At 64.8% G+C, this 57,671-nt stretch carries 46 protein-coding genes (1 of these 46 running past the window's edge); 25 read left to right on the top strand and 21 right to left on the bottom strand.

Annotated elements, in window-relative coordinates:
• Positions 1–837, top strand: the 3' portion of a protein-coding gene (locus AC3WN8_RS13815) for an MraY family glycosyltransferase (RefSeq protein ID WP_492670019.1). It extends 66 nt beyond the left edge of the window; 837 of the gene's 903 nt are visible here — the last part of the coding sequence; its start codon lies off the left edge, out of view; the stop codon is at positions 835–837.
• Between the two features lie 85 nt (positions 838–922).
• Positions 923–1,993: a DUF1176 domain-containing protein gene (locus AC3WN8_RS13810; protein WP_492670018.1), complete on the top strand. Its 1,071-nt coding sequence runs from the start codon at positions 923–925 to the stop codon at positions 1,991–1,993.
• Positions 1,994–2,149: 156 nt separating this feature from the next.
• Here the strand turns inward: AC3WN8_RS13810 and AC3WN8_RS13805 are convergent, their stop codons facing one another.
• Complete coding sequence (locus AC3WN8_RS13805; RefSeq protein WP_492670017.1) at positions 2,150–2,623, bottom strand: Lrp/AsnC family transcriptional regulator; 474 nt, start codon at positions 2,621–2,623, stop codon at positions 2,150–2,152.
• Between the two features lie 132 nt (positions 2,624–2,755).
• Between AC3WN8_RS13805 and AC3WN8_RS13800 the strand changes: the two genes are divergently transcribed.
• The 9 genes from AC3WN8_RS13800 to AC3WN8_RS13760 all read left to right on the top strand — a co-directional run bounded on the left by AC3WN8_RS13800 (position 2,756) and on the right by AC3WN8_RS13760 (position 11,760).
• Positions 2,756–3,127, top strand: coding sequence for a nuclear transport factor 2 family protein (locus AC3WN8_RS13800; RefSeq protein WP_492670016.1), 372 nt, complete (start codon positions 2,756–2,758; stop codon positions 3,125–3,127).
• 282 nt (positions 3,128–3,409) lie between these two features.
• Entirely contained in the window at positions 3,410–3,724 is a 315-nt protein-coding gene (locus AC3WN8_RS13795; RefSeq protein WP_492670015.1) for a hypothetical protein, read from the top strand.
• Between the two features lie 302 nt (positions 3,725–4,026).
• Entirely contained in the window at positions 4,027–5,397 is a 1,371-nt protein-coding gene (locus AC3WN8_RS13790) for a vWA domain-containing protein (protein WP_492670014.1), read from the top strand.
• Between the two features lie 48 nt (positions 5,398–5,445).
• Complete coding sequence (locus AC3WN8_RS13785; RefSeq protein ID WP_492670013.1) at positions 5,446–5,976, top strand: GNAT family N-acetyltransferase; 531 nt, start codon at positions 5,446–5,448, stop codon at positions 5,974–5,976.
• Complete coding sequence (locus AC3WN8_RS13780) at positions 5,969–6,424, top strand: hypothetical protein (RefSeq protein WP_492670012.1); 456 nt, start codon at positions 5,969–5,971, stop codon at positions 6,422–6,424. The genes AC3WN8_RS13785 and AC3WN8_RS13780 overlap by 8 nt, the downstream gene beginning before the upstream one ends.
• Before the next feature lie 657 nt (positions 6,425–7,081).
• Positions 7,082–8,128, top strand: coding sequence for an aspartate-semialdehyde dehydrogenase (locus AC3WN8_RS13775; protein WP_492670011.1), 1,047 nt, complete (start codon positions 7,082–7,084; stop codon positions 8,126–8,128).
• 241 nt (positions 8,129–8,369) lie between these two features.
• Positions 8,370–8,999, top strand: a complete 630-nt coding sequence (locus AC3WN8_RS13770; RefSeq protein WP_492670010.1) for a glutathione S-transferase family protein — start codon at positions 8,370–8,372, stop codon at positions 8,997–8,999.
• Between the two features lie 31 nt (positions 9,000–9,030).
• Positions 9,031–10,182, top strand: coding sequence for an AAA family ATPase (locus tag AC3WN8_RS13765; RefSeq protein ID WP_492670009.1), 1,152 nt, complete (start codon positions 9,031–9,033; stop codon positions 10,180–10,182).
• 144 nt (positions 10,183–10,326) lie between these two features.
• Positions 10,327–11,760, top strand: a complete 1,434-nt coding sequence (locus AC3WN8_RS13760) for a hypothetical protein (RefSeq protein ID WP_492670008.1) — start codon at positions 10,327–10,329, stop codon at positions 11,758–11,760.
• 163 nt (positions 11,761–11,923) lie between these two features.
• On the opposite strand, the gene AC3WN8_RS13755 is transcribed toward AC3WN8_RS13760, so the two are convergent.
• The 6 genes from AC3WN8_RS13755 to AC3WN8_RS13730 all read right to left on the bottom strand — a co-directional run bounded on the left by AC3WN8_RS13755 (position 11,924) and on the right by AC3WN8_RS13730 (position 16,526).
• Positions 11,924–12,298 carry a hypothetical protein gene (locus AC3WN8_RS13755; RefSeq protein ID WP_492670007.1) on the bottom strand — a complete coding sequence of 125 codons (375 nt, stop codon included), beginning with the start codon at positions 12,296–12,298 and terminating at the stop codon, positions 11,924–11,926.
• A 113-nt stretch (positions 12,299–12,411) separates the two neighbouring features.
• The gene (locus tag AC3WN8_RS13750) at positions 12,412–13,599 is read right to left on the bottom strand and encodes a JmjC domain-containing protein (RefSeq protein ID WP_492670006.1); all 1,188 of its coding nucleotides are present in this window, start codon (positions 13,597–13,599) and stop codon (positions 12,412–12,414) included.
• A 119-nt stretch (positions 13,600–13,718) separates the two neighbouring features.
• Positions 13,719–14,675, bottom strand: coding sequence for an NAD(P)/FAD-dependent oxidoreductase (locus tag AC3WN8_RS13745; RefSeq protein WP_492670005.1), 957 nt, complete (start codon positions 14,673–14,675; stop codon positions 13,719–13,721).
• Entirely contained in the window at positions 14,676–15,185 is a 510-nt protein-coding gene (locus tag AC3WN8_RS13740; RefSeq protein WP_492670004.1) for a hemerythrin domain-containing protein, read from the bottom strand. It abuts the gene before it with no gap.
• 193 nt (positions 15,186–15,378) lie between these two features.
• Positions 15,379–15,540 carry a hypothetical protein gene (locus tag AC3WN8_RS13735; RefSeq protein ID WP_492670003.1) on the bottom strand — a complete coding sequence of 54 codons (162 nt, stop codon included), beginning with the start codon at positions 15,538–15,540 and terminating at the stop codon, positions 15,379–15,381.
• A 125-nt stretch (positions 15,541–15,665) separates the two neighbouring features.
• Positions 15,666–16,526, bottom strand: a complete 861-nt coding sequence (locus AC3WN8_RS13730; protein ID WP_492670002.1) for a dienelactone hydrolase family protein — start codon at positions 16,524–16,526, stop codon at positions 15,666–15,668.
• A gap of 207 nt (positions 16,527–16,733) precedes the next feature.
• Here AC3WN8_RS13730 and AC3WN8_RS13725 point away from each other — a divergent pair, with 207 nt between their 5' ends.
• Together AC3WN8_RS13725 and AC3WN8_RS13720 are read left to right on the top strand one after the other, a co-directional pair.
• Positions 16,734–17,549 carry a protein phosphatase 2C domain-containing protein gene (locus tag AC3WN8_RS13725; protein ID WP_492670001.1) on the top strand — a complete coding sequence of 272 codons (816 nt, stop codon included), beginning with the start codon at positions 16,734–16,736 and terminating at the stop codon, positions 17,547–17,549.
• 72 nt (positions 17,550–17,621) lie between these two features.
• Complete coding sequence (locus AC3WN8_RS13720; protein ID WP_492670000.1) at positions 17,622–18,050, top strand: hypothetical protein; 429 nt, start codon at positions 17,622–17,624, stop codon at positions 18,048–18,050.
• 317 nt (positions 18,051–18,367) lie between these two features.
• Here the strand turns inward: AC3WN8_RS13720 and AC3WN8_RS13715 are convergent, their stop codons facing one another.
• Both AC3WN8_RS13715 and AC3WN8_RS13710 read right to left on the bottom strand, forming a co-directional pair.
• A complete protein-coding gene (locus AC3WN8_RS13715; protein ID WP_492669999.1) occupies positions 18,368–19,342 on the bottom strand; it encodes a hypothetical protein in 975 nt (324 codons plus the stop codon).
• 124 nt (positions 19,343–19,466) lie between these two features.
• A complete protein-coding gene (locus AC3WN8_RS13710) occupies positions 19,467–22,235 on the bottom strand; it encodes a TonB-dependent receptor domain-containing protein (RefSeq protein ID WP_492669998.1) in 2,769 nt (922 codons plus the stop codon).
• A 323-nt stretch (positions 22,236–22,558) separates the two neighbouring features.
• Here AC3WN8_RS13710 and AC3WN8_RS13705 point away from each other — a divergent pair, with 323 nt between their 5' ends.
• Both AC3WN8_RS13705 and AC3WN8_RS13700 read left to right on the top strand, forming a co-directional pair.
• Complete coding sequence (locus AC3WN8_RS13705) at positions 22,559–22,990, top strand: nuclear transport factor 2 family protein (protein WP_492669997.1); 432 nt, start codon at positions 22,559–22,561, stop codon at positions 22,988–22,990.
• Positions 22,991–23,070: 80 nt separating this feature from the next.
• Positions 23,071–23,751, top strand: coding sequence for a helix-turn-helix domain-containing protein (locus tag AC3WN8_RS13700; RefSeq protein ID WP_492669996.1), 681 nt, complete (start codon positions 23,071–23,073; stop codon positions 23,749–23,751).
• Positions 23,752–23,840: 89 nt separating this feature from the next.
• On the opposite strand, the gene AC3WN8_RS13695 is transcribed toward AC3WN8_RS13700, so the two are convergent.
• The 6 genes from AC3WN8_RS13695 to AC3WN8_RS13670 all read right to left on the bottom strand — a co-directional run bounded on the left by AC3WN8_RS13695 (position 23,841) and on the right by AC3WN8_RS13670 (position 31,474).
• On the bottom strand, positions 23,841–24,479 hold the full coding sequence (locus AC3WN8_RS13695; RefSeq protein ID WP_492669995.1) for a discoidin domain-containing protein: 639 nt from the start codon (positions 24,477–24,479) through the stop codon (positions 23,841–23,843).
• 17 nt (positions 24,480–24,496) lie between these two features.
• Positions 24,497–25,762, bottom strand: a complete 1,266-nt coding sequence (locus AC3WN8_RS13690; protein WP_492669994.1) for a M24 family metallopeptidase — start codon at positions 25,760–25,762, stop codon at positions 24,497–24,499.
• A gap of 6 nt (positions 25,763–25,768) precedes the next feature.
• The gene (locus AC3WN8_RS13685) at positions 25,769–28,024 is read right to left on the bottom strand and encodes a TonB-dependent receptor (protein ID WP_492669993.1); all 2,256 of its coding nucleotides are present in this window, start codon (positions 28,022–28,024) and stop codon (positions 25,769–25,771) included.
• Positions 28,025–28,186: 162 nt separating this feature from the next.
• Entirely contained in the window at positions 28,187–28,969 is a 783-nt protein-coding gene (locus AC3WN8_RS13680; RefSeq protein ID WP_492669992.1) for a HalD/BesD family halogenase, read from the bottom strand.
• Positions 28,970–29,093: 124 nt separating this feature from the next.
• A complete protein-coding gene (locus AC3WN8_RS13675) occupies positions 29,094–30,242 on the bottom strand; it encodes an MFS transporter (RefSeq protein ID WP_492669991.1) in 1,149 nt (382 codons plus the stop codon).
• Between the two features lie 2 nt (positions 30,243–30,244).
• Positions 30,245–31,474 carry a metal-dependent hydrolase family protein gene (locus AC3WN8_RS13670; RefSeq protein ID WP_492669990.1) on the bottom strand — a complete coding sequence of 410 codons (1,230 nt, stop codon included), beginning with the start codon at positions 31,472–31,474 and terminating at the stop codon, positions 30,245–30,247.
• Between the two features lie 107 nt (positions 31,475–31,581).
• Between AC3WN8_RS13670 and AC3WN8_RS13665 the strand changes: the two genes are divergently transcribed.
• Entirely contained in the window at positions 31,582–32,508 is a 927-nt protein-coding gene (locus tag AC3WN8_RS13665; protein ID WP_492669989.1) for a LysR substrate-binding domain-containing protein, read from the top strand.
• 96 nt (positions 32,509–32,604) lie between these two features.
• On the opposite strand, the gene AC3WN8_RS13660 is transcribed toward AC3WN8_RS13665, so the two are convergent.
• The gene (locus AC3WN8_RS13660; RefSeq protein WP_492669988.1) at positions 32,605–33,510 is read right to left on the bottom strand and encodes an alpha/beta fold hydrolase; all 906 of its coding nucleotides are present in this window, start codon (positions 33,508–33,510) and stop codon (positions 32,605–32,607) included.
• Positions 33,511–33,739: 229 nt separating this feature from the next.
• Complete coding sequence (locus tag AC3WN8_RS13655) at positions 33,740–34,198, bottom strand: winged helix-turn-helix transcriptional regulator (protein WP_492669987.1); 459 nt, start codon at positions 34,196–34,198, stop codon at positions 33,740–33,742.
• A 108-nt stretch (positions 34,199–34,306) separates the two neighbouring features.
• Between AC3WN8_RS13655 and AC3WN8_RS13650 the strand changes: the two genes are divergently transcribed.
• Together AC3WN8_RS13650 and AC3WN8_RS13645 are read left to right on the top strand one after the other, a co-directional pair.
• The gene (locus AC3WN8_RS13650) at positions 34,307–35,545 is read left to right on the top strand and encodes an MFS transporter (RefSeq protein ID WP_492669986.1); all 1,239 of its coding nucleotides are present in this window, start codon (positions 34,307–34,309) and stop codon (positions 35,543–35,545) included.
• Between the two features lie 95 nt (positions 35,546–35,640).
• Positions 35,641–36,741, top strand: a complete 1,101-nt coding sequence (locus tag AC3WN8_RS13645; protein WP_492669985.1) for a calcium:cation antiporter — start codon at positions 35,641–35,643, stop codon at positions 36,739–36,741.
• Between the two features lie 20 nt (positions 36,742–36,761).
• Here AC3WN8_RS13645 and AC3WN8_RS13640 read toward each other — a convergent pair whose 3' ends face one another.
• Positions 36,762–39,077, bottom strand: coding sequence for a TonB-dependent siderophore receptor (locus AC3WN8_RS13640; protein WP_492669984.1), 2,316 nt, complete (start codon positions 39,075–39,077; stop codon positions 36,762–36,764).
• 94 nt (positions 39,078–39,171) lie between these two features.
• Here AC3WN8_RS13640 and AC3WN8_RS13635 point away from each other — a divergent pair, with 94 nt between their 5' ends.
• Genes AC3WN8_RS13635 through AC3WN8_RS13625 form a run of 3 tightly spaced genes read left to right on the top strand, consistent with a single transcriptional unit; the run spans position 39,172 to position 41,391 of the window.
• On the top strand, positions 39,172–39,489 hold the full coding sequence (locus AC3WN8_RS13635) for a hypothetical protein (protein WP_492669983.1): 318 nt from the start codon (positions 39,172–39,174) through the stop codon (positions 39,487–39,489).
• Entirely contained in the window at positions 39,486–41,084 is a 1,599-nt protein-coding gene (locus AC3WN8_RS13630; protein ID WP_492669982.1) for a PepSY-associated TM helix domain-containing protein, read from the top strand. Before AC3WN8_RS13635 ends, AC3WN8_RS13630 begins: the two co-directional genes overlap by 4 nt.
• Positions 41,074–41,391 (top strand): DUF3325 domain-containing protein, encoded by a 318-nt coding sequence (locus AC3WN8_RS13625; protein WP_492669981.1) that lies wholly within the window; start codon positions 41,074–41,076, stop codon positions 41,389–41,391. Before AC3WN8_RS13630 ends, AC3WN8_RS13625 begins: the two co-directional genes overlap by 11 nt.
• Positions 41,392–41,548: 157 nt before the next feature.
• On the opposite strand, the gene AC3WN8_RS13620 is transcribed toward AC3WN8_RS13625, so the two are convergent.
• A complete protein-coding gene (locus tag AC3WN8_RS13620; RefSeq protein WP_492669980.1) occupies positions 41,549–42,832 on the bottom strand; it encodes a cystathionine gamma-synthase family protein in 1,284 nt (427 codons plus the stop codon).
• A gap of 122 nt (positions 42,833–42,954) precedes the next feature.
• Here AC3WN8_RS13620 and AC3WN8_RS13615 point away from each other — a divergent pair, with 122 nt between their 5' ends.
• Entirely contained in the window at positions 42,955–43,413 is a 459-nt protein-coding gene (locus AC3WN8_RS13615; RefSeq protein ID WP_492669979.1) for an Lrp/AsnC family transcriptional regulator, read from the top strand.
• A 174-nt stretch (positions 43,414–43,587) separates the two neighbouring features.
• Here the strand turns inward: AC3WN8_RS13615 and AC3WN8_RS13610 are convergent, their stop codons facing one another.
• Positions 43,588–46,581 (bottom strand): TonB-dependent receptor plug domain-containing protein, encoded by a 2,994-nt coding sequence (locus AC3WN8_RS13610; RefSeq protein ID WP_492669978.1) that lies wholly within the window; start codon positions 46,579–46,581, stop codon positions 43,588–43,590.
• A 459-nt stretch (positions 46,582–47,040) separates the two neighbouring features.
• On the opposite strand from AC3WN8_RS13610, the gene AC3WN8_RS13605 reads away from it, so the two are divergent.
• Positions 47,041–49,434 (top strand): penicillin acylase family protein, encoded by a 2,394-nt coding sequence (locus AC3WN8_RS13605; RefSeq protein WP_492669977.1) that lies wholly within the window; start codon positions 47,041–47,043, stop codon positions 49,432–49,434.
• Positions 49,435–49,449: 15 nt separating this feature from the next.
• Here AC3WN8_RS13605 and AC3WN8_RS13600 read toward each other — a convergent pair whose 3' ends face one another.
• On the bottom strand, positions 49,450–50,730 hold the full coding sequence (locus tag AC3WN8_RS13600) for an MFS transporter (protein ID WP_492669976.1): 1,281 nt from the start codon (positions 50,728–50,730) through the stop codon (positions 49,450–49,452).
• Positions 50,731–50,991: 261 nt separating this feature from the next.
• Here AC3WN8_RS13600 and AC3WN8_RS13595 point away from each other — a divergent pair, with 261 nt between their 5' ends.
• Together AC3WN8_RS13595 and AC3WN8_RS13590 are read left to right on the top strand one after the other, a co-directional pair.
• On the top strand, positions 50,992–55,311 hold the full coding sequence (locus AC3WN8_RS13595; protein ID WP_492669975.1) for a beta strand repeat-containing protein: 4,320 nt from the start codon (positions 50,992–50,994) through the stop codon (positions 55,309–55,311).
• Between the two features lie 108 nt (positions 55,312–55,419).
• Positions 55,420–57,636, top strand: a complete 2,217-nt coding sequence (locus AC3WN8_RS13590) for a TonB-dependent receptor (protein WP_492669974.1) — start codon at positions 55,420–55,422, stop codon at positions 57,634–57,636.
• Positions 57,637–57,671: the final 35 nt, after the last annotated feature.

The raw sequence follows: 57,671 nt of genomic DNA, 5'->3' as shown, positions 1-57,671 counted from the left end.
GTGATCCCCGCCGCCTGCCGCCTGGGCTTCACCGCCGGCTTTAACCCGATCGTTCCGCAGGCGCGTCCACCCGCCATGCTGGGGGGCGGGCTCGGTATCCTTGCGGGGGTGGCGGCCAGCCTCGGGATCGCAGCATGGTTTGGCTTCGTGCCCCGCAGCACGATTGTCATTGCGCTGGCGGCAACCCCTGCGCTGCTGCTCGGGCTGGCCGACGACGCTCACGCGATGACCCCTCCGGTCAAGCTCGGCCTCCAGTGTCTGGCAGGGGCGGCGGGGCTGGCGATGGTGGCGGGCATTCCCGGCAACACATATGGAGTGATCATTGGCGGCATCGCGGTGTTCGGCGCAGTCGTGTTGATGAACGCCTTCAACTTCCTCGACGTCAGCGACGGTTATGCAAGCGGGATCGGGGCGGTTTCGTTCGCAGGGCTTGCAGCCAGCCTGTCGGGGGCGGAAGCATCGGTGGCCGTGGCAGGCGCCTGCCTGGGCTTCCTTCTGTTCAACCGGCCGCCCGCGCAGATTTATATGGGGGATGCCGGCAGCCACTGCTTGGGCATGCTCGGCGCGATCCAGATTGTCGGAGCGACCCGGGAAACGCCCATGGCCACCACGCTCGGTGTCGGCGCGGCCTGTTTCGGCGTCGCCCTGATCGAACTGATCGGTGTGACCGTCATCCGTTGGCGGCGCGGCCTGTCGATCTGGCGCGGCAGCTCGGACCATAGCGCGCTCAGGCTCCAGCGCGCGGGGCTATCGAAGGCGCAGGCACTGCTGATGGCTTGCGCGACCCAGGGGATGTTGGCGCTGGGCTGCTGGCTGGTCGTGGGCGGGCTAGAGTGATTTCGAGACAGGTGGAATCGCATCCGCACTCAATATTGAAAATGCGACCCTGATTCCTCAAGAGGACCATGATGAAGATCAATTCATGAGAATCCTTTCCATGGCCGCTCGCGCGCGGCTTTCGCTGGTGACCGCCCTGTTTTTCATGAGTGTCGGTTCGGCGTCCGCTGCCCCCGTGCAATCCTATGACAGCTATGGATCCTGGCTGGTGGCATGCGACAATGCACTGACCTGTGTCGCCAAGGGCTTCGGCGAAGGCGCGCTTCGCGCCGAGCTCAAGATCGAGCGCGACGGCGGGCCGAATGGCGGACCGAGCGCCACGATCGCCGCCGAATCCATCTTCACCGCCGCCGACATCACCATCGACGGAAAGCCGCTCGATCCCGACATGTCGGCCTGGACGCGCTCGACCGAGGATGGCGACGCCACGATCCTGACGACCGACGATTTGCCTGCCATTCGCGCGCTGGTCGCACGATTGCGCGCCGGAACCACGATGACGCTGGGCAGTGCCGAAATCCCGCTGGACGGCTTTACCGCGGCGTTGCTGCGCATCGACGACCGGCAAGGACGGGTCGAGGGCGTGACCGCGCTGATTCGGCGGGGCCCACGGCCGGCGAGCGCCGTCCCTGCCCCACCGGCCATCCCCAAAATCGTCAGGCGTCCGATCACGGCCAGCCTGTCGGCGGGCGAAGCCGAGCGGCTGATCGCAAAGGTGCGCGCCGAGCAAGTCGCATTGTTCGCGAAGGAAGAGTGTGACGATACGCCCGGTGCCATGACCGCCGATGCGCATGCGCTGGACGATGCCCAGGCGATCGCGTTCATCCCCTGCATCATGGGTGCCTATCAGGGATCGTCGCTCGCCTTCATCGTCCCGCGCGGTCGCGGCCCTGCCCGTCAGCTCATCCTGCCCACACCCTATCTCGGCGCGGACGCGGACGGGGCAAGCATATCCTATTTCACCGAAGCCTGGTTCGATGCGGAAGGCGGCATGGTGTCGACGGCCGCCAAAGGACGCGGCCTGGCCGATTGCGGCACATCCGCCAGCTGGATCTGGGACGGCACGGCGTTCCAACTGACGTCGCTGGAACTGCAGCAAGTTTGCGGCGGGCTTTATCCCGGTGACTGGCCGAGCCTGTTCCGATCGACGCAATAGCGTGATTTCGAAGCAGGTGGAATCTGCCAGCCGGCCCGGAGCCGCAGGCCAGCGAAGCTGAACCACGTCAAATAGATCAACTCAAGGCCGCGACTAAGACAGCCGCTTCAGCAACGCTCGTTTGGCCGTTGGAACCGCCCGACCCTGGCAAGCATCCTATGCAAAATTCATCGGCAGCGCCGTGGTGTTCTTGATGCTCGACACGACGACGCTCGAATTGATTTCCCTCACACCGGGAAGCTGGGAGAGCTTCTTGAAAAAGAAATCCTCATAATATTTGATGTCCTTGATCGACAGCTTGACCAGGACATCGATCGATCCGAGCAGGATGTAGCATTCCAGCACCTCCGGCCAGGTCTGGATCTGGTCGCGGAATTGTTGGGTCGCCATCGCATCATGGGTCGTCAGCCTGATGGTCGCGAAGATGGTCAGATCGACGCCGATCGAGGATGGATCGACGATCCAGACCTGCCGCTGCAGGACGCCCTCCTCCTTCAGACGGCGAACGCGGCGCCAACAGGGCGGCGGCGTCATCCCCAGCCTGTCCGCCAGTTCGGCGACCGACAGCGATCCGTCCTCCTGCAGCAGCGAGAGAATCGCGCGGTCGGTCTTGTCGAGGGTTACAGTCATACCTTGAATCGCAGATTTCAGGTTAAAGGATAACTCATTCTCCGGATATCCGCTTATATTGGTCGATGCAATTACCGACCGGTCGCGATTACATCTCCGGCGAACAGAAATCGGAATGATGGTTCGTTGCAAATGGATGACAGGCACCCCGGGGAAGAGGTCGTTCGCGACTATTACGCGCATATCGACCGGGTCGATCTCGACTGGGTTCTCGCGCTTTTCGCACCGGACGCGGTTTATGAGCGGGCCGACGCCACCTATGCGGGCATATCGGCCATCTCCAAATTCTTCCGCGAGGAGCGCCAGATCCGGGGCATGCATGCCATAGAGCGGGTCTGGGCCGATGCCGATAGCGTGGTCGCACTGGGGGAATTTCGCGGCACCGGCGTCGCCGGCGATGCCCGTCGCGTCCGCTTCACCGACATCTGGCATTTCGGCGCCGGCGCACTGGTGCAGCGGCGGCAGACCTTCCTGGCGCTGGGCCACAGCTATGTGCAGCGCTGAAGCGACTTCACCTTCATAAGGGCTCGAATTTGCCGAATTGATCGTGTAGGGCATGCCCTGGGCTGCAAGCACAGCCCTTGAACGAAGGACTCGGACCAACCCGTGACCCAAAGCGGCGCGACCATGACGATCAACGGACGCACGATGCGACTTAGCATCGGCGCCGCTGCGTCGTGCGTGACGCCCGGTGTCCGAATTACGCGCGGCCGGATCGGCTGATCCGGCCATCCTCGGCCCCATTTTTGGGCCCGCGCTCTTCCTTCGTTTCAAGCGAGTTTTTCCATGACCGTCATGTCTGTGTCCGGCGCATTGCGACCGGCTTTCACGCCCGCCTTCCATCCGACCAAGACCCCGCGTGACCATCTTCTTCACCTCCATGTCGAGGGCGAACGCGACGCCTCTTTCCTGACCGAGCTGCTCGACCTGGTACGCGACCATGCATTCACGCCGCTCAGCATCGCGATCAATGTCGGCGGTGCGCGGATGACCGTTCGGCTCGAAATCGATCGCGCGCGCGACGGCGTCGCCGACGCGCTTGTCCAGCGCCTCCGCGATTGTCCCACCGTGCGCAAGGCGGTGTTCGCGACGCAGGATTAGAGTGATTTCGAGGCAGGTGGAATCACCTGCCGGCTCGGAGCCGCAGGCCAGCGAAGCTAAATCGCGGTCAATAAAGGAAGTTCTGAGTCTGTCCGGTTCAGCCTGAACCGGACAGACTCTAAGTGGTCGGGTGACGGGCGATTCCACGTCCGTCACCTGCCCGCATATGGCGCGCAACCCACGTAATTCTGCGCTTCCCAAGGCATCGGCACACTATCCGGACACGCATTTCGACACCTCTTGGCATTCTCTACTATTGTGATAATGTTTCATCAGGTGCCCCTGCGTGAAGGATACCGCCGATGCCGAACGTTCAGACCGTCCGTCGCCTCCCCCTCTCCTTTCTCCCGCTGCTGACCATCCCGCTCTGGCTCACCGCCTGCGACAAGGCGTCCGGTCCGCGTTCCGCAGACTATGCCGACGCTGCGGAGGAAGCGCCACGCGTGACCTCACGCAAGAGCGAATGGAGCGTGGCCGGACTCGTCAAAGGCAAAACGGAAACGCTGACGACCGAGCCTGTCGATCCTGACGAGCCGCCGCCCGCAATCGCCAGGCCGCAACCGCCCGCGCAGTCGGGGCTGCTCACCGCGGGCGACCATGACGACCTGCTCAATCCCGAACTTTATGCCGATTATGCCGAGCGTTTCCTGCAGGAGAGCGGCCAGCGCGATCTGCCTTTCGTCGACACGCGCAAGCGCGTCGCGGTGAAAATCGTCGATGCCGGCGGGCGCCCGGTCCCCTTTGCGCGCGTCGACGTGCAGCGCGGCGGATCGCCGCTGCGGCTGGTCGCCGCCGCCGACGGTACAGCATCCTTCTACCCGGGCTTCGATCGCGTGCCTGCGCGGACGACGGTCAAGGTCACCTCGCAGGCGGGCGACGCCAGCCGCGCGCTCGATCTGGGCGGCCGGGGTGCGCGCAGCATCGCCATCGCGCTGCCCGGCACCGCGCCAGCCGTCTCCGCGATGGATCTGGCGCTGGTGATCGACACCACCGGCAGCATGGGTGACGAGATGGCCTATCTCCAGGCCGAGATCGACTCGATCGTCGCGCGGCTGAAGCGCGAGGCGGGCAATCTCGATCTGCGCATCTCGGTGATCGTGTATCGCGACGAAGGTGACGACTATGTCGTGCGTTCGACCCCGCTCACCGCCGATATCCGCAGCGTACGCGCCACGCTGGCGCAGCAGGAGGCGGGTGGTGGCGGCGACATGCCGGAAGCGGTGGCCCAGGCGATGGCCGCGGCCGAACGGATGCAATGGCGGCCGGGTGCGGCCAAGGCGATCCTGCTGGTCGCCGATGCGCCCCCGCATGAAGAGGATTTCGCCTCCACCCTCGCCTCGACCGAGCGGCTGCGCGCACGCGGCGTGCAGATCGTGCCCGTCGCCGCGAGCGGCGTCGAGGACAGCGCCGAATATGTGATGCGGACGATGGCGGCGCTTACCCAGGGCCGCTACATCTTCCTCACCGACGACAGCGGCGTCGGCAATCCGCACGCCGAACCCAATCTCGCTTGCTATGCCGTCACCCGGCTCGACCAGTTGATCGGCCGCGTGCTCGCCGGCATCGCCGAAGGCCGCCGCATCGAGCCCGAGTCGAGTGAAGTGATCCGCATGGTCGGCAATTACGACCGCGGCCGCTGCCTGGGTGCGGGCGTGACGCCGCGACAGGGGTAGCGGCCTCACCCGATCGACTCCGCGCCCGTCCATTGGCAGACTGGCCGCATGCTGCTGAACGACGCTCTTCGAACACCCCGGCTGATCGTGCGTCCGTTCGTGCCGGAAGATGTCGCGCCGCTGGTCGCGCTCTTCGCCGATCCGCGCGTCCATCGTCATGTCGACGATGGTCTGCCGCTCAGCGAGGACATGGCACGGCTATGGGTCATACGCTCGGGCGAGAATCTCGCCCGCCATGGCTATGGCACCGGCGCCGTCACGCTGCGCGAGACGGGTGAGTTGATCGGCTGGGCAGGGTTAGCGCGGCCCGGCGACGGCAGCGAGGAACTGATCTACGGTCTGACGCCCGCTTATTGGCGCCAAGGGCTGGGCACCGAACTGCTCGATGCACTCGTCGCATTCGGCCGGACGCGCGGGATCGATCCGCTGCGAGCGACGGTGGCGCCGGCGAACATCGGATCCACACGGCTGCTGGAGAAAGCGGGCTTCACACTGGCCGAACGCGGCTACGACGGCGATGCGGATTGCGACCTTTATTTGCTCGACCGGACTTCGCGCGATCGGGGGAATCGTGAATAAACCAAACTCTCAACTCGTTTCGAAAGCGGACCGCCTTTGCCTGAAAGCGCTGCAGGTACGCGAAGGTTCGCGACGTGGATTATGGATCCCGATCATCCAGCATCTCGCGCTTCGCGGGCATGCAGAGGCCATGATCGAACTGGCAAATTGGTATTCGGAAACCAATCCTCTGCACGGTCTCGGCACAGCAGCGGACAGCCACAGTGCCGTCGGGCTCTATCGACGTGCCTACCGCAAGGGAGATCCACGCGCCGCCCACAACATGGCCATGACTTGCTTCAATCTCGGCGATCTTCGAGGCTATCGCCACTGGCTCCGGCAAGCCGCGGTGACAGGCGATGACGATGCGGCCAAACAGCTTCGCCACTTCGAAACGCGGCTATGGCATGGTGCCGCACGGAAGATCCGTCGCCTTCGTCCGATACAGAAACGCGACGGATTTGGCTGACACAATCACAACCATCCAATCATTACCAACGTCGACTGGATCGGACACCATCAAGGGCGATATACCGAGATCGCACAAACGATGAGACCACAGATCGTCCCTATCGCGCCCATCAGACGAAGGCGTTTCGGATTCGTGAGCGTCGGATAGCTTTGATAGACTCGCTGCTCCTCGAAATAACGATCGCCGCCTTCCTTGATCCGCCTTTTGACCCGGCGAACCTGCCGATCGGGCCACAGCGCCATTGAGGCACACATCAGAGTAACGATGATCCCGTACAGAAGCATATCCGGCCAACCTGCTCGTTCCTGCGTTTGAAGGCCTATCACGCGGAATAATGGACTTCCAGTCGATGGGGCCAGCTCGGTGAAACCCTTGCCTGCACCTGCAGATCCCCCCTCGATCTCACGGGAACCAACTTGAGATCCGCCTTTCCTGTTTACACACACTCACACCGCCGCTAACGGGGCCGCGATGTCCAGCATGATGATTAAATCGATTAGCACTAAGCCGACCCGCACGCGCGGGGCGGTCCTTGGTGTGCTGACGGTTTGACGTAAGGCACAACAGGACAGAGCCCCGCGAAGCGCGGGGCGGTCTTGAAATCCACAAGCCAGCACGATCCCGCGCCTCCGCACCAACAGGAGACGTACGATCATGACTCAATCCCACGCACTGCCCGCCCGGCCCAATGTCGGCATCGTCGGCGCCACCGGCCTGGTCGGCGGCATGATGCTGAGCCTGCTTGCCGAGCGCGACTTTCCGCTCGGCTCGCTGCGGCTGTTCGCATCGGCCCGCTCGGCGGGCAACCGCGTACCCTTCCGCGACGGCGAGGTGGTCGTCGAGGATGCCGCGACCGCGGATTATGCGGGGCTGGACGTGGTGTTCTTCTCGGCCGGCGGATCGACCTCGCGCGCGCTCGCGCCCAAGGTTGCCGCGGCGGGTGCGATCGTGATCGACAACAGCTCCGCCTGGCGCGCCGATCCGGCAGTTCCGCTGGTGGTGGCCGAGGTCAATCCGGAGGCGCTGCGCAATATTCCCAAGGGCATCGTCGCCAATCCCAATTGCACGACGATGGCGGCAATGCCTGTGCTCAAGCCGCTCCACGCGGCGGCCGGGCTGAAGCGGCTGGTCGCCAGCACCTATCAGGCGGTGTCGGGCGGCGGCATGGAAGGCGTCGAGGTTCTGCGCAAGCAGATCGCCGCCGGCGCCGCCGATTGCGCCGCGCTCGCGATGAACGGCGATGCCGTCGATCTTGGCCAGCCTGAGAAGTGGGCGGTGCCGATCGGCTTCAATGTCGTGCCGCTCAACTATGTGCTGGAGGAAGACGGCTATACCGAGGAAGAACTGAAGCTGCGCGACGAGAGCCGCAAGATCCTCGACCTGCCTGAACTGACGGTCTCCGCCACCTGCGTACGCGTGCCCGTCTTCACCGGCCATGCGCTGTCGATCAATGCCGAGTTCGCTCGCGCCATCTCGGTCGAGGCCGCGCTCGCGCTGCTCGGCGTCGCCCCCGGCGTGGTGGTGACCGAGGTGCCCAATCCGCTCGACGCGACCGGCAAGGATCCGGTGTTCGTCGGCCGCGTGCGGCGCGATCCCACGGTCGCGCACGGCCTCGCCCTGTTCGTGGCGGGTGACAATCTGCGCAAGGGCGCCGCGCTCAACGCGGTACAGATCGCGGAAGTGCTGATCGCGCAGAAGTGACGCCCCTCTCCTCCCTACGGCAGAGCCATGGGGAGGGGGACCGACGGCCATAGGCCGTTGGTGGAGGGGAAATACGATGTCGCAGCTCATGCCGGAATTCGGCGAGAAACGCACATCGCAATTCCCCTCCACCATGCTGCGCATGGTCCCCCTCCCCATCTGCGATGGGGAGGAGAGGCGTCGCAGGTTGAACGCCGCCGCCGGCTGGGCCAGAGGTTACAGCCCAGCCTGGAGACCGCCGATGCAGCTTTATCATTGCCGCGACACCCGCTCGCTTCGGCCGCTCTGGGCGCTCGAGGAAGCCGGGCTGCCCTACGAACTGGAGAAGATGCCCTTCCCGCCGCGCTATTGCGTGGAGGGCTATCTCGACATCAATCCGCTCGGCACGGTGCCCGCGCTGCGCATCGGCGATGCGGTGATGACCGAGTCCGCCGCCATGTGCCAATTGATCGGCGAATTGGCGGAAGACGCCTCGCTACGCGTCGGCCCCGCCGAACCCGACTATCCGCTCTATCTGAACTGGCTGCACCGCAGCGATACCACGCTCACCTTCCCGCTCGCCCTGGTACTGCGCTATTCGCGGCTGGAACCGGAAGAGCGACGCAGCGCGCAGGTGACCGGCGATTACCGCCTCTGGTTCCTGAAGCGCGCCCAAAGCGTCGAACGCGCGCTGGAGGGGGCCGAGCATCTTTGCGGCGGCCGCTTCACCATGGCCGATATCGCGGTGGGCTATGCGCTTTACCTGACCGACCGGCTGGGTATCTCCGGTGATTTCGAGCCGCGCACGCGCGACTATCTTGAACGCCTGACCGCGCGGCCGGCCTTTCTGCGTGCGAGCGAACTGCAAAGCGACATGGCGCTGGTGGTGTGAAAGCCGGCACGCACCTCGAAAGGCGCCCGGCGTGATCACGCGCCTCGCCGTCGCCGGCTATCGCTCTCTGCGCGATATCGTGCTGGAGGTGGGGCAGCTCACGCTGATCACCGGCGCCAATGGCAGCGGCAAATCGAGCCTTTATCGCGCACTGCGCCTGCTCGCCGAGACCGCACAGGGCCGGCTCGTCGCCACGCTTGCGGCCGAGGGCGGATTGTCCTCCACCCTATGGGCGGGGCCTGAGCGGTTCAGCCGCGAGATGCTGAGCGGCGAACATCCCGTGCAAGGCACGGTGCGATCGGCGCCGATCAGCCTGAAGCTCGGTTTCTCGGGCGAGGATTTCGGCTATGCCATCGAGCTGGGCCTGCCCGAGCCCATGTACCCCTTTCAGCGCGACCCCGAGATCAAGGTGGAGGCGATGTGGACCGGCGAATTGCCCGGCCGCCTCAGCCTGTTCGCCGAACGGCGCGGGCCGGCGGTCAGGCTGCGCCGGGCGGAGAGCGGCGAATGGCGCGAGGCGCTGGGCAACCTCCTTCCCTTCGATAGCATGGTGACGCATTGCGCCGATCCGGAGGACGGGCTGGAACTGCTGCTGATGCGCGAGCGGATGCGCAACTGGCGCTTCTACGACAATCTGCGCACCGATGCCGACGCCCCGGCGCGGCGCCCGCAGGTGATGACCTATACGCCGGTGCTGGGCAGCGATGGCGCGGATCTGGCGGCCGCGATCGCGACGATCCTGGCGGTGGGCGATGCCGATGGCCTGCACGATGCGGTGGAAGATGCCTTTCCGGGTTCACGCGTTTCCGTACAAGGCGCGGATTACGGCGTAGTCGAGATGCGCCAGCCCGGCCTGCTGAGGCCGCTCGACACCAAGGAATTGTCGGACGGCACCTTGCGCTACCTGCTGCTGGTGGCGGCGCTGCTGTCCCCGCGCCCGCCCGAGATCATGATCCTCAACGAACCCGAAGCGAGCCTCCACCCCTCATTGCTCGACGCGCTCGCACGGCTGCTCGTCCACGCATCGCGCCGCTGCCAGATCATCCTGGTGTCGCACAGCGAAAGGCTGATCCACGGCCTGCGCACCGAGCATGTCATGCACGAGATCGCACTCGCCAAACGGCTTGGAGAGACGCGCGCGGAGGGTGAGGAGGCGCCGCGCTGGATCTGGCCGAAACGATAAATATGCCCATGTGATCGGACGCACAGCGCCGGGCCTGCCGAACGCCTATCGAGTGTTCGTTGACCCCATTGGCTCGACCGGCCTGGCTCCTGTACACTCATTGGGCCGCGTATCCCGGCAAGTCTCGAACAGGGAGGAGTTCCCGTGAGATTGTCCGCATTCGCGCTTCTGCTTTCCGTCTTCGCGCTGATCGCCCTGCCCATGCCCGCCCGGGCGGACCGCACGCCCGTCGAAACCCATGCCGATCGCTGGCTCGACCAGCGCGACGGCGAAGAGACCTATTCCGAATGGGCGGTCCGCAACCTGACCACCGATGTGGTCGAGCGGCTGATCGGCCCCGCGGCCACGGGTACCAAGAAGCAGATCGCCGATCGCGTCTCGGCGGCGGTCGGACAGTTGCGGGGCCAGCGCATGAGCAAATGCGCCAAGGCGGCGGTCGAGTTGGCGCACAGCCAGACGCTGGTGATGGATCGCCGCGAAATTATGGTGGGTTCGGGGCAGATGCTGTGGGGCACGCTCTCCGGCGCGGCCGGCGGCGCCGGCACGGCACAGGATCTGACGCGCTTCTTCGGGCGCGAGCTGGCGGACAAGATCCTTGAATCGGTCCGCCAGAAAGCGATGGACCGGGCGAAGGACGACATCCGCGACTTCTTCAAGCGCGATGGCGTCGAGACCGACCGGGCGAACGATGAGCGCGGCGCCTGCAAGACCTTCTATCGGATGGTCTGGGACAAGGCGCACGAGCGCTACGACTTCGTCATCGTCGGCGATTGCGGCTGCACCCAGACCGCCGACGGCGTGCGGCTGGCGCGCTGGTCCGTCCAGGGATCGGGCAGCGTGATACCGTCGCTCCATTATAATGAGACCCAGGGTCTCTCGATCCGTTTCGATGTCGGCCCGGCGACGCTCCGGGTCACCGCCGCCTGTTGCGACGCCGAACGACAGGAAAGCTATGTGCGCTTCCCCGATACCGGCGAAAGCGGCGACGCCTGGGTGGGTGCCGAATGGCGAAACGCGCCCGGCAGCGGGCGGACCGCCACGCCCGGCGGCGGCGGCACCCCGCGCATGCGCCCGGTCGCCGAACCCGAACCGCCGACCACGGCGACCGTCCCCCTGCCCCCGCGCGCCGAGGGCGACCTGATGACCATGCCCGAAACCCAGTTCAACGATCTGTATGACAAGGTACTGGAAGGGGTGGAATCGGCACAGGCCGCATCCGAAGCCGCCGAACGCAAGCTGGACACGACCCGCAACCGCCCGGGCGCGCGCGAAGACGATATCCGGAAGGCGGAAAACGAACGCGACGCGGCCGTCCGGGCGCGCGACGAAGCCACCCGCAGGCGCATCGAGATGATGGACACGCGCCGTGCCCGCAACCGCGCCCAGCAACAGCCGCAACAACAACAGCAGCAGCAGCAAGAGGAGCAGGAACAGGAACAACGCGAGGAGCGGCGCGAACCCGGCCTCTTCCCCCGCGAACTGTTGCGCCGGCGGGACAGCGACGAACCCCGCCGCCCCCGCGCTAGCACGCTCGATCGACTGCGCATGGGCACGCGGACCGGCGATCGTGGATGCTGATTGAGAATAGCCCCGACCGCCGTGGCGGTCGGGGCTAGAGCATCATGCGGGAAAAGCCTGCCCCCGCGGAGGCGGGGGTGGGAACCGATTTTCCGTGAAAACGATGCGATCACAAATAGGTAGAGCAGCCAATCTGATACAATCAGATTGGCTGCTCTAAAAATCATGCGTCGCTGTCGTCGCGGCAGCGCGGATCCCATCGCGGTTCGGGCAACGCATCGAGATCGGTGCGCAAGTTACCGGTTTCGACGAAGCGGTAGGGCCCGTAGCCGCACTGGAACCAGTGCCGCACCGAAAAGCGCCGCAGCGTTTCCAGCTCTTCCCGGCTGTGATGCCATTGCGGCGGCAACACGGTGAAGAACAGGTCGTTGCCGATGCGTGCTATGCGCAACTGCAACGAACGGACTGCATGCCTCACCGTTCCCGGTGGAGCGATCCGATCCATGTCGGGATGCGTGAACAGATAGCGCAGGCCCTGCAGGGCCTGCCCGAAATTGAGCGCGGAGTGCTTAAGATAAGCCTCCATCCAGATGAACATGCGATGCCTCACGATTGATTGTCGACATTGGGTCGTTCGTGAAGATCGCTCGGGGCATGTTCATTCTCCTGTGCCCGGATCCATATCCGGTTTGTCGGCCGGGCAGAAGGGTATCAGCCTTCGACCCTGAGGAACCCGCTCATCAGGAAACGCTCGGCCAGCGCCACGCGCACCGCGTCGCTGACGCCCTCGCCCGGAATGTCGCCGACGCGGAAGGACGCCGTCTCCGCGATGAAACGCAGTCCCGCCTCCACACCGCGGTGGATATGGATGTGCCCGCCCGGCTGCGCCCAGTCGATCCAGCCCGGCGTTGCCAGCATGGCACTGATCGCATGGGGCGCATGGCCGACGATCGTCGCCGGCGTGACCGGCCCGGTCGCCGGTTTGTCCAGCGCTGGCAGAGCGCCCACCATCCGCGCCGCGCGTTTCTGCAGCGCCTCGGCGACGAACCCGTCCGAGCGGCACCGATCGAGCAGCAACGCCACCGCATCGGTGATCCGCGTCTCCAGTGCCGCAGCCTTGCCATCCGAACTTCGCTCCGCGCTCATCGCAAGCGCCGTCTGGCGCAGCGGTTGCGTCATGTTGGCGAGGTGATCGATCATCGCGATCACCGCCTCGCGCACCGTCAGCGGCGTGAACAGGATCGAGAGATGCAGTGAGTCCGAGAGCGATTCCACCGTGTGGGGCGTGCCGCGTGGAATATAGAGCAGATCGCCAGGGCCGACCTCCACGACGCGGTGGGCGCCGAGTTGCGTCTCGCCCCGGCCGGGCTGTTTCCATCCAATGTCGAGCCCCGCGGGCTCGGTCGATATCCACCAGCGCTTTCGTCCCGAAAGCTGCACCGCGATGATGTCGTTCTCGTCATAATGCACCACCGCGCGCGCGCGATCGACACTCCAGAAAAGCGATGCCGTCACGGGCTGGTGCAGCAATGCCTCCAGCGCGCGCGCGAAGGATCGCAAGGCCGGCGACAGTGGCACGACATCGGCCACGCGCACCGTATAGCCATTGTCGTGAAACCGCCCGACCAGCGCCCGGAATTCGTCGGGATCGCCACACATCACCGCATCGGGCCTGGGCCCGGTCGGCGCGGGGCTGTGGGAATCCAGCGTCGCGCTATGGGTGGCATGGGCATCCAGCACGGCCCGCGCCGGATCCCGGCCGAAAAGCATCGCACGCGGATGATCGGCGCCGCCCGGCACATCCAGCGCCCGGCTGGCCTCCACCGCGGCCATGAAATCCGCCAGGGGGAGCGGGTCGAGCACGGCCTGCACGATCGCTTGGGCTTGAGCGAGAATCATGCGCCAACCCTAACGTAAGGGTCGAACGCCCGGCAATCCCGCCGGGGCGAACCGGTGGGGTCACCATCGCCATTCTTTCTGGTGCGGCCAACCATCCCCTGCCTCGATCGGCTCGGCGATCACCCAGGTCTATGGCGATAGATTGGCGATTGTTCGGCCAGGTCGTTGCGGATCGTGGTTGCGGCGACCCCGCCCTCTCCCATGGCATGGCTGATCTGATCGAGACCGAGCACGACATCCCCGGCGGCATAGAGCCCTGTGACGGTGGTACGCTGGTGCGCGTCGACCAGCAGACATCCCTCGACCGAACATTGCGCACCCAGGCCGGCGGCCAGTTCGGACCGGACCTCCGAACCAAGCGCCGGATAAAGCGTGTCGAAATCGAGCAAGCCACGGGGTGTCGAAACGCGGATCCGATCACCATCCGCAATGATATCGCCGCAGGGCCCATCAATCGTGACGATGCCGGATGCGTCGAGCAGGCTCCGCGACGGAGGGTCGATTTCCGTGGGGCCGACAACGGAGATCAGCGTGATATCCGCACTATAGGATCGAAGGAAAAGCGCCTCCCTGGCACCGCGCTCGCCAGTGCCGATCACGGCAATGCGGCGATCGCGGACCTCATAGCCGTCGCAGATCGGGCAGTAGCGCAACAGGCCCCGCGCCACCGCGGCGTCATGAATATCGGCGGGCATATCTGGACGATTGTTGACGACCCCGGTCGCAAGCAGGACGGCACGCGCCGTGAATCGGCCGCCATCCAGATACGCGCTGAAGCGCTCCCCCTTGTGCGACAATTGCTCGACCGTTCCATCAACGATCCGCACGCCATATTCGATCGCCTGAGCGCGCATCCTCGCCAGCAGGTTCGCCCCGGCTATGCCGTCGGGAAAGCCGGCATGATTGCGCGTCAGCGGAATGCTCGCCGCCCGGCTCCGCCCCGCGTCGATCACGACGACATTCAGGGTGAACCGGGCGAGATAGATGGCCGCGGTCAGACCCGCGGGGCCTCCGCCGATCACGAGGCAATCGGTCGCGGCCTCCCGATGGCCGCTGCGCCCGCTATCGACAGTCAATCAGACTGTCACTTCGGTCATGGTCGAAAGCGCCGGCTTGGGCAGGCCAGATGATTTGTAAGTCGCGAGCAACTCGGTCTTGCGCGCCAGAAGCTGTTCGCCGAGCGCGTCCATGTCGAGGCCAGCCTTGCGCGCCTGGGAGAACATGCCCTCCATGCGCTTTTCCTCTTCCTCGACATGATGCTCGATCTGTTCGGAAAGCACCTTGACCTTGGCATCGTAGAAATCGTCGCTCGGCCCACCTGCCTCGATCTCGGCGATCAGCAGCTTCGCGCCGTCATGCTCGACATAGGCTTCCTTGAGCAGATCCTCGTCGATCTTGCCTTCGCACGCCGGATAGAAAATCTCCTCTTCGATCGTGGCGTGCACGGTCAATTCCATGCAGATCTCCATCGCGAGCTTTTGTTTTTTGCCGTCGCCGCCAGCCCCTTCGAATTGCTCGAAAAGCCCCTCGACTTTGCGATGATCCGCCTTGAGAAGTGCGACTGCGTCCTGCTTGGTATCGGCCATGTGATGATCTCCTGTATCGCTCTCCAACCATGCGTTCGCATAGTTCGTTCCGGATTCATCCCAGTTGCGAGTCGTTAGCAGGCACGAAGCGTCCAGCAGAAAAATATAGGGATCACCGATAGTTCGCCGCGCCGGCGATCATTGACGGAAAGGCGCGCAGCAAGCCCCGTGGCGGATGCCTTCTACCGCTGCGCTAATTGGGCCCGTCCTGCTCTTCGATCGGAAGCCTGATAATTCCGGCCTCATGCTGCCGTCGCGCGGCACGGCGTTTCAGCCGCCGGATCCTGCGCGGAACGAAAACAGCGGCGGCGAGCAGAAGCGCCGCGATAAGCACGTAGATTGTGGCCTTGATCATGAAAGGCTCCCTTGCATGGGAGCATATCATTCACGTTCAATGCGCACTAATCGATTTGTTGCATTGCAGCAGATAATTCGAGCATGCGCGATTCCCGACACAGAGCCATTTCACGTCGATCGGCGCTAGACGAGATGCGCCTTGTACATCTTCGTCAATTCGCTCCAGGCGCGCTCGGCAGAGGCTTGGTCATAAACCTGGCTGCCCGGCACGCACCAGCCGTGATCGGCGGGATAGACCTCCACGACTGCCGGACGCTTCGCAGCTGCGAAGGCCTGTTTCAGCACGTCCTTCGCTGTAAGCTGCCGCGCATCGTCATTCTTCGCGACAGCGATCAGATAGGCCGCCCTGGTCTTGGGGATCAGCAGATGGGGGCTGGCAGGCGTATCGGTGACGAGGCCACCGCCATGGAAGCTGCCGACCGCACCGATGCGGCCGGGCACGGCTGCCGCGGTGCGGAACGAGAGCGGACCGCCCATGCAATAGCCCTGTACGCCCACCCTTTTTCGTTTCGCCGTCTGGGGCTGGGCATCGAGAAATGCGAGATAAGCAACGGCGTCCTTGTCGACGCCCTCATCGGTCATCGCCTGGCGATAACCGATCAAAATCTTGCGCGTCTCAGGATTGTTGAAATCGATGGCACCTTCGATCACCGGCGCGCGCTTGCTGCGATAGAATGGATTGGGCACGAGCACGACATAGCCCTCGGCGGCGAGACGCCGGCCCATTTCGCGGAAGACCGGACGCAGCCCCATGATATCGGGCCACATCAGCACGGCTGGCCATGCCCCCTTGCCCGCCGGATGGAATAATGCCGCGTCGGCCTTTCCGTCGGGCGTCGTGACGGTCACGTCCTTCTCGGTCACTTTGGCGGCGGCGGCATGCGCGGTCGTCGCAAGCCCGGTGACGAGCCCCGTCGCCACGAACGCCCTGCGGGTCAGGTTCCAATCCTCGATCAGCCCCGGATGGATGTCGTTGTCGCACATGCCGATTCTCCGCCTTGTCAGCGGCCGGATGCTCCGCCCGCTCGCCTCGTCTGTCAACCGTAGGGCAGTAGAGAGCGTGGGCTTCAACGCCGCTGCATTGAAAGCCATCGGCACCGACGATTTCAGGTGGACGGGGTGAACGGCCGTGCATTACCGCGCCGATGGGTTCGGGCCATCCGGGTCGCGTCACAATGAGTTCAACGGACGATGCATTTCGATCTTATCCAGACGATCAACCTGGCCGGAAAGGCCGGTGTGCCCAATGACGATCGCATCGGCAGCGGCGAACGCCACGCCTGGGTGATCGACGGGGCCACCGATCTGGGTGAACCCGGGCTGCTCGGCGACCGCGGCGGCGCGGCGTGGCTGGCGACAACGGCCAGTGCCGCCTTTGCCGGGGTCTCGGGGTCGATCTCGGCAATATGCGACACCGTCTTCGACCAGGTCGCACAACGCTATGCAAAGGAACGGCGACGCGAGCCGCTCGATGATTGGGAGCTGCCCATCGCGGCCTTTGCGGCGGTGGCGATCGAGGGCGAAATGCTCGCCTGCGCCTTTGCCGGCGACTGTGTCGTGATCCACCGGAGCGCCGACGGTATTTCCTTCATGACTCCGGTGCCTGACGGCGAGCGTGAGCGAGCGAGCGCAGTGGCATTGGGCGCATTGGTCGACACCGATGGTGTACGCGCACCCCATGTCGTGGCCGGCCTGCGCGCATCGCGCCAGGGGCCGAAGCGCGTGCTCGGGGTCGATCCGCACCACACCCGCAGCGTCACCGAATTTCATCGCGCACCCCTGGCGAAGGGCGACGAGCTGCTGCTGATGAGCGACGGCTTCGCCGCGCTGATCGACGATTATGGTGCCTATGACGCGGCAAGCCTGTTCGCACGCGTGACCGAGGTCGGCCTGGCCGAACTCGCGACGGAATTGCGCGGCATCGAGAATGCGGACGCGGCCTGCCAGCGCTTTCCGCGCTTCAAGATCAGCGACGACGCCTCGGCGATCTGGTTGCGTATAGGATAACCTCTCCCGATTGCCTTGGCCGCAATGGAAGCGCACACTCCCCGCTTCTCGACGATGGAGAGAGAGAGAGCCATGGCCACCACCTCCCCCGCACCGCGCCCCGGCTGGTTCAAGATGGTCGCGGTGCTTGCCATTCTCTGGAATGCCTTTGGCGTCACCATGTATCTCAGTTCGGTCGGACTGTTCGGCGATCCGATGGCCGGGTTGAGCGACGCGGAACGCGCCGCGGCATCCTCGATCCCCGGCTGGATCACCGGGGCATTCGCCATCGGCACCTTTTCCGGTCTGATCGGCAGCCTAGGGCTGCTGCTCGGCAAGGGCTGGGCTCAGCCGGTGCTGATCGTCTCGCTCGTCGCGCTGCTGATCCTGGAGGGCTGGATCGTCTTTTTCAGCGGCGCGCTCGACAGTTTCGGCCTTGCCATCCCGCTGATGGTGAGCGGCGGAGCGATCCTGCTCGCATGGCTCGCAATCCATGCCCGCGGGCGCGGCTGGCTGAACTGAAACGACCACCAAACTCACCCGGACCAACTTACTCCTTCTAAACGCCCGGGCTCGCGTCGGAAGGCCTTTCAGGCGGCCGAAGAGACACCTCGGCACCACCGATCACCCAGGGCTGCCCAGGAGCAATAACCCGGCAATGGTAGCAGGCCGAGGATATGCCATCGGCATTGTACCAGTCGTGACGGCCTCCAGCGGCTTCGCAATCGGCGCCCTTCGCAGCCAGGCCCAAATCGATGAGCCAGAAGGGAAGCCGCAGACGAAGCCAGGTGCGGCGCCGATAGGGCTGTTTGGAAAAGGCCGAAACGTGGGACATGTGCTCAATTCGCCGCCTTCGCCAGCAAGGCTTCGGCAAGCAGCGGCTGATCCGCAAATGCGTCACGCTGCCAGTCGGGCACCAGTCGATCGATCGTCAGGAACAGGGCCAGCCCCTGATCCTGCGACCAGAGATTGCGCTTGCGCCTGACCGCGTCGATCGCGGCCGGCGCGGGCACGCCGGACTTCACATACCAGGCATAGGCCAGCCATTGGCCGAGCCCCTCCATCGTCAGGAACAGATCGTCGAGCGGCAGCCATTTGGCGTTAGCGCCGGTGAAATATCCGGCCCTTCGCGCGCGCATCTTCGCCAGCGCCTTGCCCGCCAATGTCCGGGCCTCGCCATCGGTCGGCGCGGTCGCCGCCGCGTAGAGCAGGTCGCGTTCGGCCTCGTAATCGGCGACATAGCCTGCATCCGCCTTGAATGCATCCTGCAGCGAATCGTCGTTGATCGAGTCCGGCAGACCATATTCACGCGTGAGTGCCGCCAGTCTGGGATTGGCGAAATAGAATTGGCGGGTGTGCATCAGTTCGTGGAGCAGCACGCCGTCCATCAGCCGCTCCAGCCCCAATTCGCTGCTCACCCCGGACTTGCGCCAGACCGATGGCAGGCTCATTGCGAAATAGCCGGTGCCCGCGGCGCCATTGTCGGGCGAGGCGAACGAGATCGGGCCGATCGGCGCGGTGTTGCCGCCCGGCAGCGCGATGGGATCGCCATGCGCCGCCGCCGTCCATCGCAGGCGCCTCTGCCGATCGGCCTTGCCCGTATAAGTGCAGGCCGCATCGATCGCGATGATGGTCGGCAGCGGTGCGGGCGCGAGCTTCAGGATATCACGCTCGCTCGAACGCCAATTCGCGATCGCACCGTCGAGCCAGGCCTTGTCCGCCGTAGACATGACGCACGTTGATTCAACGGCGGGAAGCGGCGTGGCGACGAGCGACGCTCCGATCATGAACAGCCATGTGCCGGGTCGCCGCATACCACCTCCATTGTTCGTGGTGGCGGCTTCGCATCTGCGCCGATCCTTCGCAACGGCGATAATGCCCCTGAACTTCCGGCTCCGGGCACTGGTGGAAACCGCCAGTGCCCGTACGCGGATGGATCTAGAACTTCACATTTGCGCCGAACGTGAAGTAACGGCCCAGCGTGTCGTAATGCGGGCTGCCCGTCGTCGAGAAGGGCAGCTTGCGATCGAAAACGTTGCTGACCTTGGTGTAGAAGGTGAAGTTCTCCGTCACCTTATATTGGGCGCCGAGGTCCAGATAGACGCGCGCGCTGATATCGTTGTTGGCAAGCAGCGGCCTTCCTTCTTCACCATTGAGGAGATGGTTGAACTTGCCGCCGCCGACATAGCGGACACGCGCATCGAAGCCGAGCACATCGTCCTGATAGCTGGCACTGAACGTGCCACGCCATTTCGGCAGGCCCAGCAACACGCCGTCGCCGACATCGCCCGCCGCATCGTTGGTCTCCAGGCCGTTGTCGTAAACCAGCTCCTTCACATAGGTGGCAAGCGCTCGGAAGCGCAAAGTCGCCGGCCCGGCGCCCGCGATCTGCGTGATCGGCAGCACATAGGACGCTTCGAAATCGAAGCCGCTGGTCGCGAATTGCGCGATATTCTGCGCGTTCGAGAAGACGGTCTTCAGCGTCTGCGTGACCGGATCGCGAATGATCTGGGCGCACGCGGCCTGACTGCCCAAGGCGCAGGCGGCGGTCAGATCCGAAGCAGTCAACGTGATGATCGCGCCATCGATCTTGACGTCGTAATAGTCGACCGAGAATTGCAGCCCACGTGCAAAGGACGGCGAATAGGATCCGCCGATCGTGAGCGTGCTGCCGATCTCCGGCTTCAGGTTCACGTTGCCGCCGGAGAAGGTCGTCACCTGCGCCGGCGTGTCGGTATAGCCGGGGATACCCTTGCGACCCTCGCTATCCTGGTCGACCTGCGGCCCGATATTGATGTTCGTCTCGTTGAAGAGATCATTGACGTTGGGCGAACGGATGTCGCGCGAGCGCGTCGCGCGCAGCAGCAGATCGTTGAACAGGCGAATGGTGCCGCCCACTTTCCACGACCAGATGCCACCGCTGGTGCTGTAATCCGAATAACGCGCGGCGCCGTTGAGATCGGCCTTGAACGCACTCGCATCGAGCAGCGGCACGACGACTTCGGCAAAGGCTTCCTTGACGTTGAACCCGCCCGAGAGCGGCGCGACATAGACAGGCAAGCCGAAGCCACCTGCAAGCGCGCCGGCATCGAGCCGTGACTTCACTTTCTCCCAGCGCGCCTCGACGCCGGCCGCGGCAGTCACCGGCCCCGCCCAGAGCGAGAACAGGTCGCCCTGCAGCTTGGCGCCCATCGAGTCGAGCGTGGTCAGGCTGTATCCGCCCTGCGTGCCCGTCACATAATCGATCGCCTCAGCCGAGGCATTGCCTTCGCCGAAGATATTGAGCGGCCGGCAGGCGGGATCGTTGTTGTTGGGATTGGCATCGGCGTTGATCGCGCAGACGATCTGGCCGCCACTCAGCACCGCATTGAGGGCATTGTCGAAATTCGCGGCGAGCCGACTGTTGAGCAGCGCCGAATATTCGTCGAGTTCGCCATGGCTGTAATGCGCGCTATATTTCCACTTGCCGCCGCCGAAGCTACCCTCGATGCCGATCGCGCCTTCCTTGAGCTCACGATCGGACGTGAAGCGGAAATTCAATATGTCGCGATAGGCGCGGCTATATGCGAAGCTGGTCTCGCCCGCCGCGGCAAGCTGGTTGCGAACCGTCTGCGACAGGAATGGATTGGTCGCCGAAACCATGAGTGGCTGAAACTCATAACCGATGTCTCCCGGCGCGGTGAAATCGGGGAAGAAATTATAGGTGGATTTCGTCTTGCCATAGGTCGCGTCCGCCCAGATCGTCGCACCGCCCAGATCGTAGCTGAGGCGAGCATAGGCGTTGAGACGCTTGAACGGCGCCGCCAGATAGATGTCGTCATACAAGTTCGACGCATCCTCGCCGCCGATGCTCGAGGCATTGGGACCGCGATATGCACGCAACGTGCCGTCATTGTTGAACGTCTGTCCGGCGAGCGCTCCGCTCATGATCAGACCGCTATGGCTACGGATGGGGATATTGACGTCATCGGCCAGCATCACCTTGCCGTCGATCACCGTGATATCCGCGCCACGGACGCCATGGCGATCGTTGCGGCTACCGGGGGGCAGTCCCTTGTCCTCCACATATTCGGCGCCGATCATGAAATGCCCCCTGCCATCGGCGAACTTGGTGCCCCAGGATCCTTCGAACTGATAACGCTGGCCATCGCCGCGATCGGCGATGCCGGTTTCCGCGCCGGCCCTGAAGCCGGTCAGATCCGTGTCCATGATGATGTTGACGACGCCCGCGACAGCCCCCGATCCCCAGGCGGCCGATGCACCGCCGGTAAGGACCTCAAGTCGCTTCACCATGCTGGTCGGGACGAAATTGAGATTATTCTGGCCGACGAAGCGCCGTCCGTCGATCAGCGTCAACGTGCGATCGATGCCCAGGCCGCGCAGGTCGACAGGTGCCTGGCCGCTGCCGGTGTTGCCGACGAGCGTTACGCCGGTGTAGGTCGCGCGTACCTGCGGCTGATCGTTCAGCACCTGCTGCAGGTTGGACGCCGAGCTCTGGCGCAATTCGGTATCGCCGATCACGGCGGTGGGCGTCGGCTGGTCGAAGCCCGCGCGATCGATGCGCGAGCCCGTCACCACGATCTCCTTCTCGTTCACCGATTGCTCGGCATCGGCCCGCTCCTGCGCCATCGCAGGTGAAACGGCGACGAGACTCATGCCGGCGGAGGCAATCAGAGCGGCACGAACGGATATCACGGAACGGTTCACGGTCTTTCTCCCCAGAATTCTCAGATCCCTGTCACACTCAGACGTTGCCGAGCGAAACTGGAAAAATAAATGCCTGCTCAGGCCATTATTCTTCATTCCGGATGGTTATGGCATAATAACCTGAGAAGATAGCCGGCCTGGGATTTTTCAGAGATTTTGTGCGCACTGTTGCCCGGAGAGCACAATTCCACCCCGGTCGCGGCTCGATCCGCTATCGGCCGATGGCCCCGCGTCGCGGCGATGCCGGCGATCCGGCGCACGTTTGTTCAACGCCGATTCCGTTGCGGGCGCTAGATTGCCTGTATCAGCAGGAGGCAAGGTGAATGCCGGACACCGCATCGATCGACCAATTGCAACCGCTTCAGGCCGTCTTCGAGCGCTACCATGTCGGCTGGGACACGAAGGATCCCGACATGATCGCGTCGCTTCACTCGGCGGATACGATTTTCTGGCTTCATGACGGATCGGATCCCGTTTCAGGCCGCGAGCAGTTGCGAGAACATTGCCGGGCATTGTTTGCCACCTTCGACTTTTCCCTCGAAATGGGGCGCAGACTCTATGGCGCCGATCACTGGGTTTTCGAGTGGACGATGGCGCTCTCGCTCGAAGAGCCGAACGGCACACCATTCACCGCGCAGATCGAGATGCTCGACGTCGTCACGGTCAATGCCGCACATGAAGTCACCCGCAAGGATGTCTATATGAACGGCAAGCAGGCCGCGGCAGCATTTGGCCGCGCCGGTATCGAGCGTTAGCCGAAAATGGCCTGCCGCGACATCACCGCCGCGCCAGCGACCGGTTGTACGCGCCGGCGGAGAGGTGGATAGTCGCGGCAATGCCGGATCCGATCTCTCCATTCCTCGACACGCTGCTGCCGATCGGCAGCCCTCGGCTGATGGCGCATGCGAATTCGGTCACGTGCGTGCTGGCCGGACGAAGGGGCCCGGTCATGGTGCGGCATGGCGAGTGGCAGGTGACCGGCGAGTTGCTGCTCGTCAGACCGCAAGTCGTGCACGAGGTCATACTCACCGATCCGGGCGCCGACGTTCTTTATCTGAACGGGCTGACCTTTCCATACGACGCGCCCCTGGCCCGTGTCCTGAACGGATCGCTGGCCGGTCTGGTCGAAACCGCGTTTCGTGGCGACCGGTTTGCCGTGGCCGAACTTCGCGCGCAGCTCGCCTGGTCCAGCGCCGCCCCGTCGAACCGGATCGCGGAGATCGTACGAGCGATATATGCCGATCCGATGCGGCGCATGTCCCAGGACGAGCTGGCACGCCGGCTGCAAATGGAGCGTACACAGGCGCTGCGTTGTTTCAAAAGCGGAACGGGGCAGACGTTCCGTGATTTCAAATCCTGGTCCGCCCTGCAACATGCCGCGCGGCAGATGGCCGATGGCGCGCTGGTGCGCACGGCCGCGATGGACGCCGGTTTTGCCGATACCGCGCATCTTTCGCGTGTTTTCCGCAAAGGCTTCGGCCTGACGCCCAGCGCGGCGATCGCCGGACTGGGATGAAACGACCGATCCCCCGACGTTGAAGCCCAGAGTTGTCGTGATTCCCGAGCCGGCAGGTAATTCCACCTGCCTCGGAACCACTCCAGGCATCATGCGGATGCGTGACCGAAGGGACAGCGAAGATTTGCCGCCCCTCGAACGATCGCCGTCACGACGATATTGCCGGAAAGGATCTCGATCCTGGCAAGCCCAAGCGCGCGTGCCGCATTCTCCGCCCCCCCGTCCCGGGAAACGCTGCGAGACACCGGCTTTGATGCGACGGGGAGCGGTGTCGCTTCTAGTCTGAGATATTGCGCCGTCACCGGCGCTTCCGGAAATCTCGCGACGAAATTACCAGGGACCGCATAATTCTTCGCTTGCCAGCTGGCGACCGGCATCCTGGTGTCGAAAACCGGATCGTCGGAACAATCGATGCGGAAACCCACCGGGAAATCGCATTTCGACGCGGCGTGACTATCCAGCGGATGCAGCCTGATCGCATTGATGGCGTGCGGCCTGCCCAGGTCCATCTGCACCCAGGCCGCTGACTCGGCGCGCGAACCGTCGAGCAGTGAGAACCGGTAATATCGCGATATCGACGCGACGATCGGCTCCCCGACAGGGGTCGCATCGAGCGAAGGCGTCATTGCCCCGGCGCGCGCGTCCTCGCCCGCCAGCAGCGGCGCGGCGAGCAGGCCGGCGCCGCCGATCGCGGAGCGAGCAATGAACTGTCGACGGGTCGTCCGCATCGCTGGCTCCGTGCCGCTCAGATATAGACCGGCGTGTTGGTGATCTGCTCGCAGCCGGTTTCGGTCACGATCACATGATCCTCGAGCCCGCTCATGCCGATGCCGGGATGTTTCATGAACGCCTCCACCGCGATCAGCATGCCGGCTTCATAGGGCTTGTCGATATTCGCCAGCTCACCGGGCATGGGCACATAGCCCGATGCGTCGGGCTCCACCGGCCCCTTGCCGGGATCGCCCGCCGGGATGATGTCCGGGCCATAGAATGTGCCCATCTGATGGCCGAAAATCCCCAGATTCACCTTGATGTCGCGCGCCTTGTCCTCATAGGGCACCGCCGCCTTCGCACCGATCACGCCCAGTTGCCGGGGCGTGATGCCCGGACGGATCGATTTGATGATCGCCCGGCACACTTCGGCCGATCCCTCCAGGATGTTGCGCTGCTCTCTGGTCGATCGTCCGCCGCACACCGCGCTGCGGCCGGGATCGAGCCAATAGCCCTGGAAGATCGGCCCCTGGATCCAGCCGCGCACCATGTCGCCCTTGTTCGGCGCGCTCATGTCATAGCCATGGAGCATGTCGCCGAGGATGTATTTCTCCGCATGCGCGCCGTGATGCATGTCGATGCGCGAGAAGCAGCCGCCACGGCGCATGATCTCCGCCGCCGTGCGCGCCGCCGCCACCGCGGACGTCTCACCCGCGATCATCGCGTCCATGCCGACGGCGAGCGCATGGGTGACGATGTCGCCCGCCGTGCGGAATACATCGAGCTCGCGTTTGGATTTCACGCGCTGCGGTTCGAGCAGGAACCATTCGTCGGTCACCCACTCGATCTGCGGCGTCAATGCGCGCAGTCGCCGGTCGTAAAGGCCGGGAAGCACGTCGTCGCCAACGACGGCGACGCGCCCCTTTATGCCGTGCTTGCGGAAATATTCGGCGAGCCCGGTGATCACGCTGGGCTCATGGACGATCAGGTCGCCGCACACCGCCTTGTGATATTCGGTTTCCTCGGGCGGCTGCGCGCTGTGCAGTTCGGGCTCGCGCCCGTTCCGGAACAGCACGGCGGAAAAGGTCCAGCTTCCCATCTGGACATCGTCCGCCCAATCCTGCCCGGTCCCGGTATTGGCATAGTTGGTCAGCCAATAGACGTTACCGAGCCGGTCATAGGATCCGGCGCCACGCGACCAGACCAGCAAGGCCTCGTAGCCCCGCGCACGCATCGCCTCCCACACGCGTTGCCAGCGATGCTCATATTCCTCGCGCGGGAAAACGCTCTTGCCGGTCATGGTCGATCAGCCCTTGATCCGCATGGTGAGGCCGATCGTGCGCGGCGTCACATAGGTCACGTTCTCGAACACGCCGGGAATCGTGCTGACCGCACCCGAAGCGATGGCGAGGATGCCGCGCCGGTTGAAGGCGTTGCGGACGAACAGGCTGATATCCACCCTGCCCCCTTCCGCGCCGATATCGAAATTGGCGATGTCATAGGCCGGGCGGAACCGCCCCGAACTGACCACGCCGTCGATGCCGAACGGCGTCTTGCCGACATGCTGCCAGCTTCCGCGTGCATAGGCCTCCCATCCCTCGGTCACCGGATAACGCAGTTCGGAGGAAAGCGCGAATTTCCAGCGCGGCGTCTCGGGGATGGCGTCGCCTTTGGCATAGCCCGCCGCCGTACCGAAATCGGCGGGCACATTGGTGAATTTGGCGTCGGTGTAGCTCAGCTGCCCGCTCAGCGTGATGTTCCGGGACGGGCGCAGATTCACCTCCAGCTCCGCGCCGTCGATGCGCGCGTCCCCTGCATTGGCGAAGAAGGTGGAGCCGCAGGGATCGGGGATGGTGAGCTGGATTCCCTTCTGTTCGATCCGATAGGCGGCACCATTGACCGTCAGCACCCGGTTCGGTGTCTCGAGCTTCGCGCCGAGCTCGTAATTCCAGACCGAATCGGGGTTGAAGATCGGCCCCACCGAACTGGCGAGATCGCAGCCCAGCGCCGGCGGAATCGCGGCATTGGCGCCGCCGGCGCGGAACCCGCGCGAGACGGTGGCATAGAGCGTGGCGTTGTCGACGGGGCGGTAGTTCACCGTGAAGCGCGGGCTGGCGCTCGTCTTCTTTGCGGTGATGCGCGGCGTATCCACCCCGCACAATATGCCGGGGAAGGCTTCGGTGCAGGTCGCCTCCAGCGTGTTCTTCAGGCGATAGGCGCGCACGCCCGCGATCAGCTCGAGCTTGTCGCTGAGCTTGTAATTGACCTCCGCAAAGCCCGCGATCTGCTGTTCGGACGTCCGCTGGAGATAATCATAGGAGATCGGGCCGACCGGCCGGGGCGCGGGGCCGAACACGGAATTGAGCAGGTCTGAGAATGGCTGGCCTTCAAAGATCTGGCCCAGCGACTGGTCGGTATGGCTGAAATAGACGCCCGCGATCCAGTTGAACGGGCCGGCATTGGACGATGTCAGCCGCAGTTCCTGGGTATAGCTGTCCGCCGTTCCGGGCATGCGGCTCTCGAACGGCGCGAAGGCACCGAAGATATTGTAGCCCAGCGGGGTATAGTCGATCGCCGCATCCGATTTCTTGTTGAGATAGGAACTCGACGAGACGAGCTTGAGGCCGCCGAATTCCTTTTCGACGGTCAGGTTCGCGACGATCAGATTGGTGTGCGACGGCTCTCCGCCGACGGCGCTCGCGCGGCCGAAGCCGGGCAGATTGCTCTGCGTCGCGATCGGATTGTCAGCGCGGATGCGCTGATAGAACAGGCTGGGCGTGATGGTCAGGTCGCTGGCGGCTTCCCACCGCAGGGCGGCGCGGACGCCGAGGATCACCGCGTCATTGGCGTTCTTCTCGGCCAGCCTGTCGCTCGACTGCGGCGATGTGAAGCCGGCAAGCGTCGCGTCGTAGCGATCGATATAGCCCGCGATCTTCTCATAGCTGCCGGTCACGCGCAGCGCGAGATTGGTGCCCAGCGGCAGGTTCACCGCCGCCTTGGCGCCATAGCCCTCGCCGCCGCCCTTCACGCTGTTGACGGTGGCCTCGCCATGCGCGGAGAAGCCCGAAAGATCGGGCTGGTTCGTGATGTAGCGGATCGTCCCGCCCGTGGAGCTCGATCCGAACAGCGTGCCCTGCGGCCCGCGCAGCACCTCGACGCGCTGCATGTCGAACAGGTCGATATTGGGCGTGCCGCTATAGGCATCCGTGCGGAAGTCGAACGGCGTGTCGTTGATATAGACCGCGACGGCGGGGGCGAGACCGAGATCGGTGGAAAGGCCGCGCAGCCCGATATTGGATTCGCCCGGGCCGACGGGCGTGAAGGTCAGGCTCGGCGTGTTGCGGACCAGGCTTTCGGTGTCACGGATGCCGAGCCGGCCGAGCGCTTCGCCACCGAACGCCGACACGGCCTGAGGCACGTCCTGCAACCGGCTTTCGCGCCGCTGCGCGGTGACGATGATGTCTCCCTCGTCACGCGGCGCGGCGTCCGTTTCCTGGGCGAACGCCGGCGCGGCGAGCAATGTGGTGGTCAGCAGTGCGATGAGATGGATGTGTCGAGACATGATGCCTCCCCTTTTCGTTTCTTGATTATCGTTCCGTCCGGTCCGGGCCGGTGCGGTTGGTTTGCGAAGATGCAGGGATGCTGCGCATCCGCACCTTCGAACGCTCAGGCGCCGCGCGGGCTTCGCCGCGCTTCGATGAGCCAGGCTCATCAAAGCGCGGCATCAGGCCGCGATCGCCGACACGCGGCCGAGCCCGTTCTGCTTGACCGAGTCCGCGTAAACGAAGTCCGGCTCTTTATGATAGCTGAGCAGCGCGATGATCCGGTGCTTCGAGCCGCTCACTTCGGTGACCCGGTGCAAGGCCTTGCGCCCCCGGAAGAGAAGCAAAGTTCCGGGTTCGACCTTCTGGATCTTCGTGCGGCTCGAATTCTCGTCGAGAATGGCGTGGATGTCCTCGACCGGCGCGGTGTCGACGCCGGGCGCATATTCGAACGCCCCGCCCGCTTCCGGCGCCTGCAACAGCAGGGAGACGACAAAATCATTGTCGTCGAAATGCCAGCCATGCTGGTCGCCTTCGCCCATATAGGTCAGGTTGATATTGATAAGCGGATCGGCGGTGACGTGCAGAGCCTCGACGCCAAGCACTTCGCGAACGAAGTCCATCAGTTCGGCGGACCGGTAAAGCCGGCGCAGTTCGCCATCGGCATCGAGAATGTCGGAACCCAGGATCCACATCAGATAGGGAGAGGCGCGTTCGCGCAGCTTCTCGTCCGCGACACCCGCCAGCGGCCCCTGCGGATTGAAGCCGAGCATCTGATCCCGGCGATGGACATGTGCGAACTTGCCGGTCGCTTCGGCGACCATGGCGGCGAGCGCCTCGGGCGTGAGGAAATCGGGGAAGGCGGCCGCACCGTCCTGCGCGAGCTGGCTGGCGGCCCGTTCGACGATCTCCGCGCGGCGGACAGGGTCGGATAACGGATAAAGTGCGGTGTTCACGAAGGACATGTCGGCTCCCGAAACTATGCGCCGGCGACACCCGGCTCATGAAAGGATCATGGCATCGTCACGGTTGATCGCCAGCAGAGCTTTGCTGGGAATGCATCTCAAAATGTGATGGAGCGCTGAAAACTCAGCCTGTGTTTCGCGCGCGAAGATAGACAGTGCCGCACACCGCCATGACGACGCACGCCAGACAGAAGGCGCCGACCGCCACCAACGACAGGCTTTCCAACAGGAACCCGCCAATGGCGGGACCAAGCGCCAGTCCGCCACCCGTCATCGCCGGGGTCAGCGCAATGAAGCGCCCATGCCGGTCGATCGATGCGAGCAGGCCGAACTGGAATGCGTATTGGAACGGCCAGACAAAGGCGAACAGGCAGATCGACAGGGTGAAGATCGACGCATCGGGCGCCAACGCCAGGCCCGCGACGCCCGCAACAAGTATCGGCAGCCCGGCGACAAGACCGATCGCGCGCGGAAGCCGGTCGGCCACGGCGCTCGCGACAAGCGATCCGGCAAGGCCGCCAAAGGCCGAAGCGGACAGCGCGAAGGCAATCGCGCCGGGCGACAGCCCCTTCCCCACGCCGATGCGCTCCAGAAAGGGCCATAGCGACGCCATACCGATGAAATAGACAAGAATGCAGGCGAGTGCGCCGATCGCGAGACGATTGCCGGCGGCACCCCGCGCCCGGGATTGCGACGCGCCCGGCTGCGCCCTGCCGATCATCGTCGCCAGCGCGAAACCCGGGAGCGCGACCGCAGACAGGATCAGGAAAATCCACGGCCAGCCGAGATTGACCGCGATCCAGCCGAAACTGCCCAGGCCGACCATGCCGACGATCGACTGGCCCGCGAAATAAATGCCGATGCTCCGTTCCGGACGCACCGAACGCCCCATCGCCGCATAGCAGATTCCCCCGACCAGCCCCTCGCCGAGCCCCGACAGGATGCGGGTGGCGGCGACATAGCCATAATGCCCGTCGAGCATGGTCAGCAGGTTGCCGGCGATCATGACCGTCAGCCCGATGCGGATCGCTACGGGCCAGGACAGGCGCGTGGTGATCAGCGGGCAGAGCAGGCTGCCGACAAGGATGCCGCCCATATTCATCGACGCGATCAAACCGGCCCCGGCAATGCCGTAACCGAAACGCTCGGCGAATATGCCGACCATGACGGGGAGCACGGCGGGAAGCGTCGCGGCCGCAACCCCGAGATAGATCGCAGCCCAGGTCGATGCCGCCAGCCGCGACGCAACAGCCTCCACGGGATGCGTCGCCATTGTCACGCCAAAGCGCGCTTGTGGAACTGGCCTGCCTTCATGATCACGCGCAGATACTGCCCATCTTCCGCCAACAGCGCGATATCCTCCAGCGGATCGCCGTCCACGACGAGCAGATCGGCCGCAGCACCCGGCGCGATCCGGCCAAGGTCGGGGCGCTGGAGAATGTCGGCGCCGGTGACCGTCGCCGACCGCAGAATCGCGGCGGCGGGCTGGATCTCGCGGCGATAAAGGAATTCGCGCGCCTGCATCTCGAAGACATTGCCGGGCAGGTCGGTGCCGAAACCGAGCGGCACATCGGCGCGCCACGCGGTTTCGAAGCCCAGCATCGCGAGATCGACGATTTCCCTGGCCTTCGCCGCCACCGCGGCGGAAAGGCCGAGCGCGTCGCCACGTTCGGTGAGCGCCATCACGACTGAAAGCGTCGGCACGGCAAAGCCGCCGGCATCGCGCAGCGCGGCCGCGGCTTCGGCATCGATCAGCGTCGCGTGCTCGACCGTCCGGACACCGAGCTGCGCCGCGCGCATGACGGCGTCGGCAGTATGGGCATGGGCCGCGACATAACGGCGCCACCGCGCCGCTTCCTCGACGGCCGCCAGGACTTCGGCATCGGTGAATTGCTGCATCCAGATCGGGTCGGTGGGCGAAAGCACGCCACCCGACAGCATGATCTTGATGCAATGCGCGCCCATGCGCAGTTCCTCGCGCGCCGCACGGCGCACCTCGTCCTCGCCGTCGACGACATGCGCGATCATGTGCATCTGGCGGCACCCGCAGGGCTCGACATCCTGATGGCCGGCGCGCAGGTCGCCATGGCCGCCCGTCATCGAGAGCGTGCGCCCCGCATAGAACAGGCGCGGCCCGGGGATGAGCCCATCGTCGAGCGCGCGCGCCAGCCCATGATCGCCGCCGCCGACATCGCGCAGGCTCGTGAAACCGCAGTCGAGCGCGTGCCGCAACATGCGGGCCGCATGCGCGGTGGAATAGGTCGCGGGATGACCGAGAATCTCCGCGGCATTGGCACTCGAAAGCCGGGCATGGACATGGACGTCGATCAGGCCCGGCATCAGCGTCGCGCCGCGAATGTCGACGACCTCCGCGCCCTGAAGACGCGACGGGCCGGCGTCCACCGCCACGATCCGGTCATTCTCGACCACCACGTGGCAATCCTCGCGATAGCCGTCCGCGGTCTCGTTCAGCACCCGCGCATTCTCGAACACGATCGTGGTCAACTCATCCCCCGGCTTTCATGATGGCGAAACCGCAGCCTAGGCCAGAGGCGGCGATCGCGTAATCACAGAAATGTGGACATTCAATGACTTTTTGATATGCAGAGATGATGAAAAGCCTCCGCCAATCGCTGCCTCCCCTGAACGCGCTTGCCGTCTTCGAAGCGGCCGCCCGGCACCGCAGCTTCACGCGCGCCGCGGCGGAGCTCAACATCGCACAATCGGCGGTCAGCCGTCACGTTTCCAATCTGGAGGCGGATCTGGACGTCGTGCTGTTCGTGCGCAGCGGCAATCGCCTCGTGCTCACAGGATCGGGGGAATCGCTGGCGGGCGCCATCCAGTCGGGCCTCGGCCGGATCCGCGACAGCGTCGACGCGATCAGGCGCCGTCACGAGCGGGCGGCAAGCGTCACGATCGCCTGCACCTATGCGATGGCGCATGACTGGCTGATGCCGCGCTTCGGAACATTGCGCGCGCTGCTGCCGGAGGCGCAGATCCGGCTCATCACCTCCGACACCTATCTCAATTTCGACGCCGACGACGTCGATGTTTCGATCCGATACGGCACCCCTGCCGACTGGCCCGAAATGACGTCGCGCAAGCTGCTCGAAGAGATTGCGTTTCCGGTCTGCGCACCGTCGCTGCTCGAACAATTTCCCGGGCTTCGGCACGACAGCCCGGAAGCATGGGCCGCCGCCCCCCTGCTTCACCTTGCCAATACCAGCCAGGGACGCGTCGACTGGCTCGACTGGTTCGAGGATCTCGGCTTCATGCCTGCCCCGAAAGGACCGGTGTTCAGCGCCTATACCCCGATGATGCAGGAAACCCTGGCCGGGCGCGGCGTGGTGCTCGGCTGGCAGGGCATTGTCGATCCCTATCTGGAATCGGGACAGGTCGTGCGGATCTCGAACCGGTCGATCACCTCCGACCAGGCCTTTTACATCGTCTACCGCCCCGACGCGCGACAGGCGCTGGTCGAGGCCGTTGTCGATGCATTGATGAGACCGCACGACCCCACCACTCCGGTCATCATCTGACCGCGCCTGGAGCCTTTCCCGGCAGGGCGAAATCGCCCTGCCGGGAAAGAAAGGCTCCGATTCAATATCTTGAGCGCTTCCCGGCCGAAAAACCGGTTACCACTTTTTCGGGAAGCGCTCTAGAAACCGCTCGACCTCCAGTGTGAATTTCTCGGGCTCTTCCAGCTGGGGCGAATGCCCGCTGCGTTCGAAGAAGACGAGCCGGGCGCCGGGAATGGCGCGGCTGATCTTGTAGGCGACGGTGGGCGCGACATTGGCGTCGAACCGCCCGTTGATGACGAGCGTCGGGACCTTGAGGCGGCTCAGTTCGGGATAGAGATCGAGCTTCATGGCATCGAGCATCACCGTCGTGCAGGTTTCCTGCGAGAAGCTGCTGCCCGCCTCCTCCCCTTCGCGAGGGCGGTTGCGCTGGTCGTAATAGGACATTTTCTCATAGGCATCGATCTCGACGCAGCCCATCTGCCCCGCCGGGCTCGGGTCGCTCGGAATCGTCGCCAGCAATTCCGGATAAAGCTTGTCGAACAGAAATTCATGCTCTGCCGGTTTGGGAGAGCCCGATCCGACGAGCACGAGATGCGCGACATGCTGGGGGTAGCGAACCGCATAGGCCATCGACAATATGCCGCCCCAGGAATGGCCGAGCAGGTCCATGCGCTCCACTTTCAGCGTACGCCTGAGACTTTCGAGATCCTCGACCATCCTGGCGACGGTCAGGTCGCCGGAAGCAGGCGCCTTGGGCGATTTTCCCGTGCCCTGCTGATCATAGAAGATGATCCGGCGCCGTTCGGACATCCCCTTCCACACGGGGGCACCGATAAGATAGCTGTGATTGAAACCCGGGCCGCCATTGACCGCAACGAGCGGAACCCCACCCGCCTCACCGATCGCGACATGATAGAGCGCGGGCTCGGTCGAGGCCGCGCGCTGCTGCGCCGCAAGCGGCGATGCCGATGCGGCAAGGCAGATTGTCGAGACGAAAGCGCGAATAATGGCGTGGCGCATATGAACCCCTCCCTGAACATGGCCTTTCGGCAAGGCTAGAGTGATTTCGAGGCAGGTGGAATCACCTGCCGACTCGGAAATCACGGCAAACAAAAGGTATTTCTGAGTTGATCCGGTTCAATCTGGACCGGATCAACTCTAGGGCGCGTTGCGCCGCGTGACGAACGCAAAGATCAGATGGACCGATGACTTGGCGCTATGGAAGTGGCGGGCCAATTCCAGGCCCGTATCAGCCCTCGTCTTCGACGGGCACTTTCAGGATGATGGCCGCGTCGGGGCCGATCGGGCGTCCGTCCTCGGTCCGTATGTCGAGCCGGACCGGCAGGCCGGTATCGCGCTCGACAAGCTTCGAATGTTCTTCGTCGGCGGCGAACAGATGCCGCTCGCCCCATTGCCGCAGCGCCACCATGACAGGGAAGAGGTCGCGGCCCATTTCGGTCAGCCGATATTCCTGATGCGCGCCGCCATCGGCCGCGGGAACCGCCTCCAAGATGCCGCGATCGATCAGCGTGCGCAGCCGATCCGACAGGATGTTGCGGGCGATCCCAAGGCTCTTCTGAAATTCCCCAAAGCGCGAGAGCCCGTCAAAGGCGTCGCGCACGATCAGCAGCGACCACCAGTCGCCGATCGCATCGAGCGACCGTGCGCTGGGACAATAATCGCCCTTGAGGCTTTTGCGCCTGACCATTCTTCCCTTTCCGCACGCCTCGATCGGCGCATTGTGGTTGCATTATAAAACCATCTCGCTATCGATCAAATAGTTTCATCATTAAACCGATTCGAAGCGAGATTTGCCATGCGATCCCTGGACGACGCCGCTCCGGCCCGGCGCGCAGCCGGTGCCGAAGCGCCGGGCCTTTCAACCGGCCTCACCCTGCTCTTCGCGATCGCCAGCGGACTGGCGGTGGCCAATGCCTATTTCGCGCATCCGCTGCTCGACGTGATGGCCGACGATCTCGGCCTGTCGCGCGCGCATGCCGGGCTGATCGTGGCCGCGACGCAATTGGGTTACGGCCTGGGGCTGATCCTGCTGGTTCCGGTCGGCGATCTCGTCGATCGCCGCCGACTGGTGATCGTGCAGTCCTTGCTGTCCGTGCTCGCGCTGGTCGCGATCGGCTTCGCGACCAGCGGCGCGATGCTGTTGGCGGCCATGGCGATCATGGGCTTTCTCGCCGTCGTCACCCAGGCATTCGTCGCCTTTGCGGCGAGCCTCGCGCCACCGGCCGCGCGCGGCCATATCGTCGGCATCGTCACCAGCGGGATCGTGATCGGCATCCTGCTCGCAAGGACGGTGGCCGGCCTGCTCACCGATGTTTCGGGCTGGCGCACCGTCTATCTGGGATCGGCGCTGCTGACGCTTCTCATCGCCACGCTGCTCTTCAAGGCATTGCCGCGGCAGCAACGGCCGGTGAACACCATGGCGTATCCAAGGCTGATCGGCTCGCTGTTCACGCTGCTCGCCACCGAGCCCGTGCTGCGCATCCGCGGCCTCATCGCGATGCTGATCTTCGCCAATATAACCACGCTGCTGACGCCGCTCGTGCTGCCGCTCGCCGCCCCGCCCTTTTCGCTGTCGCACAGCGCGATCGGCCTGTTCGGACTGGCGGGCGTGGCGGGCGCACTCGCCGCTACGCGCGCGGGGCGATGGACCGACATGGGGCATGGACAACGCACGACGGGAATCGCGCTCTCGCTGATGCTGCTCGCCTGGGGCCCGATCGCGCTGCTGCCCCATTCCATCCTGTGGCTGATATTCGGCGTGGTGATCATCGATTTCGGGCTACAGGCCGTGCACGTCACCAATCAGGCGATGATCTATCGCGTCCGCCCCGAGGCGCAGAGCCGGCTCACCGCCGGTTACATGCTCTTCTATTCGATCGGCAGCGCGCTGGGATCGTCGTCCTCGACCTTCATATATGCGCGCGCGGGATGGGGTGGCGTCTGCCTGCTCGGCGCGGCGATCAGCATCGTGACGCTGATCCTGTGGGTCGCGACGCTGCGCGCGACACCGTCAAATGCTACGCGCGCGCTGTGATCCGCAGCGGCCTCGACGCCATCGCCAGAATTATTTCATGAAATGTTACACGACCGTCCGCGACTCCACGGAGGACAGATGGTAACGTGTATTCGATGCAATATTCTGCCCTTCGACTTCCGTTCGCCTGGCTGACGGTCGGCGCGGTGATGGCCGCCCCCACGATCCTTCCAGCCGCCATGTCCCCCATCCTTGCCGGCCTGCTTTTCGCCTGGCTGCTCGGCGTCATCTTCTGGTCGGCCTTCGGCGTCGTCCATGAAGCGGAGGAACTGGCCGAAATCCTCGGCGAGCCCTTCGGCACATTGGTGCTGACATTGTCGATCGTGATCATAGAGGTTGCGCTGATCTCGGCGGTGATGCTCAGCCCCAATGCCGTGCCGACACTGGGGCGCGACACGATGTTCGCGGTGCTGATGATCGTGCTCAACGGCGTCGTCGGGCTGGGGCTGCTGGTGGGCGGACTGCGCCACCACCAGCAAAGCTTCAATCTGCAGGGCGCCAGCGCCTATCTCGCGGTCACCATCCCGCTCGCCGTCATCGCGCTGGTCCTGCCCAATTTCACGACATCCAGCGCGGGGGGCACATTGTCTCCCCTTCAGTCGGGCCTGTTCTCGCTCCTCACCATCGCGCTGTACGGCATCTTCCTGTGGCTCCAGACCGGCCGGCATCGCGGCTTCTTCCAGCCCGAGGGCGCCGGGGAGGAATGGCAGGATGCCAGCCCGCTTCCGCATGTGGAACGATCGGGCTCGCTCACCCGGCATATCGTCCTGCTGCTCGCCAATATCCTGCCGATCGTCATCCTGTCCAAAAGCCTGGCGAAGCTGCTCGATGCGGGAATCGAGGCGCTTGCCGCGCCCACCGCGCTGGGCGGCATCATCATCGCCATGATCGTGTTCACGCCCGAAGGGATATCGGCCCTGCGCGCGATCGCCGCGAACCAGCTGACCCGCGCGATCAATCTCTGCCTGGGCGCCGCAACCTCCACGCTGGGGCTGACCGTGCCCGCCGTGCTGCTGATCGGCCTGATGAGTGGACAACCCGTCATACTCGGCCTCTCGGCCGCGAACATGGTGTTGCTCGCGATGACACTCGTACTCAACGGCGTCACCTTCTCGGGCGCGCGGACATCGATGCTCGAAGGCGCCGTCCACCTCTCGCTGTTCGCGACCTTCCTGATCCTCGTCTTCAGTCCCTGAAGCCGAGGATCAGATCATGTTCACCAGTCGTAGCGCACCGAAGCCATCACTGTCCGCGCCGCGCCGAAATAGCAGCTATTGTTGAATGGACAGGCGGTCACATGCTTCTTGTCGAGCAGGTTTGCCGCATTCACCGCCAGGGTGACGCCCTCCATCGCGGGTGAGAGACGGCCGAGATCATAGCCGATCAGCGCATCGACCAGCAGGAAGCTCTTGGTGGTGAAGCGCTGGAAGGTGGTGACGTTGTTGATTACCGCATAGCTGGTCGTGCCGTCCGAACCACCGACATAGCGCGCCCCGCCGCCGAGGGTGAGGCCGGCGAGCGCGCCAGAGATATTGCCCGACTTGCCGAAATCATAGGACAGGAAGGTCGAGGCGACCCATTTGGGCGTGCCGAGCTGGCGGGTGCCGGTGGTGGTCGGCGTGCCGCTGTTGGTGGCGGTCGGCGCAACGGCGGGCGTGCCCTGGGTGATGATCGCGTCGGTATAGCTGAGTGCCGCCACCACATCGAAGCCGGGCACCACCTCGCCGCGCCCTTCCAGTTCGGCACCGCGCACGCGCACTTCGCCGATCTGGATCTGGGCATTGGCCGGGATCCCGCCCGTGCCCGCGCGCGGATCGCCGACGGGCACATTCTGGCGGCGCAGATCATAGACCGACAGGGTGAACAGCGCATTGGTGCCGGCGGGCTGATATTTGACGCCCGCTTCATATTGGCGGCCGGTCACCGGATCGAAGGGTTCGCCCAGATAGGTCGTGCCCGCCTGCGGCTCGAAGGATTCCGAATAGCTGATATAGGGCGAGACGCCGAAGGGGAATTCGTAAAGCGCACCCAGCCGCATGGTGAAGGCGGTCTGCGCCAAGGTCGTCACCGCGCTGTTGCGCTTGTTGAGCGTGATCTGGTCGTACCAGTCGTAACGGCCGCTGGCGATGAGCTGGAGCCGGCCGATCTCCATCTGATCCTGGACATAGATGCCGGTCTGGTCACGCTTGCCATAGGTGTTCACATAGGCGGAGGAGAGCTGGGTCAGGTCGAATGTCGGCAGCACCCCGCCATAGACCGGCGCGAACAGCTTCAGATTGGGGATGCTGGTCAGCGGATTGGCGGAAACGCCAGTGTTGAACTGCTGGAAATTCTCGCCCGCGATATGCTGGTAATCGACGCCGACGAGCAGATTGTGCCTGATCCCGCCCGTCTCGAACTTGGCGTTCAGATTATTGTCGAGCGTCAGCGTGTCGAAATCCTCATCGGCGCCGCCGCCGCCGCGGATGATCGTCGTGAAGTCGCTGTTGCGCGCGGCGCCCGTTCCCGTCGTCGCGAAACCGCCGACATAAAGCTGGCGATAGCTGAGCTTGTTGTTCTGGAAACGCGCGCTCGACCGGAACGCCAGATGATCATTGAATTCGTGGCGAAACAAGGCTGCGACCGATTTTGCGCGGTGATCATAGCGTTCATAGCCCGGATCGCCGGTGTTGATGTCGCGCGGCAATTCGCCACCCGGATTGGGCAACACCGATCCATAGGCCGGCACGCCCGAATAACCGCCGCCGCTGGGCGAGCGCTGATAGGTGGCGATGATCGTCAGGCTGGTCGCCGGATCGGGCGCGAAGGTCAGCATCGGGCTGACATGCCAGCGCTCGGCAAAGGTGCCGGCGGTCAGCCCGTCGCTCTTCTGCCAGCCGGCGACGATCCGCGACAGGATCCGCCCTTCGGCATCGAGCGGCAGGTTGATGTCGCCCGCCGCGCGCCAGCTGTCGTAATTGCCCGCCTGCAGCTCGAACCGGCCCGACGCCGTGGCCTCGGGCATCTTGCTGGTCAGGTTGATAAGACCGCCCGGCGTGGAATTGCCGTAGAGCACCGATGCCGGGCCCTTGACCACGTCGATATGATCGATGCGATTGAAATCGATCTGCGGCATCGAATAGGGCCCGGCGAGCAGGCGCATGCCGTCCAGGAACACGCCGGGCGCGAAGCCGCGCAGGATCAACTGGTCGTAACGCGTCACCATGCCGCCGCGCTGGTTGGGTGAAACGCCCGCGACATAGCCCAGCGCCTGGTTGATCGACTGGACGTTGCGGCGCGTCAGTTCCTCGCTGTCGATGATGGTGATCGTCTGCGGCGTCTCCATCAGCGGTGTATCGGTCTTGGTGCCCGCCCCCGTCTGCTTCTCACGCAGGCCGGTGACGATGATGGTGTCGGCGCGTGCCGTCTCGTCGGCGCTGTCGTCGGGCGCCTGCTGCGCATGCGCCGCGATCGGCGAAAGCATCGCGATGGCGGCGATCAGCGCGCGGCCCGAATTGACAACCCGCCGCCCCCGGTTCGAATTGACGATCACCCCTGACACTCCCTGTTGATAACGATTCGCAGTTGCTGCTAGAGAGCATGATGTTGCGACGCAAGAGTCGAAACCGAATGGGGCGGGAAAAGGCGTGGGACGCGCAGGAGCATCGAAGACGAAGGCGCAGGCGGCCCACACCGGCGCGGGCTGGACCATGGCCGCACGCGCGATCACGGCATTGGTTGGCGGTTATGCCGCGGCATCCGGGCTTGCGACCTTGCTCGCACGAACGCTGCCGGTCGTGCGCGTCGAGGCGACGGGCTGGGCGCTGATCCTGTCCTTCCTGTTCTACGCCGTAATCGGCCTGTGGTGCTTCCACGAGCCACGCCTGACACGCGTCGCCGGGCTGACCTGGGGCCTGGCCGCGCTCTCGATCGGGGCCGCCATGCTGCTGGGCGTGCGGCCATGAACGGCAAGCCTGCGAAGGAAACCGGTCTGCGCCAGTCGATGGCGTGGATCCACACCTGGCTAGGCTTGCTCGCCGGATGGATCCTGTTCGCGATGTTCCTGACGGGCACCGCCAGCTATTTCCGGCCAGAGATCACGCGCTGGATGCAGCCGGAGATTGCGCTGCAGCCCGCGTCGCCCGAGCGCGCCGCACAGACCGCGATCGCGCATATGCAGGCGACGCATCCGCATGACGAGCAATGGACGATCAATCTACCCGACGAGCGGACCACGGGCACGCGCATCTTCACGCGCGCACGCGAAAATCCCGATCCCAAGGCACCCAAGCCGCCACGCACGCCCGAAATCCGGCTGGATCCGGCGACGGGCGCAACCGCCGCCGCACGCGAGACGCGCGGCGGCGAGCACTTCTACCGCTTCCATTTCCAGCTTCAGATCCCGCATCCCTGGGGCCGCTGGCTCGCAGGGTTGTGCGCGATCTTCATGCTGACCGCGATCGTCTCGGGCGTGATCACGCACAAGCGCATCTTCGTCGATTTCTTCACGCTGCGCTGGCGCAAGGGGCAGCGCAGCTGGCTCGACGCCCATAATGTGTCGGCGGTGCTCGCGCTGCCCTTCCACGCGATGATCACCTATACCGGGCTGATCACGCTGATGTTGATGTACATGCCCTGGCCGATCGCCGCCAATTATGCGGAGCCGTCGACCTTCACCGCCGAAGCCTATGGCCGCGACGAGGAGAGTGAGGCTTCGGGCCGCCCTGCCCCGCTGACCGACATCGTCCCCCTTGTGCGGGCCGCGACGGGGGAATGGCATGGCGGCCAGCCCGCGCGGATCACCATACGCAATCCCAATGACGCGGCGGCGACGATCACCATCGCCCGCGACGGCGCGGACACGCTCAATGCGCGCGGCCAGTCGATCGTCTATTCGGGCGTCACCGGGCAGCGCCTCTCCGCCTCGGCCCCGCCCGGCCCCGCGATCGAGGCGGCGGGGGTGATGCTGGGCCTGCATCTCGGCCATTTCGCGAGCCCCTTCCTGCGCTGGGCCTATTTCCTGCTCGGCCTTGTCGGCACCGCGATGGTTGGGACCGGGCTGATGCTGTGGACCGCCAAGCGCGGCAAACCCGGCGCCGCGCCCTTTTTCGGCTATCGCCTGGTGCAGCGGCTCAATATCGGCGCGATCGCCTGTCTGCCCGCGGGCATGGCGGCGTTTCTGCTCGCGAACCGCCTGATCCCCGCGACGCTGCCGGGGCGGCAGGATATGGAAGTGTCCGCCATGTTCTGGGTCTGGTTCGGGCTGGCCGCGGCTTCGCTGATCCGCCCGGTGCGGCGCGCCTGGATCGAGACGCTGACGATCGCGGCGGCGATGTGCGCGGCGGTGCCGGTGGTCAATGCCTTCACCACCGATCGCGGGCTGATGCAGTCGATCATGGCCGGCGACGGGCTGTTCGTCGCGTTCGACATCGTCATGCTGGCGAGCGCCGCGCTGCTCGGCTTCGCCGCATGGCAGGTGGCGCGCAAGCCCGTCGTGATACTGCACACGCGCCGGGCACCGACCGCCACCGTACCGCGCGAGATGGCCGATGCCGTTTGAGATCGCCTGCCTGGGCTATGCCGGCCTCGCCAGCCTGGCGCGGGCCAGCCAGCGCCACCGCAAGACCGCACCGCGCGGGCCGCTCGCTTCGCCGCGATCGGCGCGCGCCATGGGCTGGGCACTGATCGCCGCCTCGTGCATCGCGGCGTTCCTGCGGTTCGGCCCCTTCCAGGGCAGCGTCGCCTGGATCGGCCTGCTCAGCCTGAGCGGCATCGCACTGGTCCTCGCCATGTCCCGCTGGCCCGACAAGGCATTGCAGGCCTGGCTGCCCGTGCTGGCGCTCGCGGTGCCGCTCGCGCTGGCGTGAACCCCGCCCCTTCCCCGCACGTCACCAACCTCACACGTCATGCCAGCGAAAGCTGGCATCTCCCGCCAGACAAAGCGCTATCTGGTTGGGAGACCCCAGCTTTCGCTGGGGTGACGTGGAAAGATGGACACCGTTCCTCGCGCCTTGGCGAGAAATCTCAAGCCGCCGCCAGCGCGCGCTCCAGATCGACGATCAGATCCGCCGGATGCTCGATGCCGATCGACAGGCGGATGGTGGATTCGAGCACGCCGATACGCTGACGCACATCCGCCGGCACGCCCGAATGCGTCATCGTCGCCGGATGGCTCGCCAGCGATTCCGTGCCGCCCAGGCTGACCGCCAGCTTCATGATGCGCAGCGCATTGAGGAAACGGAAGGCCGCGGGCTGACCGCCGACGATGTCGAAAGCGAAGGTGGAGCCTGCCCCGGTGCATTGCGCGGCGAATGCGCGGCCGATCGCCGTATCGGGTGCCGCAAAGGGCAGATAATGGATCGCCGACACCTTGGCATGATTGGCCAGATATTCCGCCACCGCACGCGCATTGGCCTCGGCCTTTTCCATGCGGATGCTCAGCGTCTCGAGCGAACGGCCGAGCATCCAGCAACTGTGCGGATCGAGCTGCGTGCCGATCGAACTGCGCAATTGCTTCACGCGTTTCATCAGCGCAGCCGACCCCAGCGCCGCGCCCGCGATCAGATCCGAATGGCCGCCGACATATTTGGTCAGCGAATAGAGCGAGATGTCCGCGCCATGCTCGATCGGATGCTGATAAACCGGGCCGAGCAGCGTATTGTCGCACGCGACGACCGGGCGATGCCCCTGCGCGTCGCCGATCCGGTCCGCGATCCTTGCCATCAGCCGCAGATCGACCAGGCTGTTGGTCGGATTGGCAGGAGTCTCGATCAGGATGGCGGAGACGCGGCCCTTGGCGCACGCTTCGTCCGCCGCCGCCTGCACCACCGCCTCGTCCAGCCCGCTCGAGAATCCGACGCTCGAAATATCCATATCCGCCAGCGTCTTGGCCAGCAGGGTCTCCGTTCCGCCATAAAGCGGCTGCGAATGGAGGATGATGTCGCCCGGCCGGACAAAGGCAAGCATCGTCGTCGCGATCGCCGACATGCCCGATGAAAACAGCACGCAGCTTTCGGCGCGCTCATAGACCGCCAGCCGATCCTCAACGATCTCGCTATTGGGGTGGTTGAACCGCGAATAGACCAGGCCGGACTGACTTCCCGCCGGCGGCTCCTTCCGACCAGAGGCATAGTCGAAGAAATCGCGCCCCTCCTCGGCCGAGCGGAACACGAACGTCGAGGTCAGGAAAACCGGCGGTTTCACCGCGCCTTCGGACAATTCGGGATCATAGCCATAATTGAGCATCTGCGTTTCGGGATGCAGGGCGTGATCGCCGAGATGGGTCTCATAGGGGCGTGGCGTGGTCATGATCTCTCCCGAAAGCTCGATGGGTAGTGCGCGCAATTTATCGCGAGACGATCGGCATGTGCTTGCCATTTTACCTGATTGATCACAGAGTCCTGGCAATAAATGAGCAGGATTTTTCGATAATGCAGCAGAAAATTGTCGACGCTACCGACCGCCGAATCCTGAAGGCGCTGATCACCGATGCGCGGATCAGCAATGCCGATCTCGCCGAGCGCGCCGGCCTATCCCCCTCCCCCTGCCTCCGCCGCGTCCGCCGCATGGAGGAAGCGGGCATCATCCGCGGCTATACCGCGCGGGTCGACCCGGCCGTCGACGGCTGGACGATGACCGCGATCCTCGTCGTCCGGCTCAGTCGCCAGCATGAGGACGAGATCGTGATGTTCGAGGATGCGGTGCGCAGCTGGGACGAGGTGATCGAATGCCATCTCGTCGCGGGAACGCCCGATTATGTACTGAAAGTGATGAGCAGCGGCCTCGACAGTTATGAGCGCTTCATCAAGGAAAAGGTCGCGCGCCTGAAATGCGTCGCCTCGATCGAGACGAATTTCGTGATGAGTACGATCAAGGAGCGGCGGGTCTAGAGCGATTTGCAGTTCGACGGAATCGTCGAACGACTCGAGCCGTAGGCCAGCGAAGCTAAAATCGCGTCAAAACAAATGCCTGGAGCAGGTTTCACCCATAAAAAAACCGGCCCCATCCCGTGAGATGGAGCCGGCGATATGGTCACAGCGCTTCCGGGGAAGCGTCGGGTCGGGTCAGCGCATCTGGACGCGGAAGCCGACGCGGAAGGTGCGGCCGAGCAGATCCGAATAGGTGCTGTTGGCGGCGAGGCCGGTTTCAGGGAGCAGCAGCGCGCCCTTGTTGAACAGGTTGGTCACGTTGATGAAGAACTGGCCTTCGCCCTTGTCCCACATATTGACCTTCTGCGCGATGTTGAGATCGACGTAGAACAGGCCCTTCACATGATTGTCGTCATAGGTCGGGAACTGCGTGGTCGAAAGCGGGCAACCGGTCTGGCATTCGATGCCGTTGGCTGCGTATCGGCCTGCACTGACCCCGCGGCCGACCGCCGTGATCGAGAAATCGTCGGTATCGTAGCTGGCGCTGGCGCGGAAGATCCACTTGGGCGTGCTGTACTGGCCACCATTCACGCCGACCGTGTCGAGCGGCACGACGCCCGCGACGCCGGTGTCGGTGATGTTGTCGATATAGCGCGTCGCCACGCCGCGCAGCGTGATGCTTCCCTTGCCGCTGTCGAACAGCCGGTCGAGCGGCAGGCGGTACGAGGCGTCGAAATCGATGCCGCGCACCAGCTTGCTCGCGAAGTTGAACGGCTGGCTGCGGAACAGCAGATAGGGCGCGGCGTCCGAGCCGCGATTCGGATCCCGAGTGATCGCGTCACAGAATGCCTGGATGCCCTCGGAGCAGCGATTGATGATTTCCTGTGCGGAAAGGGTATCGATCGCGTCCTGAAGGTCGATGCGGAAATAATCGACCGACAGATTGAAGCCGGGGATGAAGCGCGGCGAGATCACCGCGCCGATATTCCATGAATCCGCCTTTTCAGGCTTCAGCGCCAGATTGCCGACCACCGTTGCCGAATAGCTGTAGGTCGCCGGGCCCTTTGACGGATCGGCCGCGTTATAGAGCGGATTGCGCACCGAATCGCTGTTCGCGGCGCCCGCCTGATAGAGTTCGTTCAGATTTGGCGCGCGGATATCGCGCGAACGCGTGACGCGGATACGGATATCCTCGATCGGCTGCCACGTCGCACCCAGCTTCCATGTGGTGACATAGCCCGCTGTCGAATAATCGGTCGCGCGCACCGCGCCATTGAATTCGAGGCCGAGGCCCAGCGGCACCACGGTTTCGAGATAGGCTTCCTTGACGCTATACTGGCCGTTGGTGGGCAGGTAATTGCCAACCGACCAGCGGTTGTTCGTCGTACCCGTGACTTTGTTGACGATCGGCTGGAATTCCTCCGGCACGAAACCGCTGATCTTTTCCTTGCGATATTCGGCGCCGGTCGAGATGCTGACGTCGCCGGCCCAGGTGGCGAAAGGCGTCAGCGTCAGATTGGCGCCGGTGACCCATTGTTCGGCCACTTCGTCGCGATACGGATTGCCGAGCACATAGTTGATCGCCGCCGGATCGGCCACGCCGATGCCCAGCCGGTTGAGCGGCCGGCAATTGGGATCGTTATTGTTCGTATCGGCATCGACATTGATCGCGCACTGGATCGAACCCACGGCATAGCCGCCGGGATTGCCCGCCTGCGCAAACACCGCCGCCGTTGCCTGGTTCATCCGGGCGACGTGCATGATGTTGCGCAACTGCTCGCGCATCTTGGCGCGGCCATATTGGCCATAGACATCCCAGGTCGCTTCCTTGCCGAACGCCTGGAAATTGCCTTCGGCACCGATCAGGTAACGCTGCACCTCGCGCTTGTTGGCGACCGCGCGGAACGGCAGGTCGGCGGCGGTGGTCGCCAGCGTCACCCCGGTGATGCCGGCCAGCCGGTCGGGGCCGAGCGCGTTCATCAGGAAAGCGTTGTTGGCGGCCAGGCTGATGCCCGTCGCCAGATTGGGGCCAGCGTTGAAGAACACCTTCTGCTTGTTGTACGATCCCTCGGCGAACAGCTCGATGCTGTCGGAGATCTCGTAGCTCAGCCGGCCGAAGACGCCATGCCGGTCGTCTTCGGGATCGAGGCCGATGCGGCGGCCGGAATCATTGACCCGCCACGATCCACCCTGAGTGACCGACGGCACGGCGGAGCCGGTCGGCGACGGGAAGGTCAGCGCGCCATAGACATATTGGTTGATCGATCCGCCATCGCCGAAATAGATGCCGCGCAGCTTGTTGGCCGCGCCGCCGGTGGAGCCGGTGATCAGGCCGCCGGGCGTCGAGTTCGCCGCGCCCACCTGACGCCGGATCAGGAATTGCGGCGTCGTGCTGGTCGACGTCCAGTTCGGATCCTGGATGCGGACATAGCCGGTGTGGTTCCAGGGGCGATCGACCTCGAAAATGCCGTCGCGATGCGCGATCTCGCCGCTCAGCAGGATATGGCCGCGCCCGCCCGCGAACGACATGCCGCCCGCCGCGCTGAACGAATAGTTGAAGCCGTCGCCATAGGTGGTGATGCCGCTGTCGCCCGAAATCTTCAGCCCCGTGAACTTGTTGTCGAGGATGAAGTTGGCGACGCCGGCGACGGCGTCCGAACCGTAAGCCGCCGAAGCGCCGCCCGTCACGATCTCGACGCTTTTTACCAGCGCCTGCGGGATGGTGTTGACGTCGACCAGGCCGGTGATCGTCGAGCCGACCGAGCGGCGGCCATTGAGCAGCACCAGCGTGCGGGTCTCACCCAGGTTGCGCAGGTTGAGCGCGTTGATGCCCGCCTGGCCGCTCGACAGGTTGAGGCGCGAGTTGGACGGCCGCGTCGATCCGGCCAGTGCCGGCAACTGATTGACGATATCGGCGATGTTGTTCGACGGCGACTGGTTCTGCAGCTCTTCCTGCGAGACCACGGTCACCGGCGTGGGCGCCTCGAAACCGTCGCGGCGAATGCGCGAACCGGTGACGATGATGTCGTCACGCACGGCGTCCTCGGCCTGCGGCTCAGCGGCGGTCTGTGCGAGCGCGGCGGCTGGCATCAGTGCGGCGAGCGCGATCGCGGCGAGGCTGGCATGCGCGGCATGGCGCGCGGCGAGCCGGGGCGCCCGGCGGCCGATGGTGTGAATCGTGTCGTGCATTGGAATCCCCCTTGAAGATACTGACGCGATGCGCCGGCAAAATGCCGGAAATCACAAGCGTTCGAGCCCCGCCCCCACGTTTCGCAGTTCTCTGCAATTCCGTGTGCCGGTGGCCCTGTTCCCTGTTTCGTCCCTGTCTGCCGCGCATCATCGGCGGGACGGCCGTCGGATTGCTCCTTTATGTCGGCGTGGCGTTTGGCCGGCTGTGATGGTCCGGCCCCCGGGGGATCAAGTCAAGCGGAAGGGGTTTCTTTGCGTTGCATCATCCATAACCCGAGAGAATGGATCGCATCGAAAGCGATGCATAAAGGCAACAATATTACGCCTCATAGCCGCGCGACATAGGTTTGCCCGCGCTTGTTATATGGCGGCTTATAGGATGCCGGCGCCGCTTCCGATAGCCTGACAACGCTGACCGGAACCGGCGCAGAGCCGGAACCGGGCATTGGAGAGACGCATATGAAGCTCGACCGTCGCGCCTTCCTGGCCGGAACATCCTCCCTCGTCGCGCTGATGCCGCTGGCGACGGCGCGCGGGGCCCCGCTGTCGCGGGAGACGCGGCGGACGGTGACCGGTGCGACTGGGCCGATCGAGATCATCGACGACCGCTGGGGCGTTCCGCATATCCGCGCGCGGAGCAAACCCGACGCCTTTTTCGGCCAGGGCTATACCGTCGCGCGCGATCGGCTGTTCCAGCTCGATCTGGGCCATCGACGCGGCATGGGCCGGCTGGCCGAGGCGTTCGGCCCCGAATTCGCGGCGCACGACCATGCCGAACGGCTGTTCCATTTCCGCGGCGACCTCGATGCCGAGCTCGCGAAATTGCCGGAGGAGATTCTTGCCTGCGCGCGCGGCTATGTCGCCGGGATCAATGCGCGCATCGACGAGGTGATGGCCGATCCCGCCTTGCTGCCCGCAGAATATCGCATCCTCGATGCAAAGCCGATGCGCTGGGACGTGCGTCATCTGGTGACCGAGCGGGGGGCAACGATCGGCAATGTCGACGACGAGATCCGCCGCGCCCGGCTGGCGGCTTTGGGCATGCTCGATCTCGACACGCTGGTCGCGCCGCTGCGCCCGGCCTGGAAACTGCGCGTGCCGAACGGGCTGGACGTCGCCGCGATTTCGGAGGCCGATCTGGGTATCCTCGCCGATGTCGAGGGCGCCCTCCCCTTCGGCACGACGCCCAGCCCGGTGCGCGAGATCCGCGATCCGGCGGGCGCGCGGATCGAAGCGGGCAATGCAGGCTCTAACGCCTGGACGGTGGGACCGGGGCGCACCGCCACCGGCCGCCCGATCCTGGCCAATGATCCGCATCTCGGCATCGGCGGCTTTCCGCCGCGCCATGTCGCGCATCTGACCGCGCCGGGACTCGACGTCATCGGCGGCGGATCGCCGGGGCTGGCGGGCATCATGCAGGGCCATACCGACCGCTTCGCATTCGGCCGCACCAACTCGCACAACGACCAGACCGACCTGTTCATCCTCGAGCTCGATCCCGCCGATCCCGAGCGCTATCGCCATGACGGCGGCTGGAAACGCTTCACCAGGGTGGAGGAGGAGATCGCGGTGAAGGGCGCCGCGCCGCGCCGCGTCACGCTGCGCTATTCGGTGCATGGCCCGGTGCTGCTCCACGATCCAAAGCGGCGGCGCGCGACCGCCTTGGCCAGCGTGACGATGCTGCCCGGTGCGATGGACGGCTTCTCGATGATCGCGATCAACACCGCGCGCGACTGGGACGGCCTGCGCGCCGCGTTCAGATGGCATCCCTCGCCGACCAATTTCCATTATGCCGATATCGAGGGCAATCATGGCTGGCAGGTGATCGGCATCGCCCCGGTGCGCAGCGGCGGATATGATGGACTGCTCCCCGCGCCGGGCGACGGCCGCTACGACTGGACGGGACGTTATGGCGCGGAAAGGCTACCGCGAGACTATAATCCCGCCAAGGGCTGGTTCGCGACCGCCAACCAGGACAATCTGCCCGCCGATTATTCGAAGACGCAGGGGCCCCTCGCCTTCTCGTTCCGCGAACCCTATCGCTACGAACGCATCGTCGATGTGCTGAAGGAACAGCCGCGCCACACCCTGGCCGACAGCGCGGCTTTGCAGCAGGATGTGATGTCCACCCCGGCACGACAGCTCTGCGCGCTGATCCCCGCCAATCCCGGTGCCGCGGCGAAACCCGCCGCCGACATGCTGCGCGGATGGAACGGGCGGCTCGACGCGGACAGCGGACAGGCGGCCTTGTTCCAGATGCTGTGGGCCGATCTGGGCCGGCGCGTGCTCGACGCGATCGTGCCGCCCCAGGCGCGCGCGCTCGTGCCCTCGATCGCGGCGGGAGAGTTGATCCGGCTGATGCGCGATCCCGATACGCGCTTCGGCGCCGACCGCGCGGCGACGCGCGACCGGCTGTTCGACGAGGCGCTGACCGCTGCCTGGGCGGAAGCGAAAAAACTGCTCGGCGACGATCCCGCGCGTTGGCGCTGGGGCGCGCTGCACAAGGTCCGCATCGCCCATCCGCTGTCGCGCATCCCCGCCATCGCCGCCGCCTTTCCGCCGATCGAGGGCGGGGAATCGCCGGGCGACAATTTCACGGTCAATGCCCGCTGGGTTGCGGCGAAACAGGGCTATCGCACGTCGGGCGGCGCCAGCTACCTCCAGGTGATCGACGTCGGCAATTGGGACGACAGCCTGTTCCTCAATCTGCCTGGCCAATCCGCCGCCCCGCAATCGCCGCACTATCGCGACCATTACGGCCCATGGCTGGCCGGACGGATGCAGAAACTGCCGTTCAGCAAGGCGGCGGTGGACGCGGATGCACGGGCGCGGACGGTTTTGGTGCCGGGGTAAGCGCGCGATCCGGAACTATGGTGTCGCGGGCAGGCGATCGTCGAGACGCATCAGCGGGCGCACGAACAGCCCGGCGATGCACAGCAGCGCGCCAAGCAGCCCGGCGACGACGAACAGCCAGCGCACGCCGATCGCCTCCCCCACCGGGGTCGCGACCGCGAGGCCGATGGGCGCGCCCACGCCCATCACCATGCTGAGCAGAGAGAACACGCGGCCCTGCAGGTGATTGGGCACCACCGCCTGGAGGATCGCGGTCAGCGGCGCATTGCCGACGATGATCGCCACGCTGGCGATCGCCCAGAAGATCACGCCGAGCCAGACGACATGGCCGGGCGCGAGGCCGGTCAGCACCAGCGCCAGGTTCGCGACGATCAGCGCGGCGATGGCGCGGCGCATCGCGCGGCGCGGCACGAACAGCGCCGCGGCGACACCGCCCAGGATCATGCCGATGCCGGCCAGCCCCTCGAACATCGCCACCTCGGGCGCGCCGCCGCCGAAATGCGTCTTGATGAGCAGCGGTACCAGCGTGAACGAGGGCATCAGGAGCAGGACGACGGCGGCAAGCAGCCCGTAAAGATAACGCAGGCCGGCATCGTGCCACACCGTCGCCACGCCATCGGTGAATTCGCGCCAAAGGCCGCGCCGGTCCTTATGCGGCGTGAATGCCTGCGGGATGGCGAAGACGAGCAGCGGCACGATGCCGAGGATCGCGGTGAACACGTCGATGCCCAGCGCCCAGCCGATCGGCATCAGGCTCATCGCGAGCGCGCCGAGCGGGGCTGCGGCGATTGTCACGACACCCATCAGCATCTGGCTGAGCCCCGAGGCGCGCTGCAGGAAATCGGGCGGGACGAGCATCGCGACGCTGGCCGAGGCGGCGGGCATCTGGAACGCCTGCGCCGCGCTGCGGATCAGCATCGCCAGATAGATATGCCACAACGCAATCCCGCCGCTCGCGAACAGCCAGATCAGCATCATCATCGACACGGCGGAGACGAGGTCGGCGACGATCATCAGCAGCCGGCGGCTGTAGCGGTCGGCCAGCGTACCGCCGATCGGAGAAAGGACCGCTTGCGGCAACAGCGCCGCCACCCCGGCCAGGGCAAGCGCGGCGACGCTGCCCGTCGTGTCGGTGATCCACCACATCAGCACGAATTGCGTGAGCGCGGACCCGACCAGCGACAGCGACTGCCCGGCGAAGATCGAGAAATAGCGGACACCCCAGCGCGGGCCCGGATGATAGGGCGGCGCGGACATGGCGGCCAGCACGGCGGGATCGGCGGAAGTGTCGCTCATCATGCTCATTCAGGAAAAAGGGCCCGCGCGCCTGTTATCACGAATCCGGGCGCGTGCATCGGCCCTCGCCCTGGCCATATCGCCGGATTTCGCAAGCCAGGCTGACCTCGCCCTTCAGAGCATAATCTATACCCAATTCCGGTCGACCAATATCTTGATTGTATTTACGAAGTCGCCTTCGCAGCGAGAGGGGCCCTTCCCGACCGCATCAATGGGGGCAGGCTGCCTGGCATCCATTGACTTTCCTTCAGGAGACATTGGATGACCATAGCGCCGACCATTTATATCGCGACACCTGGTACGCTTTTCGACCAGAGCGGGATCGACGTCACTCAAGCTTTCAAATTGTCGGACTGGGTGATCGCGGAGACTTTCACGCTCTCGGAACGCCGGACGCTGGGGACCATTACCGCTGCCCTGAACGATATCGGCCCCAACAATGGTGCGCTGGACGGTTTCAGCGGCACTGTGAGTTGGGGCATCTATTCCTCGAACAGCGGCGCCCCCGGAACGCTGCTGTTCACTGGATCGGACAGTACACTGCGCTTCGTGGATACCGGCCTGAGCTTTACCGGAACCACTGACGACGTGGTTCTGACCACGATCGATCTGGGCGTGACACTGGATGCGGGCACCTATTTCATCGCGCTGCACGAGGGAGCCTGGGGATCGGCTTTCGACGGCTCCCCCATATATTGGATGAGAACGAACGCCGATCAGGGCGGCTTCGGACATCATGGAACGCAAAACCTCGCCAATCCGTCCAATTGGGCATTTGCGAATAGCAGCAATGACGGCTCCGCCGCCTTTTCGCTGACTGGGCCGAGTTACGCGGCGACCGAGCAGGTGGCGCTGAGCCTCAAGGGCAATATCGAGATATCCGATACCGATGTCGGCGGTGGCACCATGACGGTGACGCTGGGCGTGGGTTACGGCATCCTGACCGTGACCGCGGGCACCAGTGGCGCGGACGTTTCAGGCAGCGGCACGAACAGCGTAACGCTCACCGGCACATTGGCGCAGATCAACGATCTGCTGGGTGCAAATGCCACCAGCAGCGTCAGCTTCACCGCGAACACCGATGCGCCGCCCGCCAGCACCGTGCTGACCGTGACCGCGCAGGAGCCCGGCGATGCCGCCCCCTCCGCGCCGGCGACGCAGACCATCACGATCGCGGCGGTGAACGATGCTCCGTCGGTCCATATCACCCCGCCCGGCACGATCTTCGACCAGAGTGGGATCGACATCTCGGGTTCGTACAGCGTGGCGAGTTCCGTGCCCGCGGAGAGCTTCACGCTCACCGGGCGTCGGACGCTGGCGACAATCACCGCAAGCTTCACCGATGCTGGCCCTGACAATGGCGTGCTGGAAGGCTTCAGCGGCACATTGAGCTGGGGCATCTATTCGTCGGTGGGCGGGGCACCCGGAACGTTGCTGTTCAGCGGATCGGACAGCACGCCGCAGATGGTGGATACCGGCCTGAGCTATACCGGGACTGGCGACGACATCGTTCGGGCGACGATCGACCTGGGCGTGACGCTCGATGCCGGCAGCTATTTCATCGTGTTGCATGAAGGCGCTTGGGGGTCGGCCTATGACGGTTCCCAGCTATGGTGGATGAGGACGTCCACCGATCTGGGCAGCAATAGCCTTTATTTCACTTCCAACCTTGCCAATCCGTCCGGCTGGATCGTGGACAGTGTACCCGGCTCAACCGCCTTTTTGCTGGAGGGGCCGAGCTACACGGCGACCGAGCAGGTGGCGCTGAACCTGAAAGGCAATATCTCGGTTTCCGACGATTCCGGCAGCGGCAGCATCACGGCGACGCTGAGCGTGGGTTACGGCATATTGACCGTGACGGCGGGCAGCAGCGGCGCGGGCGTCTCGGGCAGCGGCACCGGCACGGTCACGCTTACCGGCACGCTGGCGCAGATCAACGATCTGCTGGGCGCGAATGCCACCAGCAGCGTCAGCTTCACCGCGAACACCGATACGCCGCCCGCGAACACGACGCTGAGCGTAAGCGTCAATGACGGCGGGAATACCGGTACAGGCGGCGCGCTGACCGGAACGGCGAGCCAGGTCATCACCATCAATGCGGTCGACGATGCGCCCGCGGCGGTTGCCGATACGCTCTCCGCGACCGAGGATACGCCCGCCACCTATGCGGCCTCCGCGCTGATCGGTAACGACACCGATGTCGACGGCGGGCCCAAGACCATCACCGGCGTTTCGAACGCGATCGGCGGCACCGTGCTGCTGAACGGCGACGGCACCGTCACTTTCTCGCCCGCCGCCAACCATACCGGCCCAGCGAGCTTCACCTACACGCTCAATGGCGGCAGCAGCGCGACCGCGACCGTCGTGATCACCGCGGTGGACGATGCGCCGGTGGCGGTTGCCGATACGCTGTCGGCGGTCGAGGATACCCCTGCCACCTATGCGGCCTCTGCGCTGACCGGCAACGACACCGATATCGACGGTGGGCCCAAGGTGATCACCGGCGTATCGAACGCGGTCGGCGGCACCGTGCTGCTCAACGGCGACGGCACCGTCACTTTCTCGCCCGCGGCCAACCATACTGGCCCGGCGAGCTTCACCTACACGCTCAATGGCGGCAGCAGCGCGACCGCGACCGTCGTGATCACCGCGGTGGACGATGCGCCGGTGGCGGTCGCCGATACGCTGTCGGCGGTCGAGGATACGCCCGTCACCTATGCGGCCGGGGCGATCACCGGCAACGACACCGATATCGACGGTGGGCCCAAGGTGATCACCGGCGTATCGAACGCGGTCGGCGGCACCGTGCTGCTGAACGGCGACGGCACCGTCACTTTCTCGCCTGCCGCCAACCATACCGGTCCGGCCAGCTTCACCTACACGCTCAACGGTGGCAGCAGCGCGACCGCGACCGTCGTGATCACCGCGGTCGACGATGCGCCGGTGGCGGTGGCCGATACGCTGTCGGCGGTCGAGGATACGCCCGTCACCTATGCGGCGGGGGCGATCATCGGCAACGACACCGATGTCGATGGCGGACCCAAGAGCATCGCCAGCGTGTTGAACGCGGTCGGCGGCACGGTGCTGCTCAACGGCGACGGCACCGTCACTTTCTCGCCCACGACCAATCATACCGGTCCGGCGAGCTTCACCTACACGCTCAATGGCGGCAGCAGCGCGACCGCGACCGTCGTGATCACCCCGGTCAACGATGCGCCATCGGGTACGAGCGCGACGATCGGTGCGACCGAGGATGTGGCACGCGTGCTGGCAGCGGGCGATTTCGGCTTCTCCGATATCGACGGCAACAGCCTTGCCGCGGTGCGCATCGACAGCGTGACCGGTGGTGCGATCTATTACGACGCCGATGGCGCGGGTGGTGCCGCACCAGTGCTGGCGACCTTGCCGGCGACCTATAGCGCGGCGGACATCGCGGCGGGCAAGCTGAGCTTCCTCTCGACGCTCAACCTCAACGGCGCGGCGGCCGGCAGCATCGTGTTCGCGGTGAAGGATGATGGCGGGACGAGCAGTGGCGGGGTCGATATCGACCAGAGCCCCAATACGCTGACCATCGACATCGCGGCCGCGAACGATGCCCCGACCAACCTGTCGGTCGTCGCGGTGCGCGTGAATGAGGGTGCGCCGGCGGGAACGGCGGCGGGCACCGCCTCGGCCACCGACATCGACGGCGACACGATCATCTGGTCGCTGTCGGGCGCGGATGCCGGGCTGTTCCATATCGACGCCAATGGCGCGATCACCACCACGGGCACGACCGCGAATTTCGAGACGCGATCGAGCTACAATATCGTCGTGCGCGCGAGTGATGGCGGCGGGCTCTATGCCGAAACGCCGGTGTCGATCATCGTCAATGACAGGCCGACGGCCAATGCCAATGGCATCGCGGTCAGCGAGGATGCGACGACGGGTAACCTCGCCGGGACCCTGCTCGGCAACGACACCGACGGCAATGGCGATGTGCTGACGATCACCGGGGTCAACACTAGCGGCACGCTGGGGACGGTGATCTTCGACGCGGGCACCCAGACGCTGAAATATGTCGCATCCTCACCGGTGTTCGATGCGCTGAGCCCGGGCAGCACCGCGACCGACACCTTCACCTATAGTGTGACCGACGCTGGCGGCCTCACCAGCACGGCCACGGTGACGATGACGATCACCACGCTGGCCGATGGCGTGCAGGTGGTGGGCGGCGGCCGCAGCGGCAATGTGCTGACCGGCACGGCCGACGAGGACCGCATCTACGGCTTTGCCGGCAATCAGAGCCTCAATGGCGCGGGCGGTGACGATGTGCTGATCGGTGGCGGCGGCAACGACACGCTGACCGGTGGTGCCGGCAAGGATGTCTTCATCATCAACTTCCAGGACGGGCACGACATCATCACCGATTACACCCCCGGCCAGGACATTATCGATCTTGCCGCCGGCATGGACATATTGAGCAGCGTCGCTGCCGATACCAATGGCGACACCATCGTCGATCTCACCATCAATCTCGAACTCGGCGGCTCCGTCACCCTGCTCGGCATCTCAAGCATCGGGCAGGTCACCTTCGCCTGATGCCTTGGCTCCCCTCCCCGCTCGCGGGAGGGGAGAAAGGAATCCGCTCCCTGTCCGACTAATCCCCCATCGCGCCGGCAGATCGGCGTGAACAAAGGGGGGAAGAACATGAGGAAGTCGACATGGGTCATGCTGCGCGCCGGCTGCGCGCTCGGCATGCTGGCATTGCCGGCCATGGCGTCGGCACAGGAGCCGGCCCAGGCGGAAGAGCCCGGATTCGGGGACATTGTCGTGACCGCCGACAAGCGTGCGGAGCGGCTGCAGGATGTGCCGGCATCGGTGAGCGCCGTGACCGGCGACCAGCTCCAGGCGGTGCGCGCCACGCAGCTTGCCGATTATGCGGGCTATGTGCCCGGGCTGGTCTTCACCAGCCGGGGTGGCCAGGGGCATGGCTATATCGCGCTGCGCGGCCTGGCGCCGCTCGGCGAAACCGCGGCCGTCGGCACCTATATCGACGATACGCCGGTGGGATCGAGCAGCGGGCTGGCGGCGGGATCCTCGATCGTCGTCGATCTGACGCCTTATGATGTCGAACGGGTGGAGATACTGCGCGGCCCGCAGGGCACGCTCTATGGCGCCAACGCGCTGGGCGGGCTGATCAAATATGTGACCGTCCAGCCCGATACCGGCGGCATCTCCGCCCGGCTGGGCGGGGAACTGTCCGATACCGCCCATGGCGGCGGCCTCGGCTGGGCGGTGCGCGGCGCGCTCAACCTGCCGGTGGTGACCGACACGCTGGCCGTTCGCGGCAGTTTCCTGCTGCGGGGCTCACCCGGCTTTGTCGACAATCCGCGCCTGGGCCTGAGCGACCTCAACGATGCGCGGCAGGTCAATGCCCGGCTCGCGATGCTGTGGCAGGCAGGCGACGACGTCACCATCAGGCTTTCCGGCCTGTATCAGCGCAACCGCGCCGACGGCTCCAGCCATGTCTCGCTCGATCCCGTCACGCTCAGGCCGGCCGGTGGCGATCTGCCGCAGCAGCGCCATGTGCTCACCGGCTTCGATCAGCGCCTCCAGCATTATTCGGGAAGCCTCGCCTGGTCGCTGGGCGGCGCGGAACTGCTCTCGATCACCAGCTATTCGCGCGGTTCCTCACGCGACACGGCGGATCTGACCGAGCCCTACTCATCATTCATCCCGCTCTTCTGCGGGCTGCTGTCCGCCTGCCCGCCGGGAACGACGGGAATCGTGCCGCTCCAATATCGCAGCCGCGTCGCCAAGTTCACGCAGGAAGTGCGGCTGAGCTCGACCGGGGACAGCGCGTTCAAATGGATGGTGGGCGGCTTCTATACCGACGAGACCGCCTCCTACCATCAGGACCTGCAGGCGCGGCGGACCGATGGGACGCTGATCGCGGGGCTCACGCCGTTCGGAACGGCGGTGCTCGATTCGGGCTATGAGGAGAAATCGCTCTTCGGCAATCTCGGCTACAGTTTCGGCGATCTCGTCGACATCGGCGCCGGGCTGCGCTGGGCCAGGAACGATCAGGTCTATAGCCAGATCACCACCGGGCCGATGCTGGGCGAAGGCAATGTGCCGAACAACCGGTCTTCGGAAGACGTCGTCACCTATATGGCCAATGCGCAGCTCCATCTGGCGCGCGACGCGATGATCTATGCGCGTTTCGCGACGGGCTACCGCCCGGGCGGCCCCAATGTCGCGCTGCCCGGCGTGCCGCCCAAGGTGAATTCCGATTCCACGCGCAATTATGAGATCGGCCTGAAATCGGAATTGTTCGATCGGCGCGCGCTGTTCAACGTCACCGCCTTCCTGATCGACTGGGACGATATCCAGGTGAACCTGCTCACTGCGCAGAATCTGGGTTATCTCGCCAATGGCGGAAAGGCGCGCAGCAAGGGCTTCGAGTTCGAGGCGATGCTGCGCCCGGCGGACGGGCTGCAACTGGGCGTCAACGGCGCCTATACCGATGCAAGGATCAGGAGCGGCGCGGTGCCGCTGGGCGGCAAGGATGGAGACCGCATCTCGTTCATCCCGCGCTTCAGCGGTTCCGCAACCGCCGACTACCGGACCACGCTGGCGGGACGCGAGTTGCACCTCAACCTGGGCTATCGTTATGTCGGCAGCCGTTTCGCGATGCTCGAAAGCAATCCGGCGGCGCGGCGTGCGCGTCCCTATGGCCTGGTCGACGCCGGCGTGGCGCTGTCCGACGATCGCTGGACGCTGCGCCTGTTCGCCAAGAACCTGTTCGACAAGCGCGCCTTCCTGTCTCCCGTGCCGCTGCGGCGCGGGGCGACGACGGTCTATTATGTCTCGCCCGTCGTCGAGCCGCGCGTGATCGGGATCAGCCTGGATACGCGTTTCTGACATGACCTGCCCCCGGGGGGGGGGGGGGGGGGGGG

The sequence above is a fragment of the Sphingobium sp. FW305-3-2-15-F-TSA7 genome (assembly GCF_058787155.1).
This window is presented reverse-complemented; position numbering and strand designations above follow the sequence as displayed.

Excerpts from the sequence above, each read along its gene's own strand:
- AC3WN8_RS13695 (WP_492669995.1), bottom strand. The coding sequence starts at position 24,479 with ATGCGGACGACCCGTCGACAGTTCATTGCTCGCTCCGCGATCGGCGGC.
- AC3WN8_RS13800 (WP_492670016.1), top strand. The coding sequence starts at position 2,756 with ATGGATGACAGGCACCCCGGGGAAGAGGTCGTTCGCGACTATTACGCG.
- AC3WN8_RS13735 (WP_492670003.1), bottom strand. The coding sequence starts at position 15,540 with ATGATCAAGGCCACAATCTACGTGCTTATCGCGGCGCTTCTGCTCGCC.
- AC3WN8_RS13705 (WP_492669997.1), top strand. The coding sequence starts at position 22,559 with ATGCCGGACACCGCATCGATCGACCAATTGCAACCGCTTCAGGCCGTC.
- AC3WN8_RS13725 (WP_492670001.1), top strand. The coding sequence starts at position 16,734 with ATGCATTTCGATCTTATCCAGACGATCAACCTGGCCGGAAAGGCCGGT.
- AC3WN8_RS13700 (WP_492669996.1), top strand. The coding sequence starts at position 23,071 with ATGCCGGATCCGATCTCTCCATTCCTCGACACGCTGCTGCCGATCGGC.
- AC3WN8_RS13610 (WP_492669978.1), bottom strand. The coding sequence starts at position 46,581 with ATGCACGACACGATTCACACCATCGGCCGCCGGGCGCCCCGGCTCGCC.
- AC3WN8_RS13730 (WP_492670002.1), bottom strand. The coding sequence starts at position 16,526 with ATGTGCGACAACGACATCCATCCGGGGCTGATCGAGGATTGGAACCTG.
- AC3WN8_RS13810 (WP_492670018.1), top strand. The coding sequence starts at position 923 with ATGAGAATCCTTTCCATGGCCGCTCGCGCGCGGCTTTCGCTGGTGACC.
- AC3WN8_RS13605 (WP_492669977.1), top strand. The coding sequence starts at position 47,041 with ATGAAGCTCGACCGTCGCGCCTTCCTGGCCGGAACATCCTCCCTCGTC.
- AC3WN8_RS13675 (WP_492669991.1), bottom strand. The coding sequence starts at position 30,242 with ATGGCGACGCATCCCGTGGAGGCTGTTGCGTCGCGGCTGGCGGCATCG.
- AC3WN8_RS13645 (WP_492669985.1), top strand. The coding sequence starts at position 35,641 with ATGCAATATTCTGCCCTTCGACTTCCGTTCGCCTGGCTGACGGTCGGC.
- AC3WN8_RS13685 (WP_492669993.1), bottom strand. The coding sequence starts at position 28,024 with ATGTCTCGACACATCCATCTCATCGCACTGCTGACCACCACATTGCTC.
- AC3WN8_RS13740 (WP_492670004.1), bottom strand. The coding sequence starts at position 15,185 with ATGGCCGATACCAAGCAGGACGCAGTCGCACTTCTCAAGGCGGATCAT.
- AC3WN8_RS13665 (WP_492669989.1), top strand. The coding sequence starts at position 31,582 with ATGAAAAGCCTCCGCCAATCGCTGCCTCCCCTGAACGCGCTTGCCGTC.
- AC3WN8_RS13690 (WP_492669994.1), bottom strand. The coding sequence starts at position 25,762 with ATGACCGGCAAGAGCGTTTTCCCGCGCGAGGAATATGAGCATCGCTGG.
- AC3WN8_RS13655 (WP_492669987.1), bottom strand. The coding sequence starts at position 34,198 with ATGGTCAGGCGCAAAAGCCTCAAGGGCGATTATTGTCCCAGCGCACGG.
- AC3WN8_RS13590 (WP_492669974.1), top strand. The coding sequence starts at position 55,420 with ATGAGGAAGTCGACATGGGTCATGCTGCGCGCCGGCTGCGCGCTCGGC.
- AC3WN8_RS13600 (WP_492669976.1), bottom strand. The coding sequence starts at position 50,730 with ATGAGCGACACTTCCGCCGATCCCGCCGTGCTGGCCGCCATGTCCGCG.
- AC3WN8_RS13750 (WP_492670006.1), bottom strand. The coding sequence starts at position 13,599 with ATGATTCTCGCTCAAGCCCAAGCGATCGTGCAGGCCGTGCTCGACCCG.
- AC3WN8_RS13630 (WP_492669982.1), top strand. The coding sequence starts at position 39,486 with ATGAACGGCAAGCCTGCGAAGGAAACCGGTCTGCGCCAGTCGATGGCG.
- AC3WN8_RS13595 (WP_492669975.1), top strand. The coding sequence starts at position 50,992 with ATGACCATAGCGCCGACCATTTATATCGCGACACCTGGTACGCTTTTC.
- AC3WN8_RS13625 (WP_492669981.1), top strand. The coding sequence starts at position 41,074 with ATGCCGTTTGAGATCGCCTGCCTGGGCTATGCCGGCCTCGCCAGCCTG.
- AC3WN8_RS13650 (WP_492669986.1), top strand. The coding sequence starts at position 34,307 with ATGCGATCCCTGGACGACGCCGCTCCGGCCCGGCGCGCAGCCGGTGCC.
- AC3WN8_RS13770 (WP_492670010.1), top strand. The coding sequence starts at position 8,370 with ATGCAGCTTTATCATTGCCGCGACACCCGCTCGCTTCGGCCGCTCTGG.
- AC3WN8_RS13720 (WP_492670000.1), top strand. The coding sequence starts at position 17,622 with ATGGCCACCACCTCCCCCGCACCGCGCCCCGGCTGGTTCAAGATGGTC.
- AC3WN8_RS13715 (WP_492669999.1), bottom strand. The coding sequence starts at position 19,342 with ATGCGGCGACCCGGCACATGGCTGTTCATGATCGGAGCGTCGCTCGTC.
- AC3WN8_RS13660 (WP_492669988.1), bottom strand. The coding sequence starts at position 33,510 with ATGCGCCACGCCATTATTCGCGCTTTCGTCTCGACAATCTGCCTTGCC.
- AC3WN8_RS13785 (WP_492670013.1), top strand. The coding sequence starts at position 5,446 with ATGCTGCTGAACGACGCTCTTCGAACACCCCGGCTGATCGTGCGTCCG.
- AC3WN8_RS13805 (WP_492670017.1), bottom strand. The coding sequence starts at position 2,623 with ATGACTGTAACCCTCGACAAGACCGACCGCGCGATTCTCTCGCTGCTG.
- AC3WN8_RS13795 (WP_492670015.1), top strand. The coding sequence starts at position 3,410 with ATGACCGTCATGTCTGTGTCCGGCGCATTGCGACCGGCTTTCACGCCC.
- AC3WN8_RS13615 (WP_492669979.1), top strand. The coding sequence starts at position 42,955 with ATGCAGCAGAAAATTGTCGACGCTACCGACCGCCGAATCCTGAAGGCG.
- AC3WN8_RS13790 (WP_492670014.1), top strand. The coding sequence starts at position 4,027 with ATGCCGAACGTTCAGACCGTCCGTCGCCTCCCCCTCTCCTTTCTCCCG.
- AC3WN8_RS13620 (WP_492669980.1), bottom strand. The coding sequence starts at position 42,832 with ATGACCACGCCACGCCCCTATGAGACCCATCTCGGCGATCACGCCCTG.
- AC3WN8_RS13680 (WP_492669992.1), bottom strand. The coding sequence starts at position 28,969 with ATGTCCTTCGTGAACACCGCACTTTATCCGTTATCCGACCCTGTCCGC.
- AC3WN8_RS13775 (WP_492670011.1), top strand. The coding sequence starts at position 7,082 with ATGACTCAATCCCACGCACTGCCCGCCCGGCCCAATGTCGGCATCGTC.
- AC3WN8_RS13755 (WP_492670007.1), bottom strand. The coding sequence starts at position 12,298 with ATGTTCATCTGGATGGAGGCTTATCTTAAGCACTCCGCGCTCAATTTC.